This is a genomic window from Mesorhizobium sp. M0227, from assembly GCF_040321855.1.
Classification (GTDB): Bacteria; Pseudomonadota; Alphaproteobacteria; order Rhizobiales; family Rhizobiaceae; genus Mesorhizobium.
On the sequence record NZ_JAMYSJ010000005.1, the window covers coordinates 112,169 to 166,875 of the forward strand.

At 63.7% G+C, this 54,707-nt stretch carries 58 protein-coding genes (2 of these 58 running past the window's edge); 33 read left to right on the top strand and 25 right to left on the bottom strand.

Translation table 11 applies throughout. The features are described 5' to 3' along the window. A protein-coding gene (gene deoA / locus NKJ00_RS09420; protein WP_352610230.1) for a thymidine phosphorylase crosses the window boundary here: on the top strand, window positions 1-110 show its end. It extends 1,210 nt beyond the left edge of the window; 110 of the gene's 1,320 nt are visible here — the last part of the coding sequence; its start codon lies off the left edge, out of view; it ends in the stop codon at window positions 108-110. Window positions 111-192: 82 nt separating this feature from the next. Here the strand turns inward: deoA and NKJ00_RS09425 are convergent, their stop codons facing one another. The 3 genes from NKJ00_RS09425 to NKJ00_RS09435 all read right to left on the bottom strand — a co-directional run bounded on the left by NKJ00_RS09425 (window position 193) and on the right by NKJ00_RS09435 (window position 2,731). Further along, entirely contained in the window at window positions 193-756 is a 564-nt protein-coding gene (locus NKJ00_RS09425) for a TIGR02281 family clan AA aspartic protease (protein WP_352610227.1), read from the bottom strand. A gap of 224 nt (window positions 757-980) precedes the next feature. After that, window positions 981-1,610, bottom strand: coding sequence for a uracil phosphoribosyltransferase (upp, locus tag NKJ00_RS09430; protein WP_023812571.1), 630 nt, complete (start codon window positions 1,608-1,610; stop codon window positions 981-983). 146 nt (window positions 1,611-1,756) lie between these two features. Then, window positions 1,757-2,731, bottom strand: coding sequence for an adenosine deaminase (locus tag NKJ00_RS09435; RefSeq protein WP_128303193.1), 975 nt, complete (start codon window positions 2,729-2,731; stop codon window positions 1,757-1,759). 134 nt (window positions 2,732-2,865) lie between these two features. Between NKJ00_RS09435 and ubiE the strand changes: the two genes are divergently transcribed. From ubiE to coaBC, 5 genes are all read left to right on the top strand, one after another. Continuing rightward, window positions 2,866-3,642, top strand: a complete 777-nt coding sequence (gene ubiE / locus NKJ00_RS09440; protein WP_127328341.1) for a bifunctional demethylmenaquinone methyltransferase/2-methoxy-6-polyprenyl-1,4-benzoquinol methylase UbiE — start codon at window positions 2,866-2,868, stop codon at window positions 3,640-3,642. Window positions 3,643-3,712: 70 nt separating this feature from the next. Beyond that, complete coding sequence (ubiB, locus tag NKJ00_RS09445; RefSeq protein WP_128303194.1) at window positions 3,713-5,287, top strand: 2-polyprenylphenol 6-hydroxylase; 1,575 nt, start codon at window positions 3,713-3,715, stop codon at window positions 5,285-5,287. Window positions 5,288-5,363: 76 nt separating this feature from the next. After that, a complete protein-coding gene (locus tag NKJ00_RS09450) occupies window positions 5,364-5,624 on the top strand; it encodes a FitA-like ribbon-helix-helix domain-containing protein (protein WP_023812567.1) in 261 nt (86 codons plus the stop codon). Further along, window positions 5,621-6,028, top strand: coding sequence for a type II toxin-antitoxin system VapC family toxin (locus NKJ00_RS09455; RefSeq protein ID WP_127290735.1), 408 nt, complete (start codon window positions 5,621-5,623; stop codon window positions 6,026-6,028). The genes NKJ00_RS09450 and NKJ00_RS09455 overlap by 4 nt, the downstream gene beginning before the upstream one ends. Window positions 6,029-6,053: 25 nt before the next feature. Next, window positions 6,054-7,286: a bifunctional phosphopantothenoylcysteine decarboxylase/phosphopantothenate--cysteine ligase CoaBC gene (gene coaBC / locus NKJ00_RS09460; RefSeq protein ID WP_352610225.1), complete on the top strand. Its 1,233-nt coding sequence runs from the start codon at window positions 6,054-6,056 to the stop codon at window positions 7,284-7,286. A gap of 84 nt (window positions 7,287-7,370) precedes the next feature. Here coaBC and NKJ00_RS09465 read toward each other — a convergent pair whose 3' ends face one another. The 4 genes from NKJ00_RS09465 to NKJ00_RS09480 form a co-directional block, all read right to left on the bottom strand. After that, window positions 7,371-7,949, bottom strand: a complete 579-nt coding sequence (locus tag NKJ00_RS09465) for an invasion associated locus B family protein (RefSeq protein ID WP_352610222.1) — start codon at window positions 7,947-7,949, stop codon at window positions 7,371-7,373. 141 nt (window positions 7,950-8,090) lie between these two features. After that, window positions 8,091-10,292 carry an autotransporter outer membrane beta-barrel domain-containing protein gene (locus NKJ00_RS09470; protein WP_352629544.1) on the bottom strand — a complete coding sequence of 734 codons (2,202 nt, stop codon included), beginning with the start codon at window positions 10,290-10,292 and terminating at the stop codon, window positions 8,091-8,093. Window positions 10,293-10,459: 167 nt separating this feature from the next. Then, window positions 10,460-12,754 carry a hypothetical protein gene (locus NKJ00_RS09475; RefSeq protein ID WP_352629546.1) on the bottom strand — a complete coding sequence of 765 codons (2,295 nt, stop codon included), beginning with the start codon at window positions 12,752-12,754 and terminating at the stop codon, window positions 10,460-10,462. Further along, the gene (locus NKJ00_RS09480) at window positions 12,658-16,065 is read right to left on the bottom strand and encodes a hypothetical protein (protein WP_352629548.1); all 3,408 of its coding nucleotides are present in this window, start codon (window positions 16,063-16,065) and stop codon (window positions 12,658-12,660) included. The genes NKJ00_RS09475 and NKJ00_RS09480 overlap by 97 nt, the downstream gene beginning before the upstream one ends. Window positions 16,066-16,721: 656 nt before the next feature. Here NKJ00_RS09480 and NKJ00_RS09485 point away from each other — a divergent pair. Together NKJ00_RS09485 and NKJ00_RS09490 are read left to right on the top strand one after the other, a co-directional pair. Beyond that, window positions 16,722-17,030, top strand: a complete 309-nt coding sequence (locus NKJ00_RS09485) for a hypothetical protein (RefSeq protein ID WP_352629550.1) — start codon at window positions 16,722-16,724, stop codon at window positions 17,028-17,030. Between the two features lie 127 nt (window positions 17,031-17,157). Then, window positions 17,158-17,634 carry an NUDIX hydrolase gene (locus NKJ00_RS09490; RefSeq protein ID WP_352629552.1) on the top strand — a complete coding sequence of 159 codons (477 nt, stop codon included), beginning with the start codon at window positions 17,158-17,160 and terminating at the stop codon, window positions 17,632-17,634. 4 nt (window positions 17,635-17,638) lie between these two features. On the opposite strand, the gene NKJ00_RS09495 is transcribed toward NKJ00_RS09490, so the two are convergent. The 5 genes from NKJ00_RS09495 to NKJ00_RS09515 form a co-directional block, all read right to left on the bottom strand. After that, on the bottom strand, window positions 17,639-18,487 hold the full coding sequence (locus tag NKJ00_RS09495; RefSeq protein WP_127270868.1) for a citryl-CoA lyase: 849 nt from the start codon (window positions 18,485-18,487) through the stop codon (window positions 17,639-17,641). Beyond that, window positions 18,484-19,668, bottom strand: a complete 1,185-nt coding sequence (locus NKJ00_RS09500) for a CaiB/BaiF CoA transferase family protein (RefSeq protein WP_352629554.1) — start codon at window positions 19,666-19,668, stop codon at window positions 18,484-18,486. Before NKJ00_RS09500 ends, NKJ00_RS09495 begins: the two co-directional genes overlap by 4 nt. A gap of 15 nt (window positions 19,669-19,683) precedes the next feature. Beyond that, window positions 19,684-21,207 carry a tripartite tricarboxylate transporter permease gene (locus NKJ00_RS09505; RefSeq protein ID WP_023812558.1) on the bottom strand — a complete coding sequence of 508 codons (1,524 nt, stop codon included), beginning with the start codon at window positions 21,205-21,207 and terminating at the stop codon, window positions 19,684-19,686. Window positions 21,208-21,211: 4 nt separating this feature from the next. Further along, window positions 21,212-21,748, bottom strand: a complete 537-nt coding sequence (locus NKJ00_RS09510; protein WP_027037688.1) for a tripartite tricarboxylate transporter TctB family protein — start codon at window positions 21,746-21,748, stop codon at window positions 21,212-21,214. A 122-nt stretch (window positions 21,749-21,870) separates the two neighbouring features. Then, window positions 21,871-22,845: a Bug family tripartite tricarboxylate transporter substrate binding protein gene (locus tag NKJ00_RS09515; protein ID WP_127269608.1), complete on the bottom strand. Its 975-nt coding sequence runs from the start codon at window positions 22,843-22,845 to the stop codon at window positions 21,871-21,873. Between the two features lie 184 nt (window positions 22,846-23,029). On the opposite strand from NKJ00_RS09515, the gene NKJ00_RS09520 reads away from it, so the two are divergent. Next, complete coding sequence (locus tag NKJ00_RS09520; protein ID WP_352629558.1) at window positions 23,030-23,800, top strand: IclR family transcriptional regulator; 771 nt, start codon at window positions 23,030-23,032, stop codon at window positions 23,798-23,800. Between the two features lie 141 nt (window positions 23,801-23,941). On the opposite strand, the gene NKJ00_RS09530 is transcribed toward NKJ00_RS09520, so the two are convergent. Further along, window positions 23,942-24,475 (bottom strand): GNAT family N-acetyltransferase, encoded by a 534-nt coding sequence (locus NKJ00_RS09530; protein ID WP_352629559.1) that lies wholly within the window; start codon window positions 24,473-24,475, stop codon window positions 23,942-23,944. A 203-nt stretch (window positions 24,476-24,678) separates the two neighbouring features. On the opposite strand from NKJ00_RS09530, the gene NKJ00_RS09535 reads away from it, so the two are divergent. From NKJ00_RS09535 to NKJ00_RS09550, 4 genes are all read left to right on the top strand, one after another. After that, on the top strand, window positions 24,679-25,134 hold the full coding sequence (locus NKJ00_RS09535) for a DUF2214 family protein (protein WP_352629560.1): 456 nt from the start codon (window positions 24,679-24,681) through the stop codon (window positions 25,132-25,134). A gap of 135 nt (window positions 25,135-25,269) precedes the next feature. Beyond that, window positions 25,270-26,247, top strand: coding sequence for a tripartite tricarboxylate transporter substrate-binding protein (locus NKJ00_RS09540; protein WP_352629561.1), 978 nt, complete (start codon window positions 25,270-25,272; stop codon window positions 26,245-26,247). A 75-nt stretch (window positions 26,248-26,322) separates the two neighbouring features. Next, window positions 26,323-26,796 carry a tripartite tricarboxylate transporter TctB family protein gene (locus NKJ00_RS09545; protein ID WP_023812551.1) on the top strand — a complete coding sequence of 158 codons (474 nt, stop codon included), beginning with the start codon at window positions 26,323-26,325 and terminating at the stop codon, window positions 26,794-26,796. 10 nt (window positions 26,797-26,806) lie between these two features. Next, window positions 26,807-28,315 (top strand): tripartite tricarboxylate transporter permease, encoded by a 1,509-nt coding sequence (locus NKJ00_RS09550; RefSeq protein ID WP_023812550.1) that lies wholly within the window; start codon window positions 26,807-26,809, stop codon window positions 28,313-28,315. Between the two features lies 1 nt (window position 28,316). Here the strand turns inward: NKJ00_RS09550 and nth are convergent, their stop codons facing one another. Further along, complete coding sequence (nth, locus tag NKJ00_RS09555; protein ID WP_352629562.1) at window positions 28,317-29,141, bottom strand: endonuclease III; 825 nt, start codon at window positions 29,139-29,141, stop codon at window positions 28,317-28,319. A 22-nt stretch (window positions 29,142-29,163) separates the two neighbouring features. Between nth and NKJ00_RS09560 the strand changes: the two genes are divergently transcribed. The 9 genes from NKJ00_RS09560 to NKJ00_RS09600 all read left to right on the top strand — a co-directional run bounded on the left by NKJ00_RS09560 (window position 29,164) and on the right by NKJ00_RS09600 (window position 35,937). Continuing rightward, on the top strand, window positions 29,164-29,658 hold the full coding sequence (locus NKJ00_RS09560; protein WP_352610192.1) for a DUF2244 domain-containing protein: 495 nt from the start codon (window positions 29,164-29,166) through the stop codon (window positions 29,656-29,658). Between the two features lie 124 nt (window positions 29,659-29,782). Then, the gene (locus tag NKJ00_RS09565) at window positions 29,783-30,658 is read left to right on the top strand and encodes a methylated-DNA--[protein]-cysteine S-methyltransferase (RefSeq protein ID WP_023812547.1); all 876 of its coding nucleotides are present in this window, start codon (window positions 29,783-29,785) and stop codon (window positions 30,656-30,658) included. A gap of 220 nt (window positions 30,659-30,878) precedes the next feature. After that, on the top strand, window positions 30,879-31,349 hold the full coding sequence (locus NKJ00_RS09570) for a hypothetical protein (protein WP_023812546.1): 471 nt from the start codon (window positions 30,879-30,881) through the stop codon (window positions 31,347-31,349). A 20-nt stretch (window positions 31,350-31,369) separates the two neighbouring features. After that, window positions 31,370-31,762, top strand: coding sequence for a hypothetical protein (locus NKJ00_RS09575; protein WP_023812545.1), 393 nt, complete (start codon window positions 31,370-31,372; stop codon window positions 31,760-31,762). Then, on the top strand, window positions 31,729-32,241 hold the full coding sequence (locus tag NKJ00_RS09580) for a hypothetical protein (protein WP_023812544.1): 513 nt from the start codon (window positions 31,729-31,731) through the stop codon (window positions 32,239-32,241). Before NKJ00_RS09575 ends, NKJ00_RS09580 begins: the two co-directional genes overlap by 34 nt. Further along, on the top strand, window positions 32,216-32,698 hold the full coding sequence (locus NKJ00_RS09585; protein ID WP_023812543.1) for a hypothetical protein: 483 nt from the start codon (window positions 32,216-32,218) through the stop codon (window positions 32,696-32,698). Before NKJ00_RS09580 ends, NKJ00_RS09585 begins: the two co-directional genes overlap by 26 nt. A 152-nt stretch (window positions 32,699-32,850) precedes the next feature. Next, window positions 32,851-33,756, top strand: coding sequence for a ribokinase (locus NKJ00_RS09590; protein WP_352610189.1), 906 nt, complete (start codon window positions 32,851-32,853; stop codon window positions 33,754-33,756). A gap of 1 nt (window position 33,757) precedes the next feature. Continuing rightward, entirely contained in the window at window positions 33,758-35,209 is a 1,452-nt protein-coding gene (locus tag NKJ00_RS09595) for an amidase (protein ID WP_352610186.1), read from the top strand. A 113-nt stretch (window positions 35,210-35,322) separates the two neighbouring features. Continuing rightward, on the top strand, window positions 35,323-35,937 hold the full coding sequence (locus NKJ00_RS09600) for a LysE family translocator (protein ID WP_352554956.1): 615 nt from the start codon (window positions 35,323-35,325) through the stop codon (window positions 35,935-35,937). 157 nt (window positions 35,938-36,094) lie between these two features. Here NKJ00_RS09600 and NKJ00_RS09605 read toward each other — a convergent pair whose 3' ends face one another. Further along, the gene (locus tag NKJ00_RS09605) at window positions 36,095-37,036 is read right to left on the bottom strand and encodes a nucleoside hydrolase (protein WP_023812539.1); all 942 of its coding nucleotides are present in this window, start codon (window positions 37,034-37,036) and stop codon (window positions 36,095-36,097) included. A 316-nt stretch (window positions 37,037-37,352) separates the two neighbouring features. On the opposite strand from NKJ00_RS09605, the gene NKJ00_RS09610 reads away from it, so the two are divergent. After that, window positions 37,353-37,778, top strand: a complete 426-nt coding sequence (locus tag NKJ00_RS09610) for an Hsp20 family protein (RefSeq protein ID WP_023760739.1) — start codon at window positions 37,353-37,355, stop codon at window positions 37,776-37,778. 121 nt (window positions 37,779-37,899) lie between these two features. Then, a complete protein-coding gene (locus NKJ00_RS09615; protein ID WP_023760740.1) occupies window positions 37,900-38,154 on the top strand; it encodes a BQ00720 family protein in 255 nt (84 codons plus the stop codon). 68 nt (window positions 38,155-38,222) lie between these two features. Here the strand turns inward: NKJ00_RS09615 and ptsN are convergent, their stop codons facing one another. The 7 genes from ptsN to NKJ00_RS09650 all read right to left on the bottom strand — a co-directional run bounded on the left by ptsN (window position 38,223) and on the right by NKJ00_RS09650 (window position 44,121). Continuing rightward, window positions 38,223-38,687, bottom strand: coding sequence for a PTS IIA-like nitrogen regulatory protein PtsN (gene ptsN / locus NKJ00_RS09620; RefSeq protein ID WP_111548784.1), 465 nt, complete (start codon window positions 38,685-38,687; stop codon window positions 38,223-38,225). Between the two features lie 105 nt (window positions 38,688-38,792). Then, a complete protein-coding gene (gene hpf / locus NKJ00_RS09625) occupies window positions 38,793-39,377 on the bottom strand; it encodes a ribosome hibernation-promoting factor, HPF/YfiA family (RefSeq protein ID WP_013529588.1) in 585 nt (194 codons plus the stop codon). A 263-nt stretch (window positions 39,378-39,640) separates the two neighbouring features. Beyond that, window positions 39,641-41,167 carry an RNA polymerase factor sigma-54 gene (gene rpoN / locus NKJ00_RS09630; protein WP_128303209.1) on the bottom strand — a complete coding sequence of 509 codons (1,527 nt, stop codon included), beginning with the start codon at window positions 41,165-41,167 and terminating at the stop codon, window positions 39,641-39,643. 323 nt (window positions 41,168-41,490) lie between these two features. Further along, entirely contained in the window at window positions 41,491-42,309 is an 819-nt protein-coding gene (gene lptB / locus NKJ00_RS09635; RefSeq protein WP_013529586.1) for an LPS export ABC transporter ATP-binding protein, read from the bottom strand. Beyond that, complete coding sequence (locus NKJ00_RS09640; RefSeq protein WP_023812537.1) at window positions 42,309-42,890, bottom strand: LptA/OstA family protein; 582 nt, start codon at window positions 42,888-42,890, stop codon at window positions 42,309-42,311. The genes lptB and NKJ00_RS09640 overlap by 1 nt, the downstream gene beginning before the upstream one ends. Beyond that, window positions 42,877-43,590 (bottom strand): LPS export ABC transporter periplasmic protein LptC, encoded by a 714-nt coding sequence (gene lptC, locus NKJ00_RS09645; RefSeq protein WP_128303210.1) that lies wholly within the window; start codon window positions 43,588-43,590, stop codon window positions 42,877-42,879. The genes NKJ00_RS09640 and lptC overlap by 14 nt, the downstream gene beginning before the upstream one ends. 336 nt (window positions 43,591-43,926) lie before the next feature. Next, a complete protein-coding gene (locus NKJ00_RS09650) occupies window positions 43,927-44,121 on the bottom strand; it encodes a hypothetical protein (RefSeq protein ID WP_127296383.1) in 195 nt (64 codons plus the stop codon). A 167-nt stretch (window positions 44,122-44,288) separates the two neighbouring features. Here NKJ00_RS09650 and sppA point away from each other — a divergent pair, with 167 nt between their 5' ends. The 4 genes from sppA to lhpI all read left to right on the top strand — a co-directional run bounded on the left by sppA (window position 44,289) and on the right by lhpI (window position 47,052). Beyond that, window positions 44,289-45,245, top strand: a complete 957-nt coding sequence (gene sppA / locus NKJ00_RS09655; RefSeq protein ID WP_023812535.1) for a signal peptide peptidase SppA — start codon at window positions 44,289-44,291, stop codon at window positions 45,243-45,245. A gap of 82 nt (window positions 45,246-45,327) precedes the next feature. Beyond that, a complete protein-coding gene (locus tag NKJ00_RS09660; RefSeq protein ID WP_006200394.1) occupies window positions 45,328-45,612 on the top strand; it encodes an integration host factor subunit beta in 285 nt (94 codons plus the stop codon). Between the two features lie 56 nt (window positions 45,613-45,668). Continuing rightward, the gene (locus tag NKJ00_RS09665; protein ID WP_023812534.1) at window positions 45,669-46,049 is read left to right on the top strand and encodes a LapA family protein; all 381 of its coding nucleotides are present in this window, start codon (window positions 45,669-45,671) and stop codon (window positions 46,047-46,049) included. Between the two features lie 37 nt (window positions 46,050-46,086). Then, complete coding sequence (gene lhpI / locus NKJ00_RS09670) at window positions 46,087-47,052, top strand: bifunctional Delta(1)-pyrroline-2-carboxylate/Delta(1)-piperideine-2-carboxylate reductase (protein WP_023812533.1); 966 nt, start codon at window positions 46,087-46,089, stop codon at window positions 47,050-47,052. On the opposite strand, the gene NKJ00_RS09675 is transcribed toward lhpI, so the two are convergent. From NKJ00_RS09675 to NKJ00_RS09685, 3 genes are all read right to left on the bottom strand, one after another. After that, window positions 47,049-47,486, bottom strand: a complete 438-nt coding sequence (locus tag NKJ00_RS09675) for an EVE domain-containing protein (RefSeq protein ID WP_023812532.1) — start codon at window positions 47,484-47,486, stop codon at window positions 47,049-47,051. The genes lhpI and NKJ00_RS09675 overlap by 4 nt on opposite strands. Further along, window positions 47,483-47,878: a VOC family protein gene (locus NKJ00_RS09680; RefSeq protein WP_128303211.1), complete on the bottom strand. Its 396-nt coding sequence runs from the start codon at window positions 47,876-47,878 to the stop codon at window positions 47,483-47,485. The genes NKJ00_RS09675 and NKJ00_RS09680 overlap by 4 nt, the downstream gene beginning before the upstream one ends. 74 nt (window positions 47,879-47,952) lie before the next feature. After that, window positions 47,953-48,642, bottom strand: coding sequence for a helix-turn-helix transcriptional regulator (locus tag NKJ00_RS09685; RefSeq protein WP_352629563.1), 690 nt, complete (start codon window positions 48,640-48,642; stop codon window positions 47,953-47,955). Window positions 48,643-48,777: 135 nt separating this feature from the next. Here NKJ00_RS09685 and NKJ00_RS09690 point away from each other — a divergent pair, with 135 nt between their 5' ends. The 5 genes from NKJ00_RS09690 to NKJ00_RS09710 form a co-directional block, all read left to right on the top strand. After that, on the top strand, window positions 48,778-49,872 hold the full coding sequence (locus tag NKJ00_RS09690; RefSeq protein WP_352440855.1) for an RsmD family RNA methyltransferase: 1,095 nt from the start codon (window positions 48,778-48,780) through the stop codon (window positions 49,870-49,872). After that, window positions 49,869-50,726 (top strand): TrmH family RNA methyltransferase, encoded by an 858-nt coding sequence (locus NKJ00_RS09695; RefSeq protein ID WP_352629564.1) that lies wholly within the window; start codon window positions 49,869-49,871, stop codon window positions 50,724-50,726. Before NKJ00_RS09690 ends, NKJ00_RS09695 begins: the two co-directional genes overlap by 4 nt. A 13-nt stretch (window positions 50,727-50,739) precedes the next feature. After that, complete coding sequence (lspA, locus tag NKJ00_RS09700; RefSeq protein ID WP_352629566.1) at window positions 50,740-51,282, top strand: signal peptidase II; 543 nt, start codon at window positions 50,740-50,742, stop codon at window positions 51,280-51,282. Window positions 51,283-51,339: 57 nt separating this feature from the next. Next, a complete protein-coding gene (acuI, locus tag NKJ00_RS09705) occupies window positions 51,340-52,329 on the top strand; it encodes an acrylyl-CoA reductase (NADPH) (RefSeq protein WP_352629567.1) in 990 nt (329 codons plus the stop codon). 136 nt (window positions 52,330-52,465) lie between these two features. Further along, window positions 52,466-54,707, top strand: the 5' portion of a protein-coding gene (locus NKJ00_RS09710) for a response regulator (protein WP_352440854.1). Its footprint extends 17 nt past the window's final position; 2,242 of the gene's 2,259 nt are visible here — the first part of the coding sequence; the start codon lies at window positions 52,466-52,468; its stop codon lies beyond the right edge, outside the window.

Genomic DNA, 54,707 nt, shown 5'->3' on the forward strand with positions numbered 1-54,707 from the left:
CGGCCGATGCCGAGAGCGCTGCCGCAACCGTGCTTTCGGCCTATACGGTCGGCGCCTCGAAGCCGCCCGCCGACAAGTCGGTCATCCGGCGGATTCTGCCGCGCGGCTAAAGCAATTTCAGGAAAAGTGTGAAACGGCTTCCCGGGAAAAGCGCATAGCGCTTTCCCTTGGGAATTGCGGAAACGAACAGCCTTACTGGACGAGCAGCAGCGTGCCGTTCTCGACCTGGTATTTGTCGAGCCGGTTGAGAAAGCTCATGCCGATCAGATTGGTGCGCAGCGCCCTGTCGTCGAGCACAATGGTCTGGACGTCATTGACCGTGATGTTGCCGATCTGCAGGCGGTCGATCATGGCCACGGCCGCCTTGATGGTGCCGTTGGCCGTGTTGACCTCGTGGCTGAAGTCCGAAGCATTCAGCGACAAGCCGATCCTGCGTGCCGTCGAAATGTTGATGGCGACCAATGTCGCACCGGTGTCGATCATGCCGTCGACCTGGCGTCCGTTGAACTTGAAAGCCGATGAGAAATGTCCGCGCTCGTCAGCCGCGACGACCACCTTGCGGCCCATCGGCAGCGGTACCGCGGGCTTGTTGGGCACCGATGCCAGATTGACGTCTGGTTGGGCTTCGACCGCTTGTTTGCCCGGCACCGCCGACCTCAGCAGGTTTTCGACGAGTTGCGGATTGGACTGATACACAATCGGTATCGATGCCGATGAACCGGCGAAAACGGCAAGGATGAGAAGCTTGCGCAGCATGGATCGGCCTCGCCGCATGACCCCGAAAATCGGGATCGATTTTCGGAAAGGCTCATGCGCAAAATCAAAGTGCTACAGCGTCCTTTGCGCGTCCGAAATGGACGCGCGGCGCCGTAGTGACAGCCGATCGTTAGACCCGGATGGTGTTTGACGCTTTAACGCGCGCCAAAACCGCGCCTTTGCGTAAATATTTGGTAAATCGGACCAGGCGACTTCGCCTGATATTACTTGGTCCCGTACATGCGGTCGCCGGCGTCGCCAAGGCCGGGCATGATGTAGCCCTTCTCGTTGAGCTGGCGGTCGATCGAAGCAGTGAAGACGGGAACGTCCGGATGCGCCTTGATGAAGCGCTCGATGCCTTCGGGCGCCGCCAGCAGGCAAAGGAAACGGATGTTGGTGGCACCACGCTCTTTCAGCTTGTCGATCGCCGCGATCGCCGAATTGGCGGTCGCCAGCATCGGATCGACGACGATCACCAGCCGGTCGGCGAGGTCGCTCGGCGCCTTGAAGAAATATTCGACCGCTTCCAGCGTTTCGTGATCGCGGTAGAGACCGACATGGGCGACGCGGGCCGCCGGAACCAGGTCGAGCAGGCCTTCCAGCAAGCCGTTGCCGGCGCGCAGCACCGAGGCGAAGACCAGTTTCTTGCCCTCAAGCGTCGGCGCTTCCATGGTTTCCATCGGCGTCTCGATGGTCGTCGTCGTCAGTTCGAGGTTGCGGGTGACCTCGTAGCCGAGCAGCAGCGAGATTTCGCGCAGCAGCCGGCGAAAGCCGGCCGTCGAGGTTTCCTTCTTGCGCATGATGGTCAGCTTGTGCTGGACAAGCGGGTGGTCGACGACGGTGACGCCCTTCATGGTGTTCTCCTGATGCCTGCGCCCGAAAATGCGCGCATGGCCCTTTCGGACGCGCCGCGCTTCAAGCTGCCTGGGCGAACCCTAGCGGCAATGCGCCGGCCAAGGAACCGCTTGGCCCGCACCGACCACAGCTTTGTCGGCGGAAATCAGCGTGCCGCGCTGCTCAACCGGGCAAGAAGTGCCGTCTTTGTCTTTCTGTCGACGAAAGCGGCTTCGATGGCTGTACGGGTAACGGCGGCCAGCGCCTTTTCGTTCATCGAGAAATGCTCGGCGGCAATGTCGTATTCGCGCTTCAGCGAGGTCCAGAAATAGGGCGGATCATCGGAATTGAGCGTCACCTTGCAGCCTGCCGCCTGCAGGGACGGAAACGGATGGTCGGCAAAACTGTCGAACACCTTGAGCGCGATGTTGGAACCGGGGCAGCATTCCAGCACGACGCCCTCGTCGGCGATGCGCCTGACGAGGTCCAGGTTCTCGATGGCGCGCACGCCATGGCCGATGCGGGACGGACGGATATGATCGAGCGCCGCCTGGACGGTCTCCCAGCCCGTCAGTTCGCCGGCATGGATGGTGATGCCGAGCCCGGCTTCGCGGGCGATCTCGAAAGCCCTGACATAGTCCTCCATATCGCCGATGCGCTCATCGCCGGCAACGCCGAAACCGGTGACCAGCGGATGCCCGCAGCGCGCCGCGAAGCGCGCCGCCTGCTCGATCGACTCGACGCCGACATGGCGCACGCCGGTAACGATCATGCGGCCCTCGATGCCGGTCTTGGCCTTGGCGCGGGCCATGCCTTCGCCGAGCGCATCGGTATAGGCTTTCGGCGACAGCCCGGCCTTTTTCGCGTGGTCCGGCGAGGTGAACACTTCGGAATAGATGGCGCCATCGCGAGCGAGACTGGTCAGATAATGGTCGGCCAGCCGCGCATAGTCCTCCTCGGTCCGGAACAGATCGGCGGAAAAATCATAAGCCGCCAGGAAGGAGGTGAAATCGTGCCAGACGAAGGAACCGTTCTGGATATAGGGCGAGGTGTCCTTGCCGTATTTCTGCGCCTGGCGGACGACGAGTTCGGGCGCCGCTGCCCCTTCGATGTGGCAGTGCAGTTCCGCTTTCAAAGGCATTCAATCATCCCGTCGGTCCGTCCAGGTCTCGAAAACCCGCCACCTGGAAGCGCGGCTGAACACCGCGCCTTAAACAATAGCGCCCGCACCATCGATCGGCTATGGTCCCGCCGGTTTTATGACGGATCAAAAAAATGTCAGTTGAGAGAACCACGGCCGCGGGCGGCATGGAAACCTCCTATGGTTTCAAGCGTGTAGGGGCTGGCGACAAGCAGTCCCTGGTCAACGATGTTTTCCACAAGGTCGCCAACCGCTACGACCTGATGAACGATCTGATGTCGGCCGGCCTGCACCGGCTGTGGAAGGACGCCATGGTCACCTGGCTCAATCCTCCCAAAAGGATCGGCTGGCGCGTGCTGGACGTTGCCGGCGGCACCGGCGACATCGCCTTCCGCATCGTCGATGCCAGCCACGGCAATGCTCATGCCACCGTGCTCGACATCAATGGCTCGATGCTGGCTGTCGGCCGCGACCGGGCCGAAAAGAAGGGCCTGTCCGGCAACACCGATTTCGTCGAGGCCAATGCCGAGGAACTGCCCTTCCCTGATGCCACATTCGATGCCTACACCATCGCTTTCGGCATCCGCAACGTACCGCGCATCGAGGTGGCCTTGGGCGAAGCGTTTCGCGTGCTGAAGCCCGGTGGGCGCTTCCTGTGCCTGGAATTTTCCGAGGTCGAGATGCCGCTGCTCGACAAGGCCTATGAAGCCTGGTCGTTCAACGCCATTCCCAAGATCGGCAAGATGGTCACTGGCGACGGCGAACCCTATTCCTATCTGGTCGAATCGATCGCCAGGTTTCCCAATCAGCAGAATTTCGCGACGATGATTTCCCGCGCCGGCTTCGACCGCGTTTCCTTCCGCAACTATTCCGGCGGTATTGCAGCACTTCATTCGGGCTGGAAGCTTTGAGGCCGGACCGCATTTCTCATAATCGACGCGTGCTATGCCGGTTCAAAGAGCCGGCAGGATTGGCGCTGCCATGAGCAATGTCAGTGCAGGATTCCGGCTCGTAAGGGCCGGCTGGGTGCTGGTCCGCGAGGGTGTCGTCGCCGCCTTGCCGGGTGAGGAGCTGTCCGGCCTGCCGAAGTTCGGCTGGCGGATGGCGCGGCTGTTCACCCGCCGCCGCGCGCTGGCCTATGAGCGCAGCGACCGGCTGGCCAAGGCGGTCGTCCGACTCGGTCCATCTTATGTAAAGCTCGGCCAGTTCCTGGCGACACGGCCCGACGTCGTCGGCAACGACATGGCGCTCGATCTCGCCACGTTGCAGGACAAGATGCACACCTTCCCCAGGGCCGAGGCCATCGCGGCGGTCGAGGCTTCGCTCGGGCGCAAGGTCGGCGATCTCTATACGCAATTCGGCGACCCGGTCGCCGCCGCCTCCATCGCCCAGGTCCATGCCGCCGACGCTCTCCATGACGGCATTGCCACCAAGGTGGCGGTCAAGGTGATCCGGCCCGGCGTGCGCCGCCGTTTCTTCCAGGATCTCGAAAGCTATTTCCTCGCCGCTCGCCTGCAAGAGAAATACATCCCCTCGTCACGCCGGCTGCGGCCGGTCGAGGTCACCCAGACGCTGGCACAGACCACCAAGATCGAGATGGATCTTCGCCTCGAGGCGGCGGCTCTCTCGGAGCTCGGCGAAAGCACCAGGGATGACTCCGGCTTTCGCGTGCCGTCCGTCGACTGGGAGCGCACCGGCCGCGACGTCTTGACCATGGAATGGGTCGACGGTGTCAAGATGAACGACATTGCCGGCCTGGAGGCCGCCGGCCATGAACTGAAGGCGATCGCAGCAAACCTCATCCAGTCGTTCCTGCGCCACACGCTGCGCGACGGGTTCTTCCATGCCGACATGCATCCGGGCAATTTGTTCGTCGAGGCAAACGGCACCATCGTTGCCGTCGATCTCGGCATTGCCGGCAGGCTCGGCAAGAAGGAGCGCCGCTTCCTCGCCGAAATTCTCTATGGCTTCATCACGCGCGACTATCTGCGTGTCGCCGAGGTCCATTTCGAGGCCGGCTATGTGCCGCGCCAGCACAATGTTGCAGCCTTCGCGCAGGCGATCCGGGCCATCGGCGAGCCGATCCATGGCCAGCCGGCCGAGACCATCTCGATGGCCAAGCTTCTGACGCTGCTGTTCGAGGTCACCGAACTCTTCGACATGGCGACGCGGCCCGAATTGATCCTGTTGCAGAAGACCATGGTGGTGGTCGAGGGCGTGGCGCGCACGCTCGACCCGGCCTTCAACATGTGGAAGACGGCCGAGCCGGTGGTCGGCGACTGGATATCAGGCAATCTTGGGCCGCGTGGCATGATGATCGATGCGCGTGACGGCGCCAGGGCGCTGCTCACGCTGGCCCGCCAGATTCCCGAGCTTGCGGCGCGCACCGACCGGCTGTCGCGCGAGATCGACCTGATGGCGGAGCACGGCCTGCGCTTCGACGAAACCACCGCCCACGCCATTGGCAAGGCCGAGGCGCGCTACAGCCGCTCCGGCCGCTGGGCACTGTGGGTCATCGCGCTGACGCTCGTCTATATCGCCTGGAAGATCATCTGAGTGCATGCAATGACAGCAATGCTGTCATTGCATGCACGCTGCTTGTTGCCTATATTAAGCGGCATGGAGCAAGACCATGAGCACGATAACAGTCCGCAACCTTGACGACAACGTGAAGCAGGTGCTCCGCGAGCGCGCCGCCGCGCGCGGCGTTTCGATGGAGCAGGAAGTGCGGGATGCCTTGCGTGAGGCGGCAATCCCAAAAACCAGGCTTGAGAATGGGGCGTGGCGACTGAAGGCTTCCCGTGACGAAATCTTGGCGCTCGGGCGGAAGCTGGAACGCCCTTTTGATCTCAAAGCGATTACTGACCATATGTGGGACGAGGGACTTCTGTGACAGTCGCGGTCGATACCTCGGCGTTGATCGCAATCCTTGGCGCGGAGCCGGATGCCGCTGCATTCGTCGACGTTTTCGGTACCTCATCTGTTGCACTGGTAAGCGCAGCGACGCTGCTGGAGGCGCATTGTGTCGCGAGCCGGTCGAGTGATGGCGTTAACGTCAACGAACTCAAACTGCTAATCGATCTTCTCGAGTTGACGGTAGTTCCTTTTGATTTAGCGCAGCTTGAAGTCGCACGGCTTGCCTACTCTCTCTATGGCCGTGGATCTCATCATCGTGCTGATCTCAACATGGGCGACTGTTTCGCTTACGCCTTGGCCAAGACGCGAAACCTGCCGCTGCTTTTCAAGGGTAATGATTTCATCCATACCGATATCGAACCGGCGCTGAAGCCGGCATGACACTGGACAGGAACTGGTCTCAGGCATGAGCCTCTCCGGCAAGCGCATCCTGCTCATCATTGGCGGCGGCATCGCCGCCTACAAGGCGCTCGATCTGATCCGCCGGCTGCGCGAGCGTGGTGCGGCGGTGCGGGTGATCATGACATCGGCGGCACAGGAATTCATCACCACGCTGTCGGCCGGCGCGCTCTCCGCCGACCATGTCTTTACCGAACTGTTCGACCGCCAGGACGAGCACGATGTCGGCCACATCAGGCTGTCGCGCGAGGCCGATCTGCTGGTGGTGGCGCCCGCCACCGCCGACCTGATGGCCAAGCTCGCAAACGGCCACGCCAACGATCTGGCCTCCACGGTGCTCATCGCCACGGACAAGCCGGTGTTGATGGCGCCGGCCATGAACACCAGAATGTGGGCGCATCCGGCCACCCGCCGCAATCGCGCGACGCTGCAGAAGGACCGCGTCACCTTCGTCGGTCCGGCCAGGGGTGAGATGGCCGAAAGCAATGAAGCCGGCGAAGGCCGCATGGCCGAGCCGCTGGAGATCGTCGCCGCCATCGAGGCACTGCTCGACGTCGGCCCGAAGTCGCTGTCGGGGCGCAAGATCATCGTCACCTCCGGCCCGACGCATGAGCCGATCGACCCGGTGCGCTACATCGCCAACCGTTCGTCCGGCAAGCAGGGCCATGCCATCGCGGCAGCACTGGCCAGGCTCGGCGCCGATGTGCACCTCGTCTCCGGCCCTGTCGGCATCGTCGATCCGGCTGGCGTGAAGACCATCCATGTCGAACGTGCGCAAGAGATGCGCGACGCGGTGGAACAGCTCCTGCCCGCAGACGCGGCGGTGTTCGTCGCCGCCGTGGCCGACTGGCGAACCGAGAATTCAGCCGGTGAGAAGATCAAGAAGGTCGCCGGCGAAGGGCCGCCGGTGCTGCGCATGGTCGAGAATCCCGACATTCTCGCCAGCGTCGGCCATCACAGCCAGCGACCCGGCCTGGTTATCGGCTTCGCCGCCGAGACGCAGGATCTCCTGCGCAACGCCGAGGCCAAACTCAAGAAAAAAGGCGCCGATCTCATCGTCGCCAACGACGTGTCGCAGGGAAGCGGCGTCGGTTCTTCGGGCGTGATGGGCGGCGATCGCAACCGGGTGCGGATCGTGTCAAAGGCTGGCGTCGAGGAATGGCCGGAGATGAGCAAGGATGATGTGGCGGCGCGGCTCGCCGCCCTGATCGCCGAAAGGCTTAAAACGATCGTCGTTTGAGCTGAAAGACGTTCTGCTGCAGTGACGCACCGCCCTGCCGCGAGATGGCATTCAGGCGGCGCGCTTTAAGTCCTGCGGCCTACATCAATTGGTCAAAAGCTCGGCGGTCCGGGCAAGCGCGCCGGCGAAGCCGTTGAGCGGAATGGAGAAGCTCACCGCTTGTCCGGTGTCTGCCGCGAAAGCGTCGATCTTCAGTGTGGTGCCTGATTTCAGCAGTGGCGTGACAGTCGCATCGAACACCACCGGCACCAGACAGCCGACGACCTGGCAGGTGTTGAACGCCAGGCTGCCGTCCAGCTTCTGATCGTCGATGGTCAGGCTGACCCCCTTGGCCAGCGCCAGGCCGAACGGCAACGCAAGCGTGCCCGTGGCATCCTCGCCGGTCTTGCTCACCAGCTCGATCGCCAGCAGCCGCTGATTGCTTTGCTTGTTGAATTGCTGATGCGACAGGCTGCAGGTCTTGGCCGTGCCCGATATCTGGCAATTGACCGTCCAGTCGCCGTGGGTTTCAGACAGTGCCGACGCGCCGCCGGGCAACTGCGGCGCATCCGCGGCAGCGGGTGCCGCGACCGCCTTGTCGCTCTTGGTTTGCGCCGCCACGGCGGCCACGCCCACGGTGCAGGCAACACCCAGCATCGCCACGAAATACGCGTACTTCCTCATCAAGATCCCTCCCGCCCGGCTCCGCCTCGGGCCAGCTAGAAACTGACCTTGAGAGACGCGCTGATCGCGTTCTGTTTAACCGTTTCGCCGAAGGCGCCATTATATCTGACGGACATGCCGACGCCATTGACGCCATTCAGCTCAAGGCCGGCGCCGACCCGATAGAGCGGCGAATCGACGGTCTCCGTCAAGTGCAATGCGGGGTTGCCAGGCAGATTCTCCGCCGCCGCGAAGCGACCTTCGATTTCCCACTCCTTGTCGGAAAACTCCACGCCAGCCTTGCCATAGACGCGAAGGCTGGCAATGTCGCTGAGTGCAAGGTCGGTACCGATCTCGAAAGCCGGCGTCGCCGAATAATACATGTTGGCGCTGCCGTCGAAGTTGAAGGCGGCAACCGAGCCCGCTTCCTTGCCGGAAACACGCAGCCAGCGCGCGTCGAACTGCAGGGTCGGCTGCAGGTAGAAAGCACCCATCTCCTGCGTTATGCCGAGCCGCGCCGAACCGCCGAACTGGGCGGTTTTCTGTGTGTAGGTGACACTGTTGCCGATGCCAGGCAGCAATGCCTCCGGCAGATAATCGCCGATCAGCGTTTCGCCCGGAATGAAGGCCACCTGATCGAGATGCGTATCGCGCTCGCCCTTGAAGGAGCCGGTGCCGCCGCCGAGTGCAAAGTCGATGAAATAGTTCTTGTCGGCATATTTCGCCAGCGCGTACGCCTGCCAGGATTCGCCTGTCGTCGCCGACAGAAGCTCGCCGTTGAAATCGATCTTCGAATCGAATTCGGTCCGGCCTATGGTTGCGCCAAGCGACCAGTGCTGACTGACCTCGCCAAGACCGCCAAGCGACATCGTCTTCAACACGTCGTCGCGGCTGGTGGTTCCGCCCCCCCGCGTCGCGGCTGTACTCGGCTTGCGGACTGATCGACGCCCAGACACAGCGTCCGTCGGGATCCTTGTAGGCGGGAACGCCGGTGCATTCGCGCGCCGCCTCCAGCATGATGTCCGTGGAGCGGTTGATCATCTCGAATGTGTGCACGGCATAGTGCGGCGTCAGCCGCGTCAGGGCCGCGCCGAGCTCCATTTCATCGGGCAGGAAGCGCAGCATGTTGATCAACAGCGCCATCGGATTGTCTGGGCTCGATGAAGCCTCGACATCGTCGAGATACTGCGCCATCTGGAAGACGCCGGGATCGGTCGTGCCGGAGTTAGGATCCTGTGCCAACTCCAGGAAAGTCGGATTGTCGGCATAGAGAACCAGATCCGTTCCGCCGACCACCTTGGTCAGGAAATTGAAGCCGACCGCCGGATGCAGCGTCGTCGGCGTGATGCCGGAATCGGTCATCGCCGATCCGGTGGCCAGCACATATTCGGCGAACAATTTGTCGATCGACAGGAAGTTCAACGGCGCCTCGCCATCGAAGTCGCCAGCCACCGTTAGTGCAAGGGCATCCGTGATCTGGTTGTTGAGATCGACGTCGGTGACGAAGTCGCCGGAGAATATCTGGGTGAAGCCGCCGGTGACATCCACTTTGGCCACGACGCCGATGCCCTGGTTGGTAAACAGCCCGTCATTGGTGAACTTGCCGCCGCCGAGATCGATGGTCTTGAGGCCGACCATCGAGGCGTCGGCGATATTGTGGAAGCTGTTCGTGCCGCCGCCGAGATCCATGTTGCCGATCACCCGTCCGAGCGTGTCGGCAATCTTCGAATTCTCCACATGGTCATCGCCCGATGTGCCGGTGATAGCCAGTGGGCTGAAATCGTCCAGAAGCGATTCCAGGATCGCATTCGTCGGCACGACGGGACCGGGCGCCATCAGGAAGGCTTGGAATGCCTGAAATTGCGACGCCTGGATGGTGAAACTCGGCGTTGCCCCCATCGCATAGAGCAGGCTGTGGTTGTTCAGCGTGTTGTCTGCACCGCCGACAAGCATCGCCGCCACGCCGGTTCCGGCACCGCCAATCGTGTACTGGCCATTCAGGTTGATGGTGATGTTGCCCTTGGCGCCCTTGGCCGTGCTCTCGCCATAGACAGCCACAGAATCGGCACCTTGCGCGAAGAGGCTGTCGCCTGCCGTCAAATCGACCGCATGGGCATTGCCGGCGCCAGTGGCGCTCTGGCCGAACATCGCATACGAACTTGCGCCCTTGACCCAGACTTGGCTGTCCGTGCTTGCGGCCGACGCCGCGGCGTCGCCGATACCGCCTTGCGAGCCGGCCGCCGACTGGCCCATGGCCAGCGAATCCATGCCGCCGGCGCCTCCGCCACCGCCCACCGCTTGGGCAACGATGCCGTGGCCACGGTCGCCATCGGTCTCAATGGCGCCGGACTGGATGATGGTCACCTTGCCGCCGGTGCCCTTAGTGCCGCCAGGCGTGTTGAAGCCGATGGCGTTTGGCCCGCCGCCGTCGTCGTCAGCGCCAAAGCGGCCGAAACCGGCACCACCGATGCCGCCGCCGCCACCGACCGACTGCGCGATGATAGCGATGGAATCCTTGCCCGTCGTCGTGATCATGCCGGTGCGGATGACGGTAACATCCCCGCCATCGCCGCCATTGCCGCCGAGACCGCCAATGGCCAACGCATTCGAGCTCTTGCCCTTGGCGTCGCCGCCATAGCGCCACCGCCGCCGACCGATTGCGCGACCACGCCGTGCGCGCGCTCGCCATGGGTGATGATGGTGCCGGAAACCGTGACATCGACCTTGCCACCATTGCCGCCATTGCCGCCAAAGCCGCCAAGCTGCAGCGCGACCGAATCATCTCCCGCCGTGTCGGCCGATACCACGCCGCCATAACCGCCGCCGCCGCCGACGGACTGGGCGAAGATGCCGAGCGCCCCATCCTTCCAGGTTTCGATGATGCCGTCATTGTTGACCGTGACATGGCCGCCATTGGAGCCGTCGCCGCTCGGCAGAGAAATCGCGCCGCCGATCGTCATGTCGGCCTCCGAAGCGTTGGCCGCGGCACCCGAAGCACCGCCGCCACCGCCTACCGATTGCGCGAAAATGCCGTGCGAAAGATAGCCGAGCGTGGTGATCTTGCCATGATTGTCGACGATTACGTCGCCACCGCTGCTGCCCCCACCGCCCAGCCCGCCAATCGCCAGCGTCACCGACGTTTCCGCGCTGCCTGTCTCGGTCGAGCCGGCGCCGGCCGCGCCACCGCCACCGCCCACCGATTGCGCGAAGATGCCGTGCGAATTGTCGCCCTTGGTCAGGATCTCGCCCGACCCGAAATTGGTTACATGAACGGTTTCGCCGCTCTTGCCGCCGGTGCCGCCGGCGCCGCCGAGGCTCAAGGTTATGGCCACATTGGAGTCCTTGGCCGAGGTGCCCGAAGCGCCGCCGACGCCGCCGCTGCCGCCGATCGACTGCGCCAGTATGCCGTGCGAATAGGCCTTCTCGGTCTGGATCCAGCCGCTGTTTTCGACATTGACCTTGCCGCCATTACCGCCAACGTTGCCGGACCCGCCCAGTGACAGGTTGACACTGACTTCTGATTCATCGGTGTGACCGGTGCTTTCACCGGCGCCACCGGCGCCACCGCCGCCACCCACCGACTGTGCGAAGATGCCGATGGAACGCTCCTGCTGGGTCCAGATGCCGGCCGTGGCGAGATTGAAGACGTCGACCTGGAAAGCGCTGCCACCGCCGCCGCCTGCCCCACCAAGCGCCCCACCGATCGCATATTTACCCAATACGCCCGATGTCGCCGAGCCGCCGACACCACCACCGCCGCCGATCGAGTTGGCGCTGATACCATACGAATCGGCGCCGTCGGTCACGATCAGGCTCCGGTTGGTAACAGAGACCGTGCCGCCATTGCCGGCGCCGCCCGCGGCGAGGCCGATCGCCGCGCCGATGCCGACGGACGTCTCGCCTTCGCTGCCTCCGCCAACGATCTCCTCGTCGGTCGAAGCCGCGCCGCCGCCGCCGCCGCCGCCGCCGACCGACATCGCCAGGATACCGATGGAGTTGAAGCCCTGGGTCCGGATTACCCCGGAATTGTCGACATGCACGCCGGCGCCGATGACGTTGTTGCCGTCATCCAGGCGGAACAACGCCGCATCGTTGCCGGAGCCGCCCGAACCGCCAATGCCGACATTGACGGTGACACTCGTCTCGCTGGTGCCACCAAGGTGGAACGCCTTGGCGTTGCTCGATCCGCCCATGCCGCCGCCGCCGCCCAGCGATTGCGCGACGATGCCTGAGGAGAAATCGCCCTTGGTCGTCAAATTGCCGGTGTTGATCACGTCGACCGCGCCGGAGATATTGCCGGTGCCGCCCCCGCCTCCGACGGTCACGTTGGCCGCAACGTTGACGCCTTGGCCGCCGCCCAGATCGGCGGTCGCACCGTTGGTCGAGCCGCCATTGCCGCCGCCGCCGCCGATCGACTGCGCAAGGACCGCCGCGCTCATGTCGCCATCCGTCTGCACCGTCATGGCATTGTGGACGAGCACATCGTCGCTGACATTGCCGTCGCCGCCGCCGCCGCCGATGCTGACGGTCGCGTTGACGCTGACATTGACGCCGTAACCGCCAGCCGCCGCCCAGGAATCGCCGCCATTGCCGCCGCTGCCGGCAACCGACTGGGCAAGAATGCCGCCAGCCTGGTAACCCTTGGTGACGATGCTGCCGCCGCCGCTGAGGCCAGTATCGACGATCACCAGGTCACTGCGGCCACCGTCGCCGCCCCAGCCGCCGACCGTCACGCCGAGGCTGACATTGACGCCGTTGCTGACCGAGCCGGCCATCGTGGCCGCACGGCCGCCATTGCCGCCGCCGCCGCCAATCGACTGTGCCACGATGCCGCCCGAGCCGACCGCGTCGGTGTCGGCGATGATGTTGCCGTCCGCCCTGACCGTAACCTTGCCGCCAGGGCCGCCATCGCCGCCCTCGCCGCCACCGAAACGCCGACCGCTGCCGATGCGTAGAAACCGGCGCTGAAGGCTCCGGAATAGGCATTGCCGCCATTGCCGCCGCTACCGCCGACCGATTGCGCCAGGATGGCCTTCGCGCCCGCGCCGCCGACGTGGATGTCGCCCTTGTGGGTGACGGTAACCTGATCGCTCAGGTTCGCATCGCCGCCGCCGCCGCCGATCGCGACGCCAGCCGCACCGAATATACCGACCGCGACCGCACCGGCGCTGCCGCCATTGCCGCCGCCGCCGCCGACCGATTGCGCCAGGATGCCGTGCGCGAGCGCGCCTTTGGTGGTTATGTTTGCGGTGTTTTTGACCTCGACCTGGCCACCTGCCCCGCCAGCGCCGCCCTGGCCACCGACAGCGACGGCCGCAAAGGCACCACCGGCGCCCGCCAAGCCTCCATCACCACCTGAACCACCGACCGACTGCGCGAAGATGCCGATCGAGAGGTCCCTGTCAGTGGTGATCCGAGCCGTATTTTCGACATAGACTTTCTGGCTGCCACCACCGGAACTGCCATTGCCGCCCAGCGAGAAGGAAGGTCCGCCAACCGTCACCGCAAAGCCGCCGGAGCCGCCGCCGCCGCCGACCGACTGCGCCATGATGCCGTGCGACTGAATACCTTCGGTCTGCACGACGGCGCCGTTGATGACATCAACGGTCTTGCCGCCGCCACCGCCGGCGCCCTTACCACCGATCCCGATGCCGAGGCCCAGGTTCAGTCCTGCAGAACCGCCGCCCGTGCCGCCGCCACCGCCGATGGATTGCGCGACAATGCCCGTCGAGCGATCGCCGATCGTATGGATCAAGCCGCCGCCAATTGTGGCCCTGACCGTCTCGGCCTCGCCGGCCGCTCCGCCTTTGCCGCCGATGCCGATGGTCGCAGCGATAGCGCCATTGAACGAAAAGCCGCCATTGCCGCCGCCGCCGCCGATCGATTGAATGATCAGGCCAGCGGAGTCGGCGCCGTGGGTTGTGATATTCGTGGTGGTGGAGTTGTAGACGACCTTGCCCGCGGCGCCGCCGCCCGCGCCACTGCCGCCGATGCCGACGGTCAGGCCAAGGCCGACACCGATGACGCCGCCGCCATTGCCCCCGCCGCCACCGATCGATTGCACGATGATACCGGCCGACCTTTCCTTGAAGGTTTCGACCGAACCATTATAGGTCGCATCGACTGCCTTGCCCGCGCCTGCCGCGCCGCCGCCACCACCGATGCCCAGATTGGCGATCGCGCCAAACGTGCCGACGAAGCCGCCATTGCCGCCACCGCCGCCGACCGACTGTACGACGAGGCCGATCGAGTCGGTGCCGCGCGTGATGATAGATTGCTGGCCGCCATTGGCGGTGCGGAAGAACACGTCGCCGCCATCGCCGCCGCCGCTGCCCTTGCCGCCGATTCCAACGCTCGCTCCGAAGAGGGCGCCTTCCACGACAAAGCCGCCATTGCCGCCGCCGCCGCCAAGCGATTGGACGACGATGCCTGCCGACCGGTCCTGCAGGGTTTCGACCGAGCCGCCGGTGGTGACGTCGACTTTCCTGGCGAAGCCGCCTGAACCAGCCGAGCCGCCGACGCCGACAGCCACGAGACCCGCGCCACCGAGAGCGAAGCCGCCATTGCCGCCGCCGCCGCCCACCGACTGGGCGAGGATGCCGATGGAATCGGTGCCGCGCGTCGTGACCTTGGCGTTTGCGATGTTGTAGGTGACCTCGTCTCCGTTGCCGGCCGCGCTGCCGCTGCCGCCCACCGAAACAGACACGATGCCGCCAAGCGCAAAGGCGCCACCGCCATTGCCGCCGCCGCCACCCACCGACTGTGCGAGGATGCCAATGGCCGAACGACCGTTGGTGTCGACCGTCGGACCGGTCGCGGCCTGGTTGACGTTGACGGCTCCGGCATTGCCGCCGGTTCCGCCGCCGCCGCCGATCGCGACAGCGACTGCCGGGGCGACCGACAGGGCAAAGCCGCCATTGCCGCCACCACCACCGACCGACTGAGCCAGCACGCCATGCGCGCCATCGCCGCTGCCGTCAGCGCCAGTTGTTATCGTGCCGCCGACATTGGCGATGACAGTTCCGCCTTTGCCGCCGCCGCCGGCTGTGCCGCCGATCGATACGATGCCGGCTGCCCCGCCGCCATCACCGCCGCCGCCGCCGACCGATTCGACCAGCATGCCAATAGCACCCCGACCATCGGTGGTGATGTTGCCAGTGTTGGTACCGGTTGCATTGGCGCCATCATTGCCCGCGCCTCCGGTGCCACCGCCACCGAACAGGCCGAAGGCGTCGCCTCCGCCACCACCGCCGCCGCCGACCGACTGCACGGCCATGCCGCTGGCGAAATCACCATGCGTTATGATGCCGCCCGAATTGCTGCCCGTGGCATTTCCGCCCAAAGTGGCGCCGCCGCCGTTGCCGCCGCCGCTGACGACCCCGACGCCATCGGCGCCATTGCCACCCACACCACCTGCCGACCGCACCAGCATGCCATAAGAGGCCAATCCCGATGTTTCCACCTTGCCGGCGTTGCTTGCCGATGCGGTGCCGCCGGAAGCGCCATCACCGCCGTCACCAGCATCGACGCCGAGACTGACGATGTTGTCACCGCCCTGGCCGCCATTGCCGCCGCTGGCGTTGGAAAAGATGCCGTAGGAGAAGTCGCCCGTCGTCGTGATATCGCTGGTGCCAGACGCAACGGCGTTGGCGCTGCCGCCGGTGTTGCCGCTTCCGGCGTCGCCGCCGAGGTTCGCGATCGCCGGAAGGGCGCCACCGCCACTGCCGCCATCGCCGCCGATCGCGGAAGCTATGAGTCCATGATGGCCCGAGCCGATGGTCGAAATCGTGGCGTTGTTGAGAACATCGACGGATCCGCCAACACCGCCATTGCCGCCCTCACCACCATTGGTTTCAATGGGCGTTCCAGCCAGGCCTTCGCCGCCGTCGCCGCCGTCGCCGCCATTGGCAGTGCCGCCAAATCCAGATGCGTTGACGTTTATCTGCGGGGTGTTGTTTACGGCTCCAGGGGTGGCATTTGTAATCGATCCGCCGGGATCGCCATTATCACCATCTGCGTCAAAACCACCAGGTCCCCTGTCCGGAGCATCCGGGCCGTTCTCGTCTATGACGAACTGAGCATGCGCCGCCGGTACCGGCGGAAAACCCACCAGCGCGGTGGCGCCGAGGAGGACCATGAACCGTCCGGCAATCACACCTGGCCGGCGACGGCGACCCGAGCCAGCTTCTTGCGCACGTGCCACCGGTCCAAGTTTAAACAAAGTCCACGCTTGCGCCGCACGAAGCGAACAAGGCGAACTGCCGGGCAGCGCTTGGCGGGCAAGCCCTGCTTGCTGGGATACCTCTGCCACATGAGCATTGGCAGCGTCGATACCGGAACCCGGAACCGCGAATGCGCGTTTGATGGCAAAGCCACCACGCTTTGAAAACAAAGCCATGCACTTACCCCCCGTTTTACGGGGCGCCCTCAATGCCTGCTTGAGTCCGACGCCACCGCTATGCTCTGCTCATGCAATTGCAATAAGGATGCCGGCACTGCGCAATAAGGTTCAATGCATTAAAACAGAGCATCCGCATTCCCACTTGCGGAGCTCTGGCTCAATTAGAATACATTAACTTATGCCGGATGAAACCGAAAATTTACGTGGGGAACACTGACCAAAGCCACTGACGTTTCATAGTCGTCATATGACGACTATCTGCCGTTTCGCGGCCGGAATCGCAGAACAAAGCGATTGAACTGCCCGATTTCGCGATCCTCGACCCGCTGGCCATGGCATCGCCGCGCAAACGTCCTATATCAGTGGACAGAGTCTTTGCGCGGAATGAGCGGATGTCGGCACTTCGGCCATCAACGATCTTCACAGTGGCAATGCTGGCCACGGCAGTGCTGGCGGGCGCTTGCCTGCCGGCTTCCGCGCAAGCGCTCAATTCCGCTACCGGCAACAATGCGCTGATCCGGCAGAACGACCTGCAAATCCTGCAAAACAGGATACAACGGCAGCAATATCAGCAGCAACAACAGCAGAATCGCGCCCAGGACCGCCAGATCGTTCAGCAACCGCCACCGGTCGTGCAGCAGCTCAAGCCAAGCTGCCAAACCCAGATAATCGGCACCACCGTCGTGAGCAATTGTCGCTGACATCAAGGCCTTTTTCGTTTATTTAGCCGACTTAGGTATTTCGGGTGTCTTTCGGCACATGCGAAAGTTTTGGTTTTGCAACGACGCCTTGTCGCGCTATGCGGCATTGCATCGACTGGATTGACGAATGGCAGCCACCAAGAAGAAGGCCGTACGCAAGGCAAAGAAGGGCGAGAGGATCCGCCAGGTGGCGGCTATTCCCTTTCGGCTGACCCCGCACGGGGACATCGAAGTTATGCTGGTCACGTCTCGAACCACCAGACGTTTCATCGTCCCCAAGGGCTGGCCGATGAAGGGCAAGAGCGGGCGCAAGGCGGCCACCATCGAGGCACAGGAGGAAGCCGGCGTGCTCGGCAAGACGCTGAAGCAGCCGGCGGGCACCTATTCCTACTGGAAGCGGCTGGCCAATCGCTTTGTCCGCGTCGACGTCATCGTCTATCTGCTCGAGGTAAGCGAGGAACTGGCCGACTGGCAGGAAGCCAAACGACGCCAGCGGGCCTGGCTGGCGCCAGCCGATGCGGCCATGCTCATCGACGAGCCGGATCTTTCAACGTTGGTGAAGACGCTGAAGATCCCCCAGCCTGTGCAGGTGGACCAGGCGTAAAGCCTCACTCGCCGGGCTCATCGCTTTCGGGAAACGGCCGCACCGGCGTGCCGGTATAGGTCCACAGCCATTCGCGCGGCAGCGGCCCTTTGTTTCGCTCGGCCTGCTGCGACTGCTCCCAGGCATGCGCAAGGATGCCGACCGAGCGCGACAGCACGAAAAGCCCTCGCGTCAGCGCTGGCGGAAAACCGAGTTCGCCATAGATGACGGCGGTAGCGCCATCGATGTTGAGCGGTATTTTTTTCCTCTTGCGTCGCGCGACGTCCGCCTCGATCGCTTCTGCAATATCGACGAAACGTCCGTTGACGGCACCGCGTGCGGCAAATTCGCGGGTCAGTTCCAGCAAGCGCGGCGCGCGCGGGTCGACGGGATGGAAGCGATGTCCGAGCCCCGGCACATAGCCCTTCTCCTCGGCGAAGAACCGGTCGAGCCGTGTCGAGACCGCTTCATTCAGCGTCATCCCGGCATCGATTGCCACGGCAATGTCACCATAGAAGGAAAGCGCCTGCTCGCCGGCGCCACCGTGCACGTCGCCGAGAACGTTGATGGCCGAGGCCATGGCGCTGTTGATACCGACGCCGCAGGTTGCGGCCATGCGCGCGATGGCGATCGATGGCGCCTGCGGTCCGTGGTCGACGGCGGCTCCCAAGGCAATGCCGAGCAACTCTGCCTGGTCCTCGCCGGGCAGTTCGCCGCGCAGCATCAGCCAGATGACAGCCGGGAAGCTGACGCGGCCGATCAGATCCTGGATCTCGTAGCCGCGCAGCCGGATGACACCAGGCCGCATCTCGATGATGTCGGTCTGCCACCATTCCTCGCCGCGCTCACGGCCCGTCTTCTCCGTGTCGCTCATGCGCCTGCCTTTGTCTTGGCGCGGGGTGGCAGGTCGGCGAACACCTCGCCCATATGTTCGCCGAGCGCCGGCGGCGGCTTTGTCGGCAACGGCGCCTCGCCATCGACCATGAAGCCGCCGCGCAGAACGGTCAGCGGCTTGTCCATGCCGGCCACATCATCAAAATTCGCGGTCACCCGGCGTTCGAGCACTTGCGGCTCGGCCAGCACTTGCGGGATCGTCAGCACCCTGCCGGCAGGCACGCCGGCGCGATTGAGCATCTCTTCCCAGGCCGCGGCCGGCGCGCCCGCCAGGGCGTCCTCGATTTCGACTTTAAGCGCCGCACGGTTGCGCTTGCGCGTCTCGCGCTCGGCAAAGCGGACATCGGAGGCCAGTTCCGGCCGGCCGATCAGCCGGCACAGCGCCACGAACTGCTCCTGCTTGTTGGCGGCGATGTTGACGAGCCCGTCGCCGGTGCGAAACGTACCGGAGGGTGCCGCCGTCATGTTCTCATTGCCCATCGGCTTGGGGTCGATGCCTGCGGTCAGATAGTTGGAAACCGGCCAGCCAAGCGCGGAAAGTGTGCATTCGAGCATCGAGACGTCGAGAAAGGCACCCTCGCCGCTCGTCTTCTGCCGCACCAGCGCCGAGGTAATGGCGAACGCGCCGACCAGTCCGCCAAGCGTGTCGGCCACGGGATAACCGACCCGCAGCGGCGCCGTTTCCGGTGTGCCGGTGATGCTCATGATCCCCGACAGGCCCTGGATGATCTGGTCATAGGCGGGATTGTCGCGCATCGGCCCGGTCTGGCCGAAACCCGATATCGCGCAATAGACGAGGCCGGGACGGACCGCCTTCAGCGCCTCGTAGCCAAGGCCGAGCCGATCCATCACGCCGGGGCGGAAATTCTCCACCAGTGCGTCTGCGCTGGCGACCAGATCGAGGAAACGCTCGCGATCGGCTTGCCTCTTGAGGTCGAGCACCACCGATCGTTTGCCGGCGTTCTGCGCCAGGAACGAGGCGCCCATGCCGGCGCTGTTGAGCTCTGGCGAACCGCCGAGCTGGCGCGCCAGGTCGCCGCCTTGCGGCACTTCGACCTTGATCACGTCGGCCCCGAGCAGCGCCAGCTGATAGGCGCAATAGGGGCCGGCCAGGACGTTGGTCAGGTCGAGGACGCGGATACCGGCAAGCAACTCGCTCATGACAGCTCAAATCGATCAGGCATCGCCGGGCACATGCTCCGGTCCGCGCCGCCGGCGGTGCTCGATGAAGGCCCAGATATGCGGGCCGGCGAGGCCGATGAAGGCGAGCGTCAGCAGCGTCAGCGACAGCTTGTGGGTGTAAAACACCGACCAGTCGCCATTCGAGATGGTCATCGCCCGGCGAAACTGGGTTTCGGCGAGCGGCCCCAGGATCATGCCGATGATGACGGGCGCGGTCGGGAAATCGAAACGCCGCATCAGGAAGCCGGCCGCCCCCAGCAGATAGAGGATGACGAGGTCGATGGGCGATTGCGAAATGCCGTAGGTGCCGACCGTGGCGAACACCAGGATGCCGGCATAGAGTTGCGGTGCCGGGATTTTCAGCAGCCGCACCCACAGGCCGATCAGCGGCAGGTTGAGGATGACCAGGATGACGTTGGCGATGAACAGGCTGGCGATCAACCCCCAGACGAGGTCGCCCTGGGTCGTCAAAAGCAGCGGTCCGGGGTTTATGCCGTAGCTCTGGAACGCCGACAGCATGATCGCCGCCGTCGCCGAGGTCGGCAGGCCAAGCGTCAGCATCGGCACCAGCACGCCGGCTGCGGAGGCATTGTTGGCGGCCTCGGGGCCGGCGACGCCCTCGATGGCGCCGACGGTGCCGAACTCCTCCTTGTGCTTCGACAGCTTCTTTTCGATGGCATAGGACAGGAAGGTCGGGATTTCGGCGCCGCCGGCCGGCATGGCGCCGATCGGGAAGCCGATCGCAGCGCCGCGCAGCCAGGGTTTCCACGAACGCCCCCACTCGGCCGCCGTCATGTAGAGCGAGCCCTTCAGCGGCACGATCTCGTCCTTGCCGGCATAGCGGCGCGAGGCCATGTAGAGCGTCTCGCCGACGGCAAACAGGCCGACCGCGGCAATGATGACATCGACGCCATCAAGCAGTTCGTTCGTGCCGAAGGTGAAGCGCGGCTGGCCGGTCTGCAGGTCGACGCCGATCATGCCGATGACGAAGCCGGCGAACAGGCTGGTGAGCCCGCGCACCGAGGACGAGCCAAGCACGGCCGAAACGGTGATGAAGGCCAGCACCATCAAAGAGAAATATTCGGCCGGGCCGAAGGCCAGCGCGAACTTGACCACCACCGGCGCCAGGAAAGCGACGCCCATCGTGCCGATCGTGCCGGCGACGAACGAGCCTATCGCGGAGGTGGCGAGTGCCGCGCCGCCGCGCCCGGAGCGCGCCATCCTGTTGCCTTCCAAGGCAGTGACGATGGTGGCGCTTTCGCCGGGCGTGTTGAGCAGGATCGACGTCGTCGAACCACCATACATGGCGCCGTAGTAGATGCCGGCGAACAGGATGAAGGATGCTTCCGGCGCCACCTGATAGGTGATCGGCAAAAGCAGCGCGATGGTCAGCGCCGGCCCAAGACCGGGCAGCACGCCGATGGCGGTACCGAGTGTGGTGCCAAGCAGGCACCACAGAAGGTTGACCGGGGTGAAGGCAACCGAGAAGCCATGTGCGAGATGTCCGAGCGTTTCCATGACGTCAGCCCCTCAACATGGTGATGAACGCATCGATGACCGTGTTCAGCTGGTTCTCGATGAAACCGGCACCGATGTTGACGCCAAGCGCCCTGGCGAAGCCGAAATAGGCGGCCAGCGCCAGGATCAGGCCGAGCACTGCGTCACGCAGCGTGCGTTTGCTGCCGAAGCCGTAGCAGACCAGAACGAACATGATGACGGATGCCGCCGTGAAGCCGAGCGGCCGGATGAGCAGCAGATTGGCGATCAGGCCGATGACGACGAAGCCCATCGCCTTCCAGTCGGTCGGCGTCTCCTTTTCCTCCTCCGGCTGCCAGCCGCCGCGAAGCGCGGCAAGGATGAGCAACAGCGAAAGAACCACCAGGCCGAACATGGTGAGGTAGGGAAAGACGGTCGGGCCGACCTTGGAGTAGAGCGGCGACACCGGGATTGCCAGCGTCTGCCAGGCGACGGCGCCGGCGCAGGCCAGGAGCCCGATGCCTATCAACAATTCCGGCACGGCAAGGCGCCACGGCGCCGCCTGCTGGTCGCTGGTGCTCATCGGGATCCTCCCAAGATGGCCGGCATCCTCCAGCCGGCCGCATCCGCAGTTTCGCCGCATCATATGTCCATGCGGCAGGCGAGATGGGAAGGGGGCGGCACTCTAACCGCCCCCTGAAGACATCAGGCGAGGCCGAGATCCTTGAGGATCGCGGTGATGCGGGCCGTGTCCTCGGTGAGGAATTTTGCGTAGTCGTCGCCAGTCAAAAGGATGGGCGTCCAGTTGCGGTTTTTGCATTCGGTTGCCCATGCATCGCTCTTGGCCATGGTCTCGATCATTGTGACCATCGCCGCCTTGTCGGCGTCGGAAACGCCGGGCGGTGCGAAGACGCCGCGCCAGTTGAACAGTTCGACATCGATGCCGGCTTCCTTCATCGTCGGTGCGTCGATGCCGTCCTGACGCTTGTCAGCCGAGATGGCGAGCAGCCGCAGCGCGCCCGCCTTGACCTGCTCGGAGAACTCGCCAAAGCCGGAGATGCCGGCCGCGACCTGGTTGCCGAGCAGCGCCGACAACGCCTCACCGCCGCCGGCGAACGGCACGTAGGACAGGTTTGTCGCCGGCACGCCGACCGTCTTGGCAATCAAGCCGAACAAGATGTGATCCGAGCCGCCGGCGGAGCCGCCGGCGACGGGAACCTTTGTCGGATCGGCCTTGAGCGCGGCGACGAAATCAGCGGCCGTCTTGAACGGTGACTCCGCCGGCACGACCAGGGCCTCGAACTCGCCGGTGAGGCGGGCGATCGGGGTGACTTGCGTCAGATTGTTCGCGGCCTTGTTGGCAATGATGGCGCCGACCATGACCATGCCGGCAACCATCAGGGAATTGCCTTTGCCGTTCCACTGGCTGATGAATTGCGGCAGCCCGACAGTGCCGCCGGCGCCGCCGACATTGGTGATCTGCGAACCCGAGATCAGCTTTTCACTGCGCAGCACCTGGTCGATCGTGCGCGCCGTCTGGTCCCAGCCGCCACCCGGTGCGGCAGGCACGAAGAGCTGTATCTGGGGCGCGCCTTCGGCGTAAGCGGGAGAAAGATGCGACGTCATCAGCCCGGCACCCACGGCTGCGGTGCTCATCAAAAATCTGCGTCTGTTCAGCATGGGGATTCCTCCAAATCACGACACCTCCTCCGGTGCCCGCCAAAACGCGCCTGCATCCAGACCCGTCATCGATTTCAAGCAGATGTTACGGAGTTCTGTCAACGGAAACGATATTCTACTGGACAGAACGATTTGGCGGCGCGACAGAGTCGCGTCGCTCGGCTTTCTTCAAACTGGAACCACCATGGACTCGCCAAGCAAATCGGCAGATGGGGAAATAGATCGCACCTCGGCGGACGGTGTTGCCGCGCTTGATCGGGCCATTGCCATCCTCGATGCCTTCACCACGGATGACCGGTCGCTCAGCCTGGCCGAAATCGCGGCGCGCACCGGCCTCTACAAGAGCACCATCCTGCGGCTTGCGAATTCCCTCATGCGCGGACGATTGCTCGAGCGCCTCGACAATGGACGCTACCGCGTCGGACCCGCGACCTTTCGGCTCGGTGCGCTCTACCAGCGTTCGGTCGTGGCGGTCGATATCCTGCTGCCGATCATGCGCGATCTTTCCGAGCGAAGCTGGGAGAGCGTTGCCTTCTATGTTCGCTCGGGCGACGTCCGCACCTGTCTCTACCGCGTCGAATCCAAGCACCCGATCCGCTACACGATACGCGAAGGCGACGTATTGCCTTTGCTGCTCGGCTCAGGCGGCCGCGTGCTCGCAGCGTTTTCGGGCCAGCAGGGCGAACCTTACGAGACCATCCGCAAGACCTGCAACTGCCTCGCCGTGGGCGACCGGGACCCCGAGACGGGGGGCGTGTCGGCGCCGGTGTTCGGCCCGGGAGGCCTCCTGCTCGGCGCCTTGACCCTGGCTGGACCCAGCACGCGCGTCGACGCGGCATTTCTGCAGCGCATGAAGCGTCCGCTGCTCGAGGCAGCGGCCCGCGCCACCCGCGCCTTCGGCGAAGACGCCTCCATGCTCGAGCGGGCAAGCCTGGCAGCGGACGCCATGCCGTAGAACACGTCCTCGTTGGAAGCCCCGCTCAGGTCAATTTGACCAGAACCACACGGCGGTTCTTGGCGCGGCCCGCCTCGTCATCATTGCTGGCGACAGGCGCCATCATGCCGGCGCCGGCAGCGGGCAGCCTCGCCGCTCGGGTCACCGCGCCAGCAGGATGGTCGGAGTGTCGTGATAGGTGGTCTTCACCACTTCCCGGTAACCGCACTTCGCAGCCACCCTCAGCGAAGCGCCGTTTTCCGGATCGATGATGCAGACGGTCTTCTCGCGCCCGAAAATCTCTTCGCTCCACGCCAGGATGCGGCCAACCACCTCGGTGGCGAAGCCCGCCCCGTGCACGGCCGGAACCAGCGCCCACCCGGCCTCGGGAATGCCTTCGATCGATGGTTCCATGTCGCGCTTCAGGTCGTGAAACCCGGCCTCGCCGATGAAGCGTCCGGTCGCCTTCTCCTCGATCGCCCAGAAGCCATAGCCGAGCAGCGACCACAGGCCGGCGTGACGCAGGAAGCGCATCCAGCTTTCTTCGCGCGAGCGCGGTTTGCCGCCGATGAAGCGGGTGACGACGGGATCCGTCCACATCGCGGCATAGGTGTCGAAATCGTCCAGCCGGTGTGCCCGCAGGATGGTTCGCTTCGTTTCGATGACAGGAGCGCTGGTCGCTTGTGGATTGTTCATGGAATCTGCCTCGCACGGATCGTCAGCGCTTAGCAAATCGCCGGTGCGGCGCAAGGGGCCAGGACAACACGGCCCATCATCCAGGCACCGCTATGGGAATTTTGCGCGACGGTGCTATTTTTCACGGCAGGCTGATTCAACACCTGCCAGCGCGACCCTTTTTTCAGGCGCTGGGCGGTGCCGTCAAACCCCGGGGAAAGAGCATGGACACCACCGATCTTGTGCTTGCGATCTTCCATCATCTGCTGGTGTTTTCGCTGGCGGGAATCATCGGCGCCGAATTCGTCCTGATCCGCGGCGATCTGGGCGCTGCGACGCTCAAGAGGCTCACCGGCATCGACCGCCATTACGGCATCATTGCCACGCTGATCATCGTCGTCGGCATCGGCCGCGTCTTCTATGGCCTCAAGGGCTGGGAATTCTACGTCTACAATTGGGTGTTCTGGGCCAAGATAGCGGCGTTCGTCGTGGTCGGCCTGCTGTCGATCATCCCGACCGTCCGCTTCATATCCTGGAGCAGGCAGGCGAGCGGCAATGCCTCGTTCCAGATGCCGGCGGCCGAGCTTGCGTCCGTGAAGACCTATATCCGCGCCGAAGCTTTCATCTTCCTGCTCATCCCGGTCTTCGCCGCGGCGATGGCGCGCGGCTACGGCTACTAGGATGGCGATCATCAGCAGTTTGCCGTTTGAGCCCGGTTGCAATCTGTTAATTTGCGCTAGTTGTTGCTCCATCTGCCGGGTGTTGAGAGGACCCCGCGCAGCGGTTGAAGATTTACGTATTGGGAGGAGATCACGATGAGAAGATTTGTCGCCACTCTGGCTGCTGCCGCGGCCGTCGCGCTTTGTGGGTTCACTGCCGCCGCGCAGACCTATCCCGAACGCACCATCACCGTTGTGGTGCCGTTTGCGGCCGGCGGCCCGACCGACACGGTCACGCGCCTCGTCGCCGAAGCGATGTCGAAGGATCTCGGCCAGCAGGTCATCGTCGAGAATGTCGGCGGCGCCGGCGGCACGCTGGGTGCCGGCCGCGTCGCCAACGCCGAGCCTGACGGCTATACGCTGCTGCTCCATCATATCGGCATGGCGACAAGTGCGACGCTGTACAGAAAGCTCGCCTACGACACGCTGAACGCCTTCGAATATGTCGGCCTCGTCACCGAGGTGCCGATGACCATCGTCGGCCGCAAGGACCTGGAGCCCACCGACCTCAAGGGGTTGGTGGAGTACGCCAAGGCCAACAAGGATTCCATAACCGTCGCCAATGCCGGCATCGGTGCGGCCTCGCATCTGTGCGGCATGCTGTTCATGAGCGCCATCAAGACGCCGCTGGTCACCGTGCCCTACAAGGGCACCGGCCCGGCCATGACCGATCTTCTCGGCGGCCAGGTCGACATCATGTGCGACCAGACGACCAACACCACCAAGCAGATCCAGGGCGGCACCATCAAGGCCTATGCCGTCACCTCGCCGGAGCGCCTTGATGTGCTGAAGGACGTGCCGACGGCGGTGGAAGGCGGCCTTCCCGATGTGCAGGTCGGCATCTGGCACGGTCTCTATGCACCCAAGGGCACGCCGGCCGAGATCACTGAACGCCTGTCGAAATCGCTGCAGGTCGCGCTGAAGGACCAGAACGTCGCGGCCCGCTTCGCCGAACTCGGCACCAAGCCGTCGCCGGAGGCCGATGCCACGCCCGCCGCACTGAAGGCCAAGCTGGAAAGCGAGATCGCGCGCTGGAAGCCGATCATCGAAGCCGCCGGCCAGTACGCCGACTGAGATTTGAATAGGGGCGCCACCAGCGCCCCTATTTCGCTCGGCATCGCTGCCCCACTGCGGGCTTGGAGAACCATCATGAAACCTTTCGCGATCGACAGGGCCAACGGCCTGTGCGCCGCCCTGTTCATCGGTTTCGGCGCATGGTTCGCGCTGCAATCGCTCGGCCTCGAAATCGGCACCGCGTTGCGCATGGGTCCAGGCTATTTTCCGCTGGTCCTGGCGATCGTGCTGATCCTGCTTGGCGCCGTCATTCTCGTCCAGGCCGTACGCGTCGAGGGCGAAGCGATCGGGCATATCGCGTGGCGCGGCATGCTGCTCATCCTGCCTGCTCCGATCTTCTTCGGCCTGACGGTGCGCGGCCTCGGCTTCATCCCGTCGATCTTCCTGACGGCGTTGATCGCGTCGTTTGCCAGCCGCCGCATGAAGCCGTTGACCGCGCTCGTGCTGTCGGCCGGCCTGACATTGTTTGCGTACCTCGTCTTCAGCTACGCGCTCGGCCTGCCGTTCCGCCGCTTCGGCCCGTGGCTGGCCCCATGGTTGGTGTCGTGAGGCGATGAGCATGGATCTGCTCGACAACCTCGCGCTCGGTTTTTCGACGGCGACGTCGCTGACCAACCTCGGTTTCTGCCTGATCGGCGTCCTTCTCGGCACGCTGATCGGCGTCCTGCCCGGCATCGGCGCCACCGCGACCATCGCCATGCTTTTGCCGATCACCTTCCAGATCGGCGACCCGGTTTCCTCCCTCATCATGCTCGCCGGCATCTATTACGGTGCCCAATATGGCGGCTCGACCACCGCCATTCTCATCAACATGCCGGGCGAATCCTCGTCCGCCGTCACCGCGATCGACGGCTACCAGATGGCCAGGAACGGCCGCGCCGGAGCGGCCCTCGCGATCGCGGCCATCGGCTCGTTCTTTGCCGGCACGGTGTCGACGTTCCTCGTCGCCATCTTTGCCCCGCCGCTGACGGCGATCGCGCTGAAATTCGGCGCGGCCGAGTATTTTTCGCTGATGATCGTCGGCTTGGTTTCGTCCGTCGCGCTCGCCCACGGCTCTATCGTCAAGGCGCTGGCCATGGTCGTGCTCGGCCTGCTGCTCGGCATTGTCGGCACCGACATCTACACCGGCACGCCGCGCTTCACGCTTGGAATCCGGGAATATGCCGACGGATTGAATTTCGTTGCGGTGGCGGTCGGCGTCTTTGGCGTCGCCGAGATCCTGCGCAACCTCGAAAACGAGGATGAGCGTTCCGTGATGATCCGCAAGGTCACCGGCCTTATGCCGACCCGCGAGGACTTTCGGCGCATGGCAGCGCCCATCGTGCGCGGAACAATCATCGGTTCGGCGCTCGGCATCCTGCCGGGAGGCGGCGCGATCCTGGCAGCTTTTGCGTCCTACACGGTCGAAAAACGCGTCTCGAAAAACCCGCAGGAGTTCGGCAAGGGCGCCATCGAAGGCGTCGCCGGACCGGAATCGGCCAACAATGCCGGTGCGCAGACCTCCTTCATCCCGATGCTGACGCTCGGCATTCCAGCCAACCCGGTCATGGCGCTGATGATCGGCGCCATGATCATCCAGGGCATCGTGCCCGGCCCCAATGTCGCGACCGAACAGCCGGCGCTGTTCTGGGGCATCATCGCCTCGATGTGGATCGGCAATCTGATGCTGATCATCCTCAACCTGCCGCTGATCGGGCTTTGGGTGAAGCTGCTGACGATCCCCTACTACGTGCTTTTCCCGATCATCATGGCGTTCTGCTCGATCGGCGTCTATAGCGTCAACAGCAACGTCTACGACCTCTACGCCGTCGCCTTCTTCGGCTTCCTCGGCTACCTCCTGACCAAGCTGCGCTGCGAACCGGCACCGCTGCTGCTCGGCTTCGTGCTCGGCCCGCTGCTCGAGGAAAACCTGCGCCGCGCCATGATCCTCTCGCGCGGCGACCCAAGCACCTTCGTGACGAGACCGATCAGCGCCGGCCTGCTGCTCATCGCGCTCGCCGTGCTCGTCATCGTCTTCCTGCCGGCGGTCAAGAAAAAGCGCGAAGAGGTGTTTGTGGAGGAGAGTTGAACTACGTCGTCGTTCCGCTTCGGTCCTGGATCTCTTCGACAGGATCGAGCGGTGCGATCGGCACCAGCGGTGCTGGCACATCGGTCGTCTTGACCTCGGCCTTGCAGATGTCGGCGATGACGCAGGCCGGGCAATCCGGCTTGCGCGCCTTGCAGACGTAGCGGCCATGCAGGATCAGCCAGTGATGTGCATGGCGCATATATTCGTCCGGAATGATCTTCAACAATCCCTGCTCGACCTGTTCCGGTGTCTTGCCGGGCGCCAGCCCGAGCCGGTTGCCTATGCGGAGAATGTGCGTGTCGACCGCCATCGTGTGCTGGCCGAAGGCCATGTTGAGCACGACATTGGCGGTCTTGCGCCCGACCCCGGGCAGCTTGACCAATTCATCGCGACTGTCGGGTACCTCGCCGCCATGGTCGCGGATCAGCGCCTGCGACAGCGCAATCACATTCTTCGCCTTGTTGCGCCACAGCCCGATGGTGCGGATATATTCGCCGACCCTTGCCTCCCCCAGCGCCAGCATCTTGTGCGGCGTATCGGCGGCCTTGAACAGCGCCCGCGTCGCCTTGTTGACGCCGGCATCCGTCGCTTGCGCCGACAGCACCACCGCGACCAGCAGCGTGAAGGCGTTGACATGTTCGAGCTCGCCCTTCGGCTCGGGCCGCTGGACGGAAAAGCGCCGGAATATCTCGTGCACTTCGGCCGGGCTGTAGCGCGAAGTGGGGCGCTCAGGCCGCGGACGGGGCTTGGCGTTCGACCCGCCGTGTCGTGCGGGCAACAGCTCTTTTTTGGAAAGGGAAGAATCTTTGGACTTGGGGCTTGCCATTTCCCTCCTATAATATCCCCTCATGACCGACACAAACGCCTCGTTTCAGGCCGACGAGCCATTCTTTCAGGCGCTACTCACCCCGCACCGGTCTCTGGGCCGGACAGGATTCTTCGTCCTGATGGGCGCGCTGCTGTTCGGCTGGCTTGTGACAGGCGCGTTTTTCCTGTCGCGCGGCGCCTGGCCGGTGTTCGGCTTCTTCGGCCTCGACGTGGCCGCCGTCTACATCGCCTTTCGCATCAACTATCGTGCCGCTCGTGCCCGCGAAGAAGTCTCGGTCTCGCGCACCAGCCTCGACATCCGCAAGACAGCCCCCTCGGGGAAATCGGAAGCGCATCGCTTCAATCCGTTCTGGGCGCGGTTTTCGGTGGCCCGTCACGCCGAGATCGGCATCACAGGGATGACGGTGGAAGGCCAAGGGCAGAACGTGCCGATCGGATCCTTCCTGGACCCCGATTCCCGCGAGAGTTTTGCCGCCGCCTTTTCGCGGGCGCTGGCGACCGCCAAGGCACGCTGAGCCAGCCACGAGCGACTCCAGGGCTCGAATCCTGTGTCCATCTGGGTATGCGCCGCAAGAAAGCAAGTTTCGGGTGGCGATCGACGCCCCGAGGGGCGATATTCCGGCTCAAGGAGACAGTTCCATGAGCACACACACCGCGGTCCTCAAAAAGGACATCACGCCTGAAGGCAGCGACTACGAAATCGTGCGCCGTGCCATCGAGAAGATCAGTCTCGACTATCGTGATCAGCCTTCCCTTGAAGAACTGGCCGAGGAGGTCGGCGAGACGCCAACCGGCTTGCAAAAACTCTTCACCCGCTGGGCCGGCCTGTCGCCCAAGGCCTTCCTGCAGGCGGTGACACTGGACCATGCGCGCAGGCTGCTCGATTCCGGCATGCCGCTGCTCGAGACCTCGTTTGAACTGGGCATGTCCGGCCCGGGCCGGCTGCATGACCTGTTCGTCACGCATGAGGCGATGTCGCCGGGCGACTACAAGACACGCGGCGCCGGGCTCATCATCCGCTACGGCTTCCATTCCTCGCCGTTCGGCACCGCCCTGATCATGGCCACCGAGCGCGGACTCGCCGGCCTCGCCTTCAGCGACCCCGGCGAGGAACGCGCCGCCTTCGCCGACATGTCCAGCCGCTGGCCGAACGCCATTTATGTCGAGGACATGATTGCTACCGGCCCCTATGCCGCCCGTATCTTCGACCCGGCGCTGTGGCGCCCCGACCAGCCGCTGCATGTCGTCATGATCGGCACCGACTTCCAGGTTCGCGTCTGGGAGGCGCTGCTCAAGATCCCGATGGGTAAGGCCCGCACCTATTCCTCGATTGCGGCCAGCATCGGCGCACCGTCCGCCAGCCGTGCGGTCGGTGCGGCCAACGGCGCCAATCCGCTCTCTTTCGTGGTGCCTTGTCACCGCGCCATCGGTAAATCAGGCGACCTCACCGGCTATCACTGGGGCCTGACCCGCAAGCGCGCCATTCTGGGCTGGGAAGCCGGGCAGGTATCGTAATATCGGTTTTTTTCGATATTAGGAAGAAAACCATGGGTATGCCGGCGTTATTAAGTATAAGCGCGATTTCCACTGTGGTTTTCGCCTTTGCAACCGAGGACAACCTCCGGTTCCTGTAATTGTTATTTTGAGCCTTTATTTTAGGTAACTCTAAATTAACCACGATAAAGTGATGATACCCCATGTTAATCCGGACGATCCGGCTTGATAGGAGGTCCCGATGACGTTGTTTCGCGCCGTCTGCGGCGCAGCTCTGCTGGTTGCCAGCATCGACGAGGCCGCGCTGGCCACGACGCAGAATGTCATATTCAATGGTACGATCGCGCCCACCTGCACACTTGTTGTTGCCACCAACGGCACGATGACGGCCAGCCCCGATCTCCAGTCCCTCAGTTCGCACAACAGCGGCGGCTCGGCTGGAACCGTGACGCTGACGACGACCGGAGGTGTGTCGCTGAGTGTCGACCCGGTCACCACCATGACGGTGCCATCGGCAGACAGCACGTCGACGACCTGGACGCCCACCTACTCAGCCGCCGGCGCGCATGCCATCGGTGAGACCGGCTCGGCAAGCAGCATCACCACCCCCGGCGCCGACCTCGTTTCGGTCCACCTCGCCGGCACCAAGGGCGGCAGCAATCGCTTCGCCAACGGCAATTATCAGGCAACGGTAACGCTGCGCTGCGAATGACGCGAGCGAAGGAGGGGGTCGTGAAACATGCTCGAATCCTGGCGACGGCACTGGCCGTCGGATTGGCGCCCATTGCCGCCAAGGCCCAGTCGATGTCGCCGATGCGTGGCGAGATCAACAGCTTCACCGACGTCTTCGCGGTTCGCGTCTTCCCCGCCAATCCCTACGACCGGAAGATCCGGGTCGAAATCCATGTCTACGATCAGGATTTTCAGCCGGTAGATGCCAGAATCTCTCCAGATATATTCCAGCTGGCTTCCCAGGCCTCCCGTTCTGTCCTTGTGGTTGTGCCTTTTGACGGCGCTGCCGAGCGTAAAGTGCGTATCTGTACCGAAAGCATCCCCTTTCCCAATCAACAGACGCAGATAAGGGCACAGATATGCGGAAAGTTTTTTGGGCGCCGCAAGTCCTGACACTGGCGCTCGCGGCTGCTTGGGCGGGTGCGTCGCCGGCCGGGGCCGAGGACGTCTACAACCTTAACCAGAATGAGAGCGGCTTCAACCTGCCCGGCGTCACCTTGCCCCAGGGCCAGGACGAGGTCCATGCCGCGGACGGTACCACTTGCCGTTCCGCCGTCTCCGGTTCCGGCGCTTATGTCGATCTCGGCGTTATCAGAGGCAACAGCCAGTCGGACAACAGCGTTGCCACCTATGGTCGGGTGGTGATCCCGATCGGGCGCACGCCGAAGCGCGTCGATTGCAGCCGTCTCTATGAGCTTGAGGTCGAGCGCCTGCAGTTGGAACTGAAGCTCCTCAAAATGGGCCTCGGCGCCGACGGCCAGACGGCGAGCGTGGCTGCCAGCACTTCCACGGCCGCGTCACCGGGGTGGGCCAACGAAGGCTGGAGCATCAGGACCGGAAGTGGTGATGGCAAGAAAAAGAAGAAGCAGTAGTCGCGCGCTGCTTGCGATGGCAGCACTTGCCGGTTCCTGCCTTCCGGTGCAGGCGGCGATCATCGGCACCTGCACCATCATGGTCGGGGCGTCCGGAACGATGAAGGCCAATCCCGCCATCAGCATACTGGGCTCCAAACAGGCAGGCGGATCGAGCGCCAGCGCCACCGTGGTGGCAAGCTCCCTGTTGTGCTCGATACTTAATTTGCTTGACTGCTATTCGGTTTCGGCGCCGGCGCCTGCCGCATTCTCGTCCGCGCCGAGCGGCGGCGGCACCAACGTGACCTTCGCTTCGGTCTTCCGCCTCGATGGCTCGGGGGCAGATGTCAACGGAAGTGTGCCGCAGAGGGTTGCCAACGGCACCCACACGATGCAGGTCGACCTCACCGCCACCAGGTCGAGCGGTATCTTTCCCGCCGGCAACTATCAGGGCACGGTCACCCTGCGCTGCGAATAAGGCCACGACACCCCAAATCGGGCTGGACCATGCGCGTGGTCTGGCAAGCCGCGGCCTTACAGGTTAGCTTCCGCGCAATCGGAACGACCTGGGTTCGCTTGGACGCACAAGGATGCTCCGACATTTGAATTTGCGTTGCCAGGAGGCCTTGCTTGATTATCGTCATCGGTTCGATCAACCTCGACCTTATTGCCAAGGTCGACCGCTTGCCTAGCCCCGGCGAGACGGTAGGCGGCTCGGCCTTCACCACCGCGCCCGGGGGCAAGGGCGCCAACCAGGCGCTGGCCGCCGCACGCGCCGGCGCCTCGGTGCGCATGGTCGGCGCCGTCGGCAGGGACAGCTTCGCCGCCGAGGCACTGGCATTGCTGCGCGACGGCAAGGTCGACCTGTCCGGCGTTGCCGAGACTCACGCCTCGACCGGCACGGCACTGATCATGGTCGCCGACGACGGCGAGAACATCATCGCCGTGGTGCCGGGCGCCAACGCTTCCGTAGTGCCCGGCGATCTCTCCAAGGCCTTTCTGAAAAAAGGCGACGTCGTGCTGCTGCAAAATGAGATTCCGCTGGGCACCGTCGATGCCGCCCTCGACCAGGCAAGGGCGGCCGGCGCCATCACCGTGCTCAACACCGCCCCTTTCCAGGGGCAGGCAGCCGGCTTTCTCGACAAGGCCGACTATGTCGTCGCCAACGAAACCGAGTTCGACCTCTATGGCGAAGCGCTGTCGCTGCAAGGCCGCGACCGGGCGGCCCGCATGCGCGACTTTGCCGGAAAGACCGGCCGCACCGTCGTCGTCACGCTCGGCGGCGACGGCGTGCTGGCGGCGACATCGACCGAGTTCCTGGCCGTTCCTGCGCGCAAGATCACCCCTGTCGACACGGTCGGCGCCGGCGACACGTTCTGCGGCTATTTCGCCGCCAGCCTGTCGTCGGGCCTCACGCTCGAACAGGCGCTGGCGCGCGCCGGCGCGGCCGGCTCGCTGGCCTGCCTGAAGCCTGGCGCCCAACCGGCGATCCCGCTCGCCAAAGACGTCGATCAGGCGCTGCAGGAAACCCGTTAAAATGCTGCGTCCTCAAACGAAGCATGCCGTGCCGCCGGCAGGCGACATCTGCCGCCTGTCCGCGGTCGAACTCGCCGGCGCGATCCGGGAGAGAGAGCTTTCCGTGCGCGAGGTGGTGGCGGCATTCCTCGACCGCATCGAGGCGGTCAATCCGCTGGTCAACGCCATCGTCTCCTTGCGCGATCGCGCCGATATCCTGCGCGAAGCCGATGCGGCCGATGCCAGCCCGTCGCGAGCCGAAGCGGCGGGGCCGCTCTTCGGCCTGCCCATCGCCATCAAGGATCTCGCCTCGACCACGGGCCTCAGGACCTCCTTCGGCTCGCCGATCTTCGCCGATTTCGTGCCGCAGGAAGACGATTTCTTCGTCGAGCGTATCCGCAATGCCGGCGCCATCATCATCGGAAAGACCAACGTCCCCGAATTCGGGCTTGGCTCCAACACCTACAATGCCGTGTTCGGGCCGACGCTGAACGCCTTCGATCCGGCCCTGACCGCCGGCGGCTCGAGCGGCGGCGCGGCGGTGGCCCTGGCGCTCGACATGGTGCCCGTCGCCGATGGCAGCGACTTCGGCGGCTCGCTGCGCAACCCGGCCGCCTGGAACAATGTTTTTGGCTTCCGCCCGTCGCAAGGACTTGTTCCCGGCGGACCCGATTTCGAAGTCTTCCATGCGCAGATGGGCGTCGACGGGCCGATGGGCCGCAACGTCCGTGACATGGCGCTGCTGCTCGATGTGCAGGCCGGTTACCACCCGCACGCGCCATTGTCCTACGAGAAACCCGGCTCGTTCCTCGAAGGGCTTGGAATACCGGCAACTGGTGGCCGCATCGCCTGGCTCGGTGACCTCCACGGTCATCTGCCGGTTGAAACAGGCATTCTCGGCCTGTGCGAGGCAGCACTTGGCCGCTTTGCGAAGGCATCGTTCCTGACCGAGCCGCTGCTGCCGGATTTCGATTTCGAAGCGCTGTGGCGGGCCTTCGTCACGCTGCGCCAAGCCAGCAGCGGCTGCGCGCTCAAAACCCACTATGACGATCCTGCGAAACGCGGCCTGCTCAAGCCGGAAGCCATCTGGGAAGTGGAGAATGCAATGCGGCTGACGGCGCCGCAGATCCGCGCCGCCTCCGTGACCCGCACATCCTGGCATCTCAAGCTGCTGTCGCTCTTCGACCGCTATGACCTGATTGCGCTGCCGACGGCGCAGGTCTTCCCCTTCGACATAGGCACGCATTGGCCCCGTGAGGTCGCCGGACGCGCAATGGACAGCTACCACCGCTGGATGCAGGTTTCCGCCTTCGCGACCCTAGGCGGCTGCCCGGCGGTCAACGTGCCGGTCGGCTTCGACGACCGGGGCCGGCCGATGGGCATGCAGCTGATCGGGCGGCCGCGCGGCGACCTCGCCGTACTCAAGGCGGCGGCGGCCTATGAGGCTACACTGCCCTGGCAGGCCGGCGCCTGAACCGGGCGGACTGGCGTGTCGCAGGGCGCTAGGTAGCGGCTTGCACCGGCTGCGCTGCTATGCATTGATTACCCTCAACCGCGCCGCCTCGGCGGTATTCCTGGGGAAAAATCATGTCGTTCGAACTCTACGCTGCCTATGTCCTCGCTTGCATCGTTATCATCCTGGTGCCCGGTCCGACGGTCACGCTGATCATCGCCAACAGCATTCGCCATGGCTCGCGCGCCGGCCTCGCCAATGTCGCCGGCACGCAGGCCGGGCTTGCCGTGATGATCGCCATCGTCGGCATCGGCCTCAACACGCTGATCGCAGGCATGGGCCACTGGTTCGAGTGGGTCAGGCTGATCGGCGCCGCCTATCTGATCTGGATGGGTGTGCAGATGTTCCGTTCCAAAGGCACGCTGAATGCCGATGGAACAGCGAGAAAGCCACGCGGCGGCTTCTTCCTGCAGGGCTTGCTGGTGGCGCTCAGCAATCCCAAGACGCTGATTTTTTTCGGCGCCTTCTTTCCGCAGTTCATTTCGCCGCAAGGCAACTACTCGCTGCAGATCGCCATCATGGGCCTGACCGCCATGATCTTCGCCGCCTTCTCGGATTCGACCTATGCGCTGGCCGCCGGCCGCGCCGGGCGCCTGTTGTCGGCCGGCCGCATAAAACTTTTGTCGAGGATCAGCGGCAGCTTCATGGTCGGCGGCGGCCTGTGGTTGGCGTTTTCAAAGGCGAAGTAAGGTGCGCCTCTTCCCTCGCCCCGTTTACGGGGAGAGCGTGGTCGCGAAGCGATCGGGTGAGGGGCAACGCCGGGTCTGCAGACAAAATATTAACGTTTGTGCCGCCCCTCATCCGCCTGCCGGCACCTTCTCCCCGTGAACGGGGAGAAGGAAGAACCTACAGCCGCCCCAGCCTCTCCACCAGCAACGCGAAAAAGCCGTCATGGTCGATGTCGCGCATCACCATGGCGTTCTTCGGCCGTTTGGTGACGCCCCACCAGTCGATCACGGTCATGCCCATGGTGAGCTCGGAGGCCGTTTCCACGCTGACGTTGCAGTTGCGGCCCTTGAACAGGTCCGGCTTCAACAGATAGGCGATGACGCAAGGGTCGTGCAGCGGGCCGCCGTCGGTGCCGTATTTCTCCTCGTCAAAGCGCTCGAAGAACTCCAGCATCTCGGCGGTGGCGGTGCCGACCTTGGTGCCGAGCGTGCGGAAGGTTTGCGTGCGCTTGGCAGTGGTCAGCGCCTTATGGGTGACATCGAGCGGCATCATCACGATCGGGATGCCGGATTTGAGCACGACATCGGCGGCCTGCGGATCGACATAGATGTTAAATTCGGCGGTCGGGGTGACGTTGCCGCCTTCGAAGAAGCCGCCGCCCATCAGCACGATTTCCTTGATGCGTGGTGCGATGCGCGGCTCGCGGATCAGCGCCAGCGCAATGTTGGTGAGCGGGCCGAGCGCGCAAAGCGTGATCGTGCCGCTTTCTTCGCTCATCAGCGTCTGGACGATGAAATCGACCGCGTACTGGTCCTGCAGCTTCATCGTCGGTTCGGGCAGTTGCGGTCCGTTGAGACCGGTCTTGCCATGCACTTCCTCGGCGGTGACCAATTCGCGCATCAGGGGCCGGATGGCGCCGGCATAGACCTTGATGTCCGGACGGCCAGCCAACTCGCAGATCTTGCGGGCATTCTTTTCGGTAAGCTTCAGCGGCACGTTTCCGGCAACGGCTGATATGCCGACGATCTCCAGTTCGGAGCTGCCGAGCGCCAGCAATATGGCGACGGCATCATCCTGACCGGGATCCGTGTCGATGATGATCTTGCGTGACTGGGGCATTTCAATTCCTTGTTTGGCGAGGTCGTGGGCTTGAACCGATCCGATCGAAACATCCAAATGACGCCGAAGCGGCCGCGAGCTGCCATGCCGAACCGCTCGACCGGGGAAGACGATCCCCGACCTGCGCGCTTCTCCTTGCATCTGCTCGCCGTTTCAAGCGCCATGCCGATCATTCCTGTGAGTCCACGGCCTGGTCTTTTTGGGCGGGTCTGTTGACGGCTTGAACTTGGTCGCGGGGCGGACCATATCAAGGCCATCGGGAAAAATGCCATCTGGGTTTTTCCACTTTATGTCGCTCTTGAGAGGACAATGTAACATGAGCCGAATGACGCCCTTTTCCAGCCCGCTTCTCCTTGGTTTCGACGCCATGGAAAAGACCCTGGAACGCTTGGCGAAATCCGGCGACAGCTACCCTCCCTACAACATCGAACGCCTCAGCGGCGCCGACGGCAAGACCGAAAGGTTGCGCATCACATTGGCGGTCGCCGGTTTTGCCGAAAGCGATCTCGATGTCACCACGGAGGAAAACCAGCTGGTCGTGCGCGGCCGTCAGACCGACGACACCGAGCGCGAATTTCTTCATCGCGGCATCGCCGCGCGCCAGTTCCAGCGCTGTTTCGTGCTGGCCGACGGCATGCGGGTGATCGCGGCGGAGTTGAAGAACGGTCTTTTGTCGATCGACCTCGATCGGCCGGAGTCCGAACGGCTGGTACGGAAAATAAACATATCGGTGAAAGACTGATCTTTACCACTGCATCGGCCGGAAAATCGGCACCGATTTTTCGAAAGCACGATGCAGCAAATTGAATGGCTCTCATGCGGGATGGCCTTGAGCGGCGTCCTCGCGCCAAGGAGGCTTTGAAATGACCAGAACTGAAAACATCACCATGACCAATGGCGAATTCGCTCATCTCGGCGAAGGCTCGGTCGCTTATCTCAGAAAGGTCTCGAGCGACGAATTGCTCGGCCGTTTCCCCAATCTCGGCGAAATCGCCCCCGGCATGGAACTGTGGGCGCTGTTTGCCGCCAATGGCCAGCCGATCCTGCTTTCCGATGCGCGTGACCGCGCTCTGGCCGGTGCCATGGAAAACGATCTGACCACGGTCGCCATTCACTGAGAGCGATTTCCCGCTGAAACGGAAAAGGGCCGCCCATGGCGGCCCTGTGGCGATATCATTCTCGAAATTCAGGCCGCGTGCGAAGCCTGGGTGTCCGATAAAAGCGCGTGGATAGCCGTGGCGTCGCGCGTACCCCTGATCTTGGCCACCGTGTCGGCATCGCGCAGGACCCGCGCGATGCGCGACAGTGCCTTGAGGTGGTCGGCGCCCGCCCCTTCCGGCGCCAATAGCAGAAACACCAGATCGACGGGCTGATCATCCAGCGATTCGAAATCGACAGGCGTCTCCAGCCGGGCGAAAACACCTGCGATGCGCTTCACGCCGGCCAGCTTGCCGTGCGGAATGGCGATGCCGTTGCCGACGCCGGTCGAACCCAGCCGCTCACGCTGCAAGATGGTGTCGAACACCTCCCGCTCCGGAATGCCGGAAATCGCCGCTGCCCGTTCGGACAGCAATTGCAGCAGCTGCTTCTTGGAGTTCGCCTTCAACGCCGGCAGTATCGCCGGAACGTTGATAAGATCGCTCAGATCCATGCTTGAAAATCCCTTGTTCGCCTGCCGTCACCAGTCCCCACCCCTCGTGCGGCCGGCTCTTATCCCAGTGCGACCGTGGTCGTCACGTCCGTGCGACCATTGTCGTCACGCTTGCGCGACCTTGGTCGTCGACGGGTCGATCCAGCCGATATTTCCATCGGGTCGGCGATAGACGATGTTGAGATGGTCGGTTCCCGCATTGCGGAAGACAAAGACCGGGCTGTCCTTGGTGTCGAGCTCGATGACCGCCGACGCCACCGACATGGTCTTCAGCGTCATGGTTGATTCGGCGACGATGGCCGGCGCGAAATTCTCCGGAATGTCCTCGTCGTCATCGGCAAGCGGCGCCATCACCGTGTAGGCTATGTCGGTCGGCTGGCCGTTGGCGGCGCCCGAATTGTGCGATTTCAGCCGGCGCTTGTAGCGCCTCAGGCGGGTTTCCAGACGATCCGCCGCGGCCTCGAAGGCCAATGTCGGATCCTGGGCATCGCCGGTGGCCTGCAGCGAAGCGCCGGAATCCAGCCGGATCATGCAGTCCGCCGAATAGCGCGAGCCCGATTTGATGACCGTGACATGTCCGGCAAAGCCGCGATCGAAATATTTGCCGATCGCTTCGCCGACGCGATCATTGATGCGTGTCCGAAACGCATCGCCGATGTCCATGTGTTTTCCCGATATGCGCAGATTCATCTGAAAACTGACCTTCCTGCTCAGGCTTCAAACTGGCCCGAGTTTATACTCGTGATCCGTGCGCACAAGCTTTGCGGCGTCACTTGCGCCGATTTTAAATCCAAACTTTCCGGTTGATCACAAGCCGCCCTTTGACCGTCCCGAGGCCAACGTCGTGACGGACCATCCGCATGCGGGCATCTAGCCCGTCTCATGCGGGCGGGCTTCTAGCCACTTCACCGCGGCTTGTCAATGAAGTGCCGGCCTGTGGAAAATCGACCCGCTCAGCGCCCGGCGCTGGCCATCGCCCGTTTCTCGCGTCGGCGCTGCACCGAAGAGGGGATATTCATGCCTTCCCGGTACTTGGCGACCGTACGCCTTGCAATGTCGACGCCACTTTCACGCAACATGTCGACGATTGCGTCGTCGGAAAGCACGTCGACGGGTTTTTCCTCGTCGATCAACTGCTTGATGCGGTCACGCACGGCTTCCGAGGAATGCGCATCGCCGCCGCCCGAGGCGGCGATCGAGGCGGTGAAGAAATACCGGAGCTCGAACACGCCGCGCGGCGTCAGCATGTATTTGTTGGCTGTGACCCGGCTGACCGTCGATTCGTGCATGCCGATGGCGTCGGCCACCGTGCGCAGATTGAGCGGCTTCAGCTGCCGCACGCCATGGACGAGGAAGGCATCCTGCTGGCGAACGATTTCCGAGGCGACCTTGAGGATGGTCTTTGCCCGCTGGTCGAGGCTGCGCGTCAGCCAGTTTGCATTCTGCAGGCATTCGGCCAGAAAATCCTTTTCCGCCTGGTTCTTGGCCTGCGGTGAGACCTGGGCGAAATAGATATGGTCGACCAAAACCCGCGGCAGCGTTTCGGCATTGAGCTCGACCGTCCAGCTGCCGTCATTGGCCGCGCGCACCTCGACATCGGCGACGATCGCGTCGCTGGCGCCGCCCGAAAACGCCATGCCCGGCCGGGGATCGAGCGCCCGGATCTCCGCCAGCATGTCGAGCAGATCCTCCTCGTCGACACCGCAGATCCGTTTCAATGCGTGAAAATCACGCCGTGCCAGGAGTTCGAGATTGGCGACCAGCGCCTTCATCGCCGGATCGAGCCGGTTGCGCACCGCAAGTTGCAGCGACAGGCATTCGGCTAGGTCGCGGGCAAACAGGCCGGCCGGCTCGAAGGTCTGACACACCGCCAGCACCTTCGCGACGGCGGCGGCATCCGCACCGAGACGAACGGCGATCTCGGCCAGGTCGGCACGCAGATAGCCGCTCTCGTCAAGGCCGTCGGCGAGTTCGGCGGCGATCAGCCGTGCAGCCGGATCGGCGAAGGCTAGCGCCACCTGTTCACCGACATGGTCGCGCAGCGTGATCACAGCAGTCGCCATATCGCCCGCATCAAACCACTCGGATGAGGAACCCGCGCCATTGCCCGAAGCCGACTTCCATTGTGCCGTCAGGTCGGGACCGAGCCGCTCGCTGGTGCCCGGGTCGTCGGGAAACAGGTTTTCCAGCGACGTGTCGAGCTTGTCCGAGATCGCCTCGGCGCTCCACTGCGTCTCGTTTTCGAACCAGTCGCCTTCGGCGGTGGCTTGCGGCTCCGCCTCGATCTTCTGCGCCTGGTCGCTGGCGGCATCGTCCTGCGGCTCGGCGCGTTCCAGCAGCGGATTGCGCTCGATTTCCTCGTCGATGAAATGCTCAAGCTCGACATGGGTGAACTGCAGCAGCCGAATCGACTGCATCAGCTGCGGCGTCATCACCAGCGACTGCGATTGTCGTAGCTGTAGTTTGGCCGCCAACGCCATGGTTCGGTTTCAAACGCCTCGTCTACGCATCCCGACTTCCGGGCAAGAATTTTGCAGCCGGCCATAAAAACTGGCCCGGCTTTTGCTTGTCAAGGCAATTGGTAGCAAAACGCGCTTACCGGAGCGTTATCCCGGAGCAAAATCGAGAAAAAAGCGCCGCGCGAACCGCAAAAATCGTGTCAGGAAACAAATTTCACGCTCAGAGCAATTCCAGGAAAAGTGTGAAACGGTTTTCCCGGAAAAGCGCATAGCGCTTTCCCTTGGGAATTGCGTCAAGACGAAAAGACGGAGGGGATTGGCGTTTTCCATGAACGACGAACCGTTCAGAGCGTAAAACCCTCGCCGAGGTAAAGTCGCCGCACATCCGGGTTTGCCACCACTTCGTCGGCCCTGCCATGGGTCAGCACCTGGCCGGCATGGATGATGTAGGCGCGGTCGATCAGGCCGAGCGTTTCGCGCACATTATGATCTGTGATGAGGACGCCGATGCCGCGCGCTGTCAGGTGGCGCACCAGTTGCTGGATATCGGCGACAGCGATCGGATCGATGCCGGCGAAAGGCTCGTCGAGCAGCATGTAGGCCGGACGCGTCGCCAGCGCTCGCGCGATTTCCAGGCGTCGCCGCTCGCCGCCCGAAAGCGACATGGATGGCGCCTTGCGCAGATGGCTGATGTGGAATTCCTCGAGCAGTTCGTCGAGATTGCGCTCGCGCACCTTGCGGTCCTTTTCGACCACTTCCAGCACCGCGCGGATATTCTGCTCGACATTGAGCCCACGGAAAATCGACGCTTCCTGCGGCAGATAGCCGATGCCGAGGCGTGCGCGACGGTACATCGGCATCGACGTGACGTCGAAGCCGTCGATCTCGATCGTGCCTTCATCCACCGGCACGAGGCCGGTAACCATGTAGAAACAGGTCGTCTTGCCGGCGCCGTTGGGGCCGAGCAGTCCAACGGCCTCGCCGGCGCGCACGCCGATGGTGACGCCGCTGACGACCTTGCGGCCCTTGTAGCTCTTGGTCAGCCCCTTGGCGATCAGGGTTCCCTTGAACTTTCCCGCATCGACGGTCACCGTGGCCGGCGCCGAAAGCTTGCCGGCGGCCCGTCCCGGAAGACGCGCCGTCAACGACGACAGGCTGGCCATCAGGGGTTCGTCGCTCCCGATTTCGGCGGCGGCGTGATCGACATCTGGACGCGTTGCCCAGCACATGGATCCACCTGAGCCAGTCCGCTTTTCATCTGCACCGTAAGCTTGCAGCCCACCAGAACATTGTCGTTTTGCGACAGAACGACCTTTTTGCCCGAAAGCACCAGCACCTGGCTCTTCATATCGAAGCTGCCTTGATCGCCGGTCGCGACCTGCGCATCCGACTTGATGTAAACCTTGTCGGAGATCTCCAGGTGATCGATGTTGGCCGAGCCCGTCATCGCCGCACCCGCGGCCTCCGTGCCCTTGGCAGCGGCGTTGGGGTCCTTGACGTAGTAGACCGTCATCTTGCCGGCCTTCATCAATGTCGGCCCCTGGACGACGCTGACATTGCCCGTGAAGATGGCGACACTGTCGGCCTGGCGGACTTCCAGCTTGTCGCTCTCGATCTGGATCGGCTTGTCGCCGGACAGTTTGAGGCCTGATTGACTGGTCGTCTGCGCCCATGACGGCACGAGTCCGAGCAGCAGCAACGCTGAAGTTGCAGCCGCGAGCCGCGTCGAACTACTGAGCCGCATTGGTTTCTCCGCTGTTTCCCTGTGCCGCCTTCAAGGCGGCGGAATCGATGTTGACGCGCACTTTGTTCTCGAAAACCAGAACCTTGCCATTGTCCTGGACCGACATCGTATCCGCCGTGATCCGCGACCCGCCACGGCTAACATCGACAGGATCTCCCGTCTTCATAGTGCCTTTGCCCATGTCGAGGAAGACCGATTTGAACTTGGCCTGCATGCCGTCGGTCGTGGTGATCGTCACGTCGCTGGTCAGGTTCATCGTATTGCCGTCGCGATCGTAGGTGCCGTGCGAGGCCTTGACCGCCGCCACATTGTCGGGCGCGATCGGCACCTTGGCGTCGATGCCTTCCAACTCGATGATACCTTGCGTGCTGACATCCTGAATGGCACGCAGCGCCGTCATCGAATAAGGCTGCTTCTGCTTGGTGAAACCGTTGAGCTTGGGATTGGCCATCACCAGCTTGCCGTTGGAAAAGGCAGTGCCTTCCGCCTGAACCTTCACGGCGACGGGTGCGGCGAGATAGGAATAGACCGGGAAAGCGACCGCTATCAGTGCCGCGGCCACTGGCACGGCAAATTTGAGAACGCGCACGCGGCGCGAATGACGCTGTGCACGGTCGAAAGCATCGCCGCGCGTCCGGCCGTCCGCCGGGGGAGCCAACACCGCCTCGGCGTTGGTTGGTTCAATAGGTCGCGCTAACATTCACTGCTTTCTTCTAACCCTGCCCGCCCTTGAGCACCGCCTATAGGTGGGACGCCGGCGCTTTCAAGCAAGCACAAGCCCACGAAAACTGCAAAAGTGTGACAACCGCCTTTGTACAGACGAAAACGAAGTCCGCACAACTGCGTGTTCTCCATAGCAGAAACAGACACGCGGCGTAAAATTTATCAGCGCCTGTCTCGCCGCCCGACCTCGCGGTAATTGCCCAAAAACGTGAGGGGAGATGTCGGATGCCCCGCCTGGCCAGCCTGGCCGATCGTGTATGCGGCGTTGCCGATCACGTCGGCGGGACGCTTTTGGCTTTAGATCCGGTCGGCGTCAGGCCGCCTTCCTCTGTATGAGACCAACAAGAACGGTGCGCATTCCCGAATACGATGGGCTGCCAATTTTCACTTCCCAATCAGTGTTGCGTTTCCGAGGGTGCTTCACATTACGCAACGCTTGGCGGAATGTGTTCGGGTCGACGCCTACAGTTCGAGCCATATCTTCGGCGGTTGTGTGTTTGGCGATCATGAAATCTCCTATGCCTTTTGCCGGTATATAGGGCGTTTGCGCAACTCGGCCAAAGGATTAGCCGTTTGCGCAAACTTCAGACTGAGACACTGCCGGAAAGAGAACTGCTTCCCGATGAGAGGATCATGGTCTAAAAGCGTCCCCTTCCGCCGACTGAAAGGCTGACCATGGCACTGAGAGCCGACGACCTGATCGACCGCCGCCGTTTGCGGCGCAAGCTGACATTCTGGCGCGTTGTCGCCATAGGCATCGTAGCCCTTGGGGTGATTGCGCTTTCAACCTGGTTCTATGGCGACGATTTCGGCGGCTCGACGGTCGACCATATTGCCAAGGTCAAGATCGAAGGCACGATCACCGAGGACGAGGAACTGATCAAGCGCCTGGAAACCATCCGTCTTTCATCGAAGGTGAAAGGGGTGATCCTGTCGATCGATTCGCCTGGCGGCACCACCGTTGGCGGTGAATCGATCTATGAAGAAGTGCGCAAGCTGGCCGCCGACAAGCCGGTGGTGGCGGAAGTCGGCACGCTCGCCGCATCGGCGGGCTATATGATCGCCAGTGCCGCCGATCACATCGTTGCCCGCAAGACCTCGATCGTCGGCTCGATCGGCGTGCTGATCCAGTATCCCGACGTCAGCGGCCTGATGGACAAGCTCGGCGTCAAGCTGGAGGAGGTGAAATCCTCGCCGCTGAAAGCCGCGCCCTCTCCCTTCAAGCCGACCAATGACGACGAGCGCGCCATGGTTCGCAAACTCATCCTCGACAGTTACAACTGGTTCGTCGACATCGTCGCCGAACGCCGCAAGATGACCCGCGAACAAGCGCTGGCGCTTGCCGACGGCTCGATATTCACCGGGCGCCAAGGCGTTGCCAACGGGCTGATCGACGCCGTCGGCGGCGAGGCCGTAGCGGTCGACTGGCTGGCCACCAAGGGCGTCGATGCCAAGCTCAAGGTCGTCGAGTGGAAGGATACCGAACGGCGCGGCAGCTTCCTGTTCTCGAAAGCGATGGCGCAAACCATCGGCAGTGCGCTCGGCCTGCCCGCCTACAGCGGCGACGTCATCCATGAACTCGGAGCCGACCGCTTGTTTCTTGACGGTCTCGTTTCCGTCTGGCACCCTTGAGACGCCGTTTGGGGCAAGTGAAAAAAGCAAATAAAATCATCCTCATAATTTTGACCGCACTGCTTTCACGGGGACCCGTCTCATGATCAAGTCCGAACTTGTGCAGATTATTGCCACGCGCAATCCGCATCTTTTCCTGCGCGACGTCGAAAACATCGTCGGCGCCATCTTCGATGAAATCACCGACGCCCTTGCCGAAGGCAACCGGGTCGAGTTGCGTGGCTTCGGCGCTTTTTCGGTGAAAAATCGTCCCGCCCGCACCGGCCGCAATCCGCGCACAGGCGAATCCGTCGAGGTCGAGGAGAAATGGGTGCCGTTCTTCAAGACTGGTAAGGAACTGCGTGAAAGGCTGAACGGCGGCAAGTAGGCGCGACGTCAGCGCCTGACGGCCTTCGGACAGGCCAGCTTCCGACGGAAAACATCATGTTCAATCGCTTCATGCTCATCGCGATCTTCGTGCCCCTGGCGATCATCCTGATCGCACTCGCCGTTGCCAACCGCGAACTGGTCGCCTTCACGCTGGATCCGTTCAACCCCGGCAATCCGAAGCTGACCCTGACTTTGCCGCTGTTCATCTTCCTGTTCCTGGCACTCGCCATCGGCATGATCGTCGGCAGCCTGGCAACCTGGGTCAAGCAGGGCCGCTATCGCAAGCTGGCGCGCCAGCGCGGCGTCGAGGCCGAGAACCTGCGCCAGGCGGTCAGCCGTGCGCCGGCGGTATCACAAAGCCAGGCTCCGGGAACGGCCCCAGGCTCCGCCCACGGGTCCGCCCAAGGGTCCGCATTGCCGAAGCCGACCGCTTGAACCGCCTGTTGGCGGTTTTGTCCCCACGGAGTTTTGCATGCTGACCATTTCGGCCGCAGAGGTTGACCATGCCCTGAGCTTTGCCAGGCTGGTCGAGACGCTGCGCATGGCGTTTCGCGACGGTGCGGTGCAGCCGGTCAGGCATCATCATACGATCGAGCGGCCAGATGGTGCCGCCTCCACCCTGCTTTTGATGCCGGCCTGGACCGATCTCAACGCGGCCGGCACGTCGGCCGGCGGTCACGTCGGCGTCAAGATCGTTACCGTGTCCCCCGACAACAATGCCATCGGCAAGCCGGCGGTGATGGGGCTCTATCTCCTGCTCAATGGCGCCACCGGCGAACCCGAGGCCTTGATCGACGGCCAGCGGCTGACACAGTGGCGCACCGCCTGCGCTTCGGCGCTCGCGGCCTCCTATCTCGCCCGCGACGATGCCTCGCGGCTGCTGGTGGTCGGCGCCGGCGCGCTGTCGCCCTTCCTCGCCAAGGCGCACTCGGCCGTACGGCCGATCAAGACCATCCGCATCTGGAACCGCACTCCGGCCAATGCCGAGAAAGTCGCCGCCGACCTGCGCGCCGAGGGTTTTGCAGCCAGCGCGGCGAGCGATCTCGATGCCGAGCTTGGGCAGGCCGACATCGTCTCCTCGGCGACGATCACCACCACGCCGTTGATCAAGGGTGCGCTGTTGCAGCCGGGAACCCATGTCGACCTGGTCGGAGGCTTTACGCCGACGATGCGCGAGAGCGATGACGACGCGATCAGGCTTGCCCGCGTCTATGTCGACACCCGCGCCGGCGCCACCAAGGAAGCCGGCGACATCGTCCAGCCGCTGGCCTCCGGCGTGCTGAAGCCGGAAACCATCGTCGCCGATCTGCACGAATTGGCGCGCGGGCAGAAGAAGGGTCGCGAGAGCGCCGGTGAGATCACGCTGTTCAAGTCGGTCGGCGCGGCGCTCGAGGATCTTGCCGCCGGCATTGCCGTCTACAAGGCGATGAAGACTTAATTCGCTGCCGCAGCCGTTTTGGCGCCCATCGCCTCTGCGATCAGAGCAAAATCGGCCGCGCTGACCGAAAACAGGCCAAAGCGAAGCTGATAACCCCAGTTCGACTTGCCGACGGTGAATTCGAGCTTGTCGAGCAGCGGCTTGATCGGCGCTTCCTCGGCCTTAGCCCACGCAACATCGCGGCGGAACGGCGTGAAGCCGGCGCCCATATCGCCCTGATAGGGCCCGCCTTCCCGCACCGTGCCGATCGCGGTGAAGGCCTGCAGGCCATCTTTCTCGCCCAAAACAGTGGTCGGCGAATAGTAGACGATGCCATCGCCTGGCTTGACGCGACGCAGCGGTGCCGCCTTGCCGTGATTGACCTGCATGAAGCCGGCTGCGCGACCCCGCCGGACATGTTCGGCCGATGCCACCGCGATCCAATACGCGCTCATTTCTGGTCACCATCGGCTTGTGCGCCGTCGGACAGCCAATAGACGCGCAGGCGATGATTGTCGGGATCGAGCGCGACAAAAGTACGGCCGAAATCCATGTCGGTCGGCGTCTGCAGGATTGTCAGCCCGCGCCCGGACCAGTCGGCATGGGCGGCATCGACCGCATCGGGCGTATCCAGCGCAAACACGATTTCGGCGCCACCGCCTGACGTGGCGGCTGCCGGCTCCACCGTATGGCGCGACCACAGGCCGAACTTGAAGCCGGCATCGAGCACGAACAGCACGAAGGTCGGCGAACTTTCGACCGGCTGACGGCCGAGCAGCGCGCTGTAGAAGGCGCCGCTCTGCTGCGGCTGGTCGACATAGAGGATGACGAAATTCGGGGTGGTCATGTCTGCTCTCCAAGGTTCAGCGTTTCGACTTGGCGAACATAGGATGCGCTACTGTCAGTTTCTGGCAGTAGCCGTCACGAACCACGCGACGTGTCGAGCGTTGCCCGCCATTCCTTGAGCAGCGCCTGGCGACGATGGGGATAGCGCGTATCTGTTGCATGGAGTTCGGTAATGCGATCGGTGCGAAAATGCCGGAAATCGTGCCGCATCTCGCACCACGCCACCACCACCCGCACCTTGTCGAAGAAGCCCAGCGCAAATGGCCACACGACACGCTCGGACGCAGCGCCGCCAGCGTCGCGGTAAAGAAAGCCGAGCTTGCGCTCGTTGCGGATGGCCTGCCGTACGAGGCCAAGGTCGATGGTCTCGATGGCCATGGCGGGAGGGCCGACCATCAGTGTGCTCGCGTCGAGATCCTCGCGCAGATCGTCCGGCAGGACAGCCGCGATCTTGGCCAACGCGTTGGCAGCGGCGGCCGAAAGACGCTGGTCCGGCTGCTTGGCGACCCAGCGCGAGCCGAGCACGATGGCTTCGATCTCCTCGTCGCTGAACATCAGCGGCGGCAGCATGAAGCCGGGCTTGAGCACATAACCGACACCCGCCTCGCCCTCGATCGGCGCGCCCTGGCCCTGCAGCGTGGCGATGTCGCGGTAGAGCGTGCGGATCGAAATCCCGAGTTCATCGGCCAGCGCTTGCCCGCTCACCGGCCGGCGATGCCGGCGCAGGCACTGGATCAGGTCGAGCAGGCGTTCGGAGCGGGACATCCGGTAGATTTGCCTGTTTCTTTGACATTGGTCCATCGCGGCCAACCTGAACCGGAGAGGCCGACCTGTCGGACTTGGTTGCGAAGCCGGTTGCCCTATGTCAAAAGCGGCCACCCCGTTCGGAGTTGCCCCCGCTTGAAGTCTTTTCGCGACAAACGCCGCGACAACCGTCCACATCCATCCGCGAAGGGTGCGGCGGACGTGTCGCGTCCGCGTCCCGGCCAGGCTCCCGCCAGACCGGAAGCGCCACCGCGCGAGCGCCATGAGGCGAAGACGGAAAGTCGTTCCGAACCGAACTCGGCGCCGCGCATCCTGGCCCGCCGCGAAGGCGCTCTGCCCGCCGAACATCTTCCCGTGATCCTGGAAGTGGCGCCCAATGCCGATTATGCGCTCCTCGACAGCGGCACCGGCCAAAAGCTCGAACAATATGGCCCCTACCGTATCGTACGGCCCGAGGGCCAGGCGATCTGGCAAAAGGCCTTGCCGGCAAAGGAATGGGAGCGCGCCGACGCCGTCTTCACCGGCGACACCGACGAGGAGGGTATCGGCCGCTGGCGTTTTCCCAAGCTGCCACTCGGCGAGACCTGGCCGATGAAGCATGACGGCATCGACTATCTCGGCCGTTTCACCTCGTTTCGTCATGTCGGCGTCTTTCCCGAGCAGGCCTCCCATTGGGATCACATGGCCGGGCTGATCGCGGCGGCGAAGCGGCCGGTCAAGGTGCTGAACCTGTTCGGCTATACCGGTCTCGCCTCATTGGTGGCGGCTCGCGCCGGGGCCGAGGTCACCCATGTCGATGCCTCGAAGAAGGCAATTGGCTGGGCCCGTGAAAACCAGGAGATGGCCGGCCTCGGCAGCAAGCCGATCCGCTGGATCGTCGACGACGCGGTCAAATTCGCCGAGCGCGAGGAGCGTCGCGGCAGCCGCTACGACATCATCCTGTTCGACCCGCCGGCCTATGGCCGTGGCCCCAAGGGCGAGGTCTGGCAATTGTTCGAGGACCTGCCTGATTTGACCGAACTTTGCCGGGCGATCCTGACGCCGAAGCCGCTTGCCGTGGTGCTGACCGCCTATTCCATCCGCGCCTCCTTCTTCGCCATCCACGCCTTGATGCGCGATACGTTTGCCGGCATGGGCGGCAAGATGGAATCGGGTGAGCTGATCATCCGTGAAAAGTCCGCCGGCCGGGCGCTCTCGACCTCACTGTTTTCGCGTTGGGTGGCTGAATGAACGAGCGGCATGCAGGCGCACCTGGCCAGGTGAAGGAGGTCACCAGCCTCGCCAATCCGCTGGTCAAGGACATCAAGGCGCTCGCGCAGAAGAAATTCCGCGACCAGCAGAACGCCTTCATGGCCGAAGGGTTGAAGCTGGTTATCGATGCGCTCGATCTCGGCTGGCAGATCAGGACGTTAGTTTTCGCCAAGGCAGGGCGCGGCAATGCGGCGGTGGAGAAGGTGGCCGCACGCACGGTTGCCGCAGGCGGCATGGTGCTAGAAGTGTCGGAAAAGGTGCTGGTCGCCATCACCCGCCGCGACAATCCGCAAATGGTGGTGGGCGTCTTTTCGCAGAAATTCCTCGCCTTGAAGGATGTGCGCGCCGACAATGGCGACGTCTGGGTGGCGCTCGATCGGGTACGCGATCCCGGCAATCTCGGCACCGTCATCCGCACCGTCGATGCCGTCGGCGCCAAAGGCGTCATCCTGGTCGGCGATACCACTGATCCATTCTCCGTGGAAACGGTGCGCGCCACCATGGGTTCGATCTTTGCCGTGCCGGTAGCCAAGGCGACGACCGAGGCTTTCCTTGTCTGGCGAGGCGGCTTCTCAGGCCTCGTCGCCGGAACCCACCTGAAAGGCGCCGTCGACTACCGCTCGGTCGATTTTTCCCGCGGGCCCGTGCTGCTGATGATGGGCAACGAGCAGCAGGGGCTGCCCGAAAGCCTGGCTGCGAGCTGCGACAGGCTGCTCAGGATTCCGCAAGCGGGCCGTGCCGATTCGCTCAATCTGGCCGTCGCCACCGGCATCATGCTGTTCGAGATCCGGCGCGGCGCGCTGAAGCTCGAGCCAATCCTGGACCAGCAATGAAGGTTGCCTGCCCGTGAGATCATGGACTCCCTACGCACTGCTCGTCCTCGCGGCCATCGCGCTCGACCAGTGGATAAAGTACCTGGTCGAGGCCGATCTGCCTTTTCAGGAAAAGGTTGATCTGCTGCCCTTCCTGGCGCTGTTCCGCACCTACAATACCGGCATCGCCTTCTCGATGTTCTCGTCCTTCGGCGACACCGGGCTGATCGTCATCTCGCTCGCGGTCGTTGCCTTCGTGCTGTTCCTGGCGACGCGGATCGCGCCGTCCCAGATCCTTGCCCGCACCGGCTTTGCGCTGATCGTCGGCGGCGCGCTCGGCAACCTGATCGACCGCGCCGTCTACGGCCACGTCATCGACTACATCCTGTTCCACACGCCGGTCTGGTCGTTCGCCGTCTTCAACCTTGCCGACGCCTTCATCTCGGTGGGCGCGGCACTGGTCGTCTTCGACGAGCTGTTCGGCTGGCGGCGCGAGCCCGGGCCGTCCAACGCCAAGCCTTCCAAAGCCATGCCTTCCAAGGCCAAGTCTTCGAAGGCCAAGTCTTCGAAGGATTGACCCCGTGCCGCCATCGCCGCACAGTTCATGTCGCCAAACACGATCGCGGAGAAAGACATGTCCGAAACCTTCAAAGCCATCCTCGTTTCGCGTGACGCCGAGAAAAAGCAGTCGGTAACCGTGACCGATCTCACCGACGCCGACCTGATGGAAGGCGATGTCACCATCGCGGTCGAGGCAACGACGGTGAACTACAAGGATGGTTTGGCGATCACAGGCAAGGCGCCGGTGATCCGCCGCTGGCCGCTGGTGCCGGGCATCGATTTCGCCGGCACCGTCATCTCGTCTTCCCATCCCGACTGGCGCGCCGGTGACAAAGCCATCCTGAACGGCTGGGGCGTCGGCGAAACCCATTTCGGCGCCTATGCTGGCCGCGCCCGTGTCAAAGGCGACTGGCTGGTGCCGCTGCCGCAGGGCATCAGCCCGCATGACGCGATGGCCGTCGGCACCGCAGGCTATACCGCCATGCTCTGCGTCATGGCCCTGGAGCGGCACGGCATCCTGCCCGATCGCGGCCCGGTGGTGGTGACGGGGGCGGCCGGCGGTGTCGGCTCGGTCGCGGTCTCGATCCTGTCCAGCCTCGGCTACCATGTCATTGCTTCCACCGGCCGCAATGCCGAAAGCCCCTATCTGATCGACCTTGGCGCCGCCGAGGTGATATCGCGCGAGGAGCTTGCCCAGCCGGCCAAGCCGCTGGCCAAGGAGCGCTGGGCCGGCGGCATCGACGCAGTTGGCAGCCACACGCTGGCCAATGTGCTCTCGATGACCTCCTATGGCGGCGCGGTCGCCGCCTGCGGCCTGGCCGGCGGCATGGACCTGCCGACCAGCGTCGCGCCCTTCATCCTGCGCGGCGTCTCATTGCTCGGCATCGATTCAGTGATGGCGCCGAAAGCAGTCCGCCTCGAGGCATGGCGCCGCATCGGCACCGACCTCGATCTTCAGAAGCTCGCCAGCCTGTCCAGCACCATCGGGTTCGACGGCATCGTCGATGCCGCGCGCGACATCGTCGACGGCAAGATCCGCGGCCGCGTCGTCGTGGATATGTGACTCCGCCCAACTGCCGGAAGGATGGAATCGCCAGATCTGCGGCAAACCCGCCGCGCCTCGGCAAAAAGCGCTCATCCGCTAAAATTCGAACGATCCGCCGCAATTTTCCATAATCTCTGTCTGGCAAGGATTTCGCATGATCGCGGAATCCGGCAGCCAACAGGCGGACACTGGCGACGACGTCGATGCGGTGCTCCCGCCGCTGGTGCCCGAGCCGGAATTCTCCAGGCGCGAAAGCCTGCCCTTTCTGACATTCGTCGCCATCGTGGTGGTGGCCGGGCTGGCGCATCTGACCGGGGCACCAATCTTCATTAGCGTCGCATTGCTGGCAACCGGTCTTGCCGGTCTTGCCCTGCATCTGCGCGCCAGGCGGAGCGAACATCGCACCTCTGCCCTTCTTGACGAAACCACTGCCCGCAGCCGCGCCGAGATCGAGACGCTGGCCGACCGCATGTGGGAGATGCAGGAGAGCGATGAGCGCTTTCGCGGCCTGATCGACGCGCTTGGCGATCTCGTCATCCATCGCGACCGCGATGGCTACATCGTCTATGCCAACAAGGTCTTCGCCGATCTCGTCGAGATCGACCAGCGCGACCTTGCCGGCAAGACCCTTGCAGAACTCGGCATCGAGGTCGGCATGGTTCCCGATGCCGCCTTTTCCGACCATGAGTGTCTGAGTTCCACCGATGTCTCTATCAGCACGCCGAGCGGGCAGCGCTGGTTCTCCTGGATCGAACTGTCGGTGCGCGACAAGGACAGCGGCGCGGTTTCGCACCGCGCCATCGCCCGCGACATCACCGCCCGCAAACGCGCCGAATCCTCGCTGATCACCGCACGCGAACGGGCCGAATATGCCAGCCAGGCCAAATCGCGCTTCCTCGCCACCGTCAGCCATGAAATCCGCACCCCGATGAACGGCATCATGGGGATGGCCAGGTTGCTGGCCGACACCAGCCTGTCGCCGGAGCAGCAAACCTATGTCGGCGCCGTCTCGACCTCGGCCAGCGCATTGCTTGCCCTGATCGAGGATCTTCTCGACTATTCCAAGATCGAAGCCGGGCGTTTCGACCCCGAGCCGCAGCCGATGTCGGTGCGCGAGATCGCCGACAACATCATCGAATTGCTGGCAGCGCGGGCTTTCGCCAAGGATATCGGGCTGGGTTGCCATGTCGAACCCGACGTGCCGCAATTGATCACCGCCGATCCGGGCAAGGTCAGGCAGGTGCTTCTCAACCTCATCGGCAACGCCATCAAGTTCACCGACAGCGGCGGCGTGCTGGTGAGCATAGCACGCGCACGCACCGAAACCAGCGACCGCATATGCTTCACCATCGCCGATACCGGTCCGGGCCTGCGTGATGCCGACCTGGAGCGCATTTTCGAGGAGTTCGAGCAGGCCGACGGCACGTCGACACGCACACATGGCGGGGCCGGCCTCGGCCTTGCCATCTCCAGACGCCTGGTGGCCGCCATGGGCGGCACGATCTCGGTATCCAGCCGGCTCGGCCAGGGATCCGAGTTCGTCTTCGAAATCCCTGCGATAGCGGCCACCGAAGCGCCGCAGGGCCACCAGAATGCTCTCTCGGGCAGACGCGCGGTGATCCTGTCGAAGAACGCCGTCGAGGCCGACGCCATCGCCCGCACCATCCGCGCCAATGGCGGCGCGGTCGACATCGCCACCACTGCCGCACAGGCCGCGCCTTTCGCCGCCGGCTGCGATGCGATCCTGGTCGATGCAGCGATGGAAGAAGGCGACGGAAGGCTGCTCAAGCGCCTGCGCCAAAGCGGTTTCTCCGACTGTGAGGCGATCACGCTGATCGCGCCGACCGATCGCGGCATGCTTGGCGAGTTCCGAGCCAGCGGCTACGCAACCTTCCTGGCCAGACCGGTGCGTGGCGGAACACTTCTGCGTGTGCTGTTGAGCAGCCATGCTCCGAGCCTCGGCCCGCCGCAGCCGGAAAGGCGCGGCGCGCCGACGCTGCGCGCCATCGGCAACCGCCAGCGCGGCCTGTCGGTGCTGATCGCCGAGGACAATGACATCAACGCCATGCTGGCCCGCGCCACGCTGCTGAAGGCCGGGCATCGCGTCAAGGTGGTCGGCAACGGCAAGGCCGCCGTCGAGGCTGTCACCGGCGCCGCGCACAAGGACCGCTTCGACGTGGTCTTGATGGATCTCCACATGCCGGTCATGGACGGGCTGGACGCGATTGCCGCCATCCGCCGCCATGAGGAAGAAAGTGCAGTGCGGCCGGTGCCGATCATGGTGCTGTCGGCCGACAGCCAGGAAAAGACCCGTCATGCGGTGTTGGCCCATGGCGCCAGCGGCTTTGTCACCAAGCCGCTCGACCCCGAGGCGCTGGTCAATGCCGTCGAGGGGC

What these genes read in the sequence shown, in the direction of transcription:
- NKJ00_RS09490 (WP_352629552.1), top strand. Translation starts at nt 17,158, where the DNA reads ATGGCAGCCACCAAGAAGAAGGCCGTACGCAAGGCAAAGAAGGGCGAG.
- NKJ00_RS09685 (WP_352629563.1), bottom strand. Translation starts at nt 48,642, where the DNA reads ATGTCCCGCTCCGAACGCCTGCTCGACCTGATCCAGTGCCTGCGCCGG.
- NKJ00_RS09665 (WP_023812534.1), top strand. Translation starts at nt 45,669, where the DNA reads ATGTTCAATCGCTTCATGCTCATCGCGATCTTCGTGCCCCTGGCGATC.
- NKJ00_RS09640 (WP_023812537.1), bottom strand. Translation starts at nt 42,890, where the DNA reads ATGCGGCTCAGTAGTTCGACGCGGCTCGCGGCTGCAACTTCAGCGTTG.
- NKJ00_RS09495 (WP_127270868.1), bottom strand. Translation starts at nt 18,487, where the DNA reads ATGAGCGACACGGAGAAGACGGGCCGTGAGCGCGGCGAGGAATGGTGG.
- nth (WP_352629562.1), bottom strand. Translation starts at nt 29,141, where the DNA reads ATGGCAAGCCCCAAGTCCAAAGATTCTTCCCTTTCCAAAAAAGAGCTG.
- NKJ00_RS09435 (WP_128303193.1), bottom strand. Translation starts at nt 2,731, where the DNA reads ATGCCTTTGAAAGCGGAACTGCACTGCCACATCGAAGGGGCAGCGGCG.
- NKJ00_RS09500 (WP_352629554.1), bottom strand. Translation starts at nt 19,668, where the DNA reads ATGAGCGAGTTGCTTGCCGGTATCCGCGTCCTCGACCTGACCAACGTC.
- NKJ00_RS09570 (WP_023812546.1), top strand. Translation starts at nt 30,879, where the DNA reads ATGACGTTGTTTCGCGCCGTCTGCGGCGCAGCTCTGCTGGTTGCCAGC.
- lhpI (WP_023812533.1), top strand. Translation starts at nt 46,087, where the DNA reads ATGCTGACCATTTCGGCCGCAGAGGTTGACCATGCCCTGAGCTTTGCC.
- NKJ00_RS09560 (WP_352610192.1), top strand. Translation starts at nt 29,164, where the DNA reads ATGACCGACACAAACGCCTCGTTTCAGGCCGACGAGCCATTCTTTCAG.
- hpf (WP_013529588.1), bottom strand. Translation starts at nt 39,377, where the DNA reads ATGAATCTGCGCATATCGGGAAAACACATGGACATCGGCGATGCGTTT.
- NKJ00_RS09600 (WP_352554956.1), top strand. Translation starts at nt 35,323, where the DNA reads ATGTCGTTCGAACTCTACGCTGCCTATGTCCTCGCTTGCATCGTTATC.
- sppA (WP_023812535.1), top strand. Translation starts at nt 44,289, where the DNA reads ATGGCACTGAGAGCCGACGACCTGATCGACCGCCGCCGTTTGCGGCGC.
- NKJ00_RS09545 (WP_023812551.1), top strand. Translation starts at nt 26,323, where the DNA reads ATGAAACCTTTCGCGATCGACAGGGCCAACGGCCTGTGCGCCGCCCTG.
- ptsN (WP_111548784.1), bottom strand. Translation starts at nt 38,687, where the DNA reads ATGGATCTGAGCGATCTTATCAACGTTCCGGCGATACTGCCGGCGTTG.
- NKJ00_RS09650 (WP_127296383.1), bottom strand. Translation starts at nt 44,121, where the DNA reads ATGATCGCCAAACACACAACCGCCGAAGATATGGCTCGAACTGTAGGC.
- NKJ00_RS09540 (WP_352629561.1), top strand. Translation starts at nt 25,270, where the DNA reads ATGAGAAGATTTGTCGCCACTCTGGCTGCTGCCGCGGCCGTCGCGCTT.
- ubiB (WP_128303194.1), top strand. Translation starts at nt 3,713, where the DNA reads ATGAGCAATGTCAGTGCAGGATTCCGGCTCGTAAGGGCCGGCTGGGTG.
- NKJ00_RS09480 (WP_352629548.1), bottom strand. Translation starts at nt 16,065, where the DNA reads ATGGTCCTCCTCGGCGCCACCGCGCTGGTGGGTTTTCCGCCGGTACCG.
- acuI (WP_352629567.1), top strand. Translation starts at nt 51,340, where the DNA reads ATGTCCGAAACCTTCAAAGCCATCCTCGTTTCGCGTGACGCCGAGAAA.
- NKJ00_RS09535 (WP_352629560.1), top strand. Translation starts at nt 24,679, where the DNA reads ATGGACACCACCGATCTTGTGCTTGCGATCTTCCATCATCTGCTGGTG.
- NKJ00_RS09565 (WP_023812547.1), top strand. Translation starts at nt 29,783, where the DNA reads ATGAGCACACACACCGCGGTCCTCAAAAAGGACATCACGCCTGAAGGC.
- NKJ00_RS09510 (WP_027037688.1), bottom strand. Translation starts at nt 21,748, where the DNA reads ATGAGCACCAGCGACCAGCAGGCGGCGCCGTGGCGCCTTGCCGTGCCG.
- NKJ00_RS09485 (WP_352629550.1), top strand. Translation starts at nt 16,722, where the DNA reads ATGTCGGCACTTCGGCCATCAACGATCTTCACAGTGGCAATGCTGGCC.
- NKJ00_RS09660 (WP_006200394.1), top strand. Translation starts at nt 45,328, where the DNA reads ATGATCAAGTCCGAACTTGTGCAGATTATTGCCACGCGCAATCCGCAT.
- NKJ00_RS09610 (WP_023760739.1), top strand. Translation starts at nt 37,353, where the DNA reads ATGAGCCGAATGACGCCCTTTTCCAGCCCGCTTCTCCTTGGTTTCGAC.
- NKJ00_RS09615 (WP_023760740.1), top strand. Translation starts at nt 37,900, where the DNA reads ATGACCAGAACTGAAAACATCACCATGACCAATGGCGAATTCGCTCAT.
- NKJ00_RS09550 (WP_023812550.1), top strand. Translation starts at nt 26,807, where the DNA reads ATGGATCTGCTCGACAACCTCGCGCTCGGTTTTTCGACGGCGACGTCG.
- coaBC (WP_352610225.1), top strand. Translation starts at nt 6,054, where the DNA reads ATGAGCCTCTCCGGCAAGCGCATCCTGCTCATCATTGGCGGCGGCATC.
- NKJ00_RS09465 (WP_352610222.1), bottom strand. Translation starts at nt 7,949, where the DNA reads ATGAGGAAGTACGCGTATTTCGTGGCGATGCTGGGTGTTGCCTGCACC.
- NKJ00_RS09505 (WP_023812558.1), bottom strand. Translation starts at nt 21,207, where the DNA reads ATGGAAACGCTCGGACATCTCGCACATGGCTTCTCGGTTGCCTTCACC.
- NKJ00_RS09695 (WP_352629564.1), top strand. Translation starts at nt 49,869, where the DNA reads ATGAACGAGCGGCATGCAGGCGCACCTGGCCAGGTGAAGGAGGTCACC.
- NKJ00_RS09520 (WP_352629558.1), top strand. Translation starts at nt 23,030, where the DNA reads ATGGACTCGCCAAGCAAATCGGCAGATGGGGAAATAGATCGCACCTCG.
- lptB (WP_013529586.1), bottom strand. Translation starts at nt 42,309, where the DNA reads ATGGCCAGCCTGTCGTCGTTGACGGCGCGTCTTCCGGGACGGGCCGCC.
- ubiE (WP_127328341.1), top strand. Translation starts at nt 2,866, where the DNA reads ATGTCAGTTGAGAGAACCACGGCCGCGGGCGGCATGGAAACCTCCTAT.
- NKJ00_RS09425 (WP_352610227.1), bottom strand. Translation starts at nt 756, where the DNA reads ATGCTGCGCAAGCTTCTCATCCTTGCCGTTTTCGCCGGTTCATCGGCA.
- NKJ00_RS09585 (WP_023812543.1), top strand. Translation starts at nt 32,216, where the DNA reads ATGGCAAGAAAAAGAAGAAGCAGTAGTCGCGCGCTGCTTGCGATGGCA.
- NKJ00_RS09450 (WP_023812567.1), top strand. Translation starts at nt 5,364, where the DNA reads ATGAGCACGATAACAGTCCGCAACCTTGACGACAACGTGAAGCAGGTG.
- upp (WP_023812571.1), bottom strand. Translation starts at nt 1,610, where the DNA reads ATGAAGGGCGTCACCGTCGTCGACCACCCGCTTGTCCAGCACAAGCTG.
- NKJ00_RS09580 (WP_023812544.1), top strand. Translation starts at nt 31,729, where the DNA reads ATGCGGAAAGTTTTTTGGGCGCCGCAAGTCCTGACACTGGCGCTCGCG.
- NKJ00_RS09680 (WP_128303211.1), bottom strand. Translation starts at nt 47,878, where the DNA reads ATGACCACCCCGAATTTCGTCATCCTCTATGTCGACCAGCCGCAGCAG.
- NKJ00_RS09605 (WP_023812539.1), bottom strand. Translation starts at nt 37,036, where the DNA reads ATGCCCCAGTCACGCAAGATCATCATCGACACGGATCCCGGTCAGGAT.
- lptC (WP_128303210.1), bottom strand. Translation starts at nt 43,590, where the DNA reads ATGTTAGCGCGACCTATTGAACCAACCAACGCCGAGGCGGTGTTGGCT.
- NKJ00_RS09595 (WP_352610186.1), top strand. Translation starts at nt 33,758, where the DNA reads ATGCTGCGTCCTCAAACGAAGCATGCCGTGCCGCCGGCAGGCGACATC.
- rpoN (WP_128303209.1), bottom strand. Translation starts at nt 41,167, where the DNA reads ATGGCGTTGGCGGCCAAACTACAGCTACGACAATCGCAGTCGCTGGTG.
- NKJ00_RS09515 (WP_127269608.1), bottom strand. Translation starts at nt 22,845, where the DNA reads ATGCTGAACAGACGCAGATTTTTGATGAGCACCGCAGCCGTGGGTGCC.
- NKJ00_RS09530 (WP_352629559.1), bottom strand. Translation starts at nt 24,475, where the DNA reads ATGAACAATCCACAAGCGACCAGCGCTCCTGTCATCGAAACGAAGCGA.
- NKJ00_RS09675 (WP_023812532.1), bottom strand. Translation starts at nt 47,486, where the DNA reads ATGAGCGCGTATTGGATCGCGGTGGCATCGGCCGAACATGTCCGGCGG.